56 protein-coding genes (1 of these 56 running past the window's edge) are annotated in these 54476 nt (G+C 68.8%); 21 read left to right on the top strand and 35 right to left on the bottom strand.

The window, feature by feature from the left end; genetic code table 11:
* The 4 genes from VFG40_RS00435 to ttcA all read right to left on the bottom strand — a co-directional run.
* Nucleotides 1-584: the 5' portion of a M48 family metallopeptidase gene (locus tag VFG40_RS00435; RefSeq protein ID WP_324893730.1), read on the bottom strand. The gene continues 187 nt to the left of window position 1, outside the view; only the first 584 of its 771 coding nucleotides appear in the window; it begins with the start codon at nt 582-584; the stop codon falls past the left edge of the window.
* Between the two features lie 218 nt (nt 585-802).
* On the bottom strand, nt 803-1720 hold the full coding sequence (locus VFG40_RS00430) for a recombination-associated protein RdgC (RefSeq protein WP_324893728.1): 918 nt from the start codon (nt 1718-1720) through the stop codon (nt 803-805).
* Nucleotides 1721-1910: 190 nt separating this feature from the next.
* Nucleotides 1911-3113 carry an amino acid aminotransferase gene (locus VFG40_RS00425; protein WP_324893726.1) on the bottom strand — a complete coding sequence of 401 codons (1203 nt, stop codon included), beginning with the start codon at nt 3111-3113 and terminating at the stop codon, nt 1911-1913.
* 39 nt (nt 3114-3152) lie between these two features.
* Nucleotides 3153-4031, bottom strand: coding sequence for a tRNA 2-thiocytidine(32) synthetase TtcA (gene ttcA / locus VFG40_RS00420; protein ID WP_324893724.1), 879 nt, complete (start codon nt 4029-4031; stop codon nt 3153-3155).
* Nucleotides 4032-4127: 96 nt separating this feature from the next.
* On the opposite strand from ttcA, the gene VFG40_RS00415 reads away from it, so the two are divergent.
* The 5 genes from VFG40_RS00415 to VFG40_RS00395 all read left to right on the top strand — a co-directional run bounded on the left by VFG40_RS00415 (nt 4128) and on the right by VFG40_RS00395 (nt 8652).
* Nucleotides 4128-4334 carry a YdcH family protein gene (locus VFG40_RS00415; RefSeq protein WP_324893722.1) on the top strand — a complete coding sequence of 69 codons (207 nt, stop codon included), beginning with the start codon at nt 4128-4130 and terminating at the stop codon, nt 4332-4334.
* Nucleotides 4335-4346: 12 nt separating this feature from the next.
* Nucleotides 4347-4943 carry a GNAT family N-acetyltransferase gene (locus VFG40_RS00410; RefSeq protein ID WP_324893720.1) on the top strand — a complete coding sequence of 199 codons (597 nt, stop codon included), beginning with the start codon at nt 4347-4349 and terminating at the stop codon, nt 4941-4943.
* Between the two features lie 125 nt (nt 4944-5068).
* Entirely contained in the window at nt 5069-5494 is a 426-nt protein-coding gene (locus tag VFG40_RS00405) for a hypothetical protein (protein ID WP_324893718.1), read from the top strand.
* On the top strand, nt 5491-6969 hold the full coding sequence (locus VFG40_RS00400; RefSeq protein ID WP_324893716.1) for an ATPase domain-containing protein: 1479 nt from the start codon (nt 5491-5493) through the stop codon (nt 6967-6969). Before VFG40_RS00405 ends, VFG40_RS00400 begins: the two co-directional genes overlap by 4 nt.
* Before the next feature lie 36 nt (nt 6970-7005).
* Entirely contained in the window at nt 7006-8652 is a 1647-nt protein-coding gene (locus VFG40_RS00395) for a diguanylate cyclase domain-containing protein (RefSeq protein ID WP_324893714.1), read from the top strand.
* On the opposite strand, the gene pssA is transcribed toward VFG40_RS00395, so the two are convergent.
* From pssA to VFG40_RS00365, 6 genes are all read right to left on the bottom strand, one after another.
* Complete coding sequence (gene pssA / locus VFG40_RS00390; RefSeq protein WP_324893712.1) at nt 8649-10049, bottom strand: CDP-diacylglycerol--serine O-phosphatidyltransferase; 1401 nt, start codon at nt 10047-10049, stop codon at nt 8649-8651. The genes VFG40_RS00395 and pssA overlap by 4 nt on opposite strands.
* Before the next feature lie 79 nt (nt 10050-10128).
* Complete coding sequence (locus VFG40_RS00385; RefSeq protein WP_324893710.1) at nt 10129-10716, bottom strand: hypothetical protein; 588 nt, start codon at nt 10714-10716, stop codon at nt 10129-10131.
* Nucleotides 10713-11210, bottom strand: coding sequence for an RNA polymerase sigma factor (locus VFG40_RS00380; RefSeq protein WP_324893708.1), 498 nt, complete (start codon nt 11208-11210; stop codon nt 10713-10715). Before VFG40_RS00380 ends, VFG40_RS00385 begins: the two co-directional genes overlap by 4 nt.
* Nucleotides 11211-11216: 6 nt before the next feature.
* Nucleotides 11217-11957: a hypothetical protein gene (locus tag VFG40_RS00375; protein WP_324893705.1), complete on the bottom strand. Its 741-nt coding sequence runs from the start codon at nt 11955-11957 to the stop codon at nt 11217-11219.
* Nucleotides 11958-12114: 157 nt separating this feature from the next.
* Nucleotides 12115-12531 carry a DUF4156 domain-containing protein gene (locus VFG40_RS00370; protein WP_324893703.1) on the bottom strand — a complete coding sequence of 139 codons (417 nt, stop codon included), beginning with the start codon at nt 12529-12531 and terminating at the stop codon, nt 12115-12117.
* A gap of 102 nt (nt 12532-12633) precedes the next feature.
* Nucleotides 12634-15507: a M16 family metallopeptidase gene (locus VFG40_RS00365; RefSeq protein WP_324893701.1), complete on the bottom strand. Its 2874-nt coding sequence runs from the start codon at nt 15505-15507 to the stop codon at nt 12634-12636.
* Between the two features lie 265 nt (nt 15508-15772).
* Between VFG40_RS00365 and VFG40_RS00360 the strand changes: the two genes are divergently transcribed.
* The 7 genes from VFG40_RS00360 (at nt 15773) to VFG40_RS00330 (ending at nt 20820) form a co-directional block, all read left to right on the top strand.
* Nucleotides 15773-15988: a hypothetical protein gene (locus VFG40_RS00360; protein ID WP_324893699.1), complete on the top strand. Its 216-nt coding sequence runs from the start codon at nt 15773-15775 to the stop codon at nt 15986-15988.
* A gap of 80 nt (nt 15989-16068) precedes the next feature.
* On the top strand, nt 16069-16542 hold the full coding sequence (locus VFG40_RS00355) for a tRNA (cytidine(34)-2'-O)-methyltransferase (protein ID WP_324893697.1): 474 nt from the start codon (nt 16069-16071) through the stop codon (nt 16540-16542).
* A gap of 81 nt (nt 16543-16623) precedes the next feature.
* Nucleotides 16624-17274 (top strand): ubiquinone biosynthesis accessory factor UbiJ, encoded by a 651-nt coding sequence (locus tag VFG40_RS00350; RefSeq protein WP_324893695.1) that lies wholly within the window; start codon nt 16624-16626, stop codon nt 17272-17274.
* A complete protein-coding gene (gene ubiB / locus VFG40_RS00345) occupies nt 17271-18920 on the top strand; it encodes a ubiquinone biosynthesis regulatory protein kinase UbiB (protein ID WP_324893693.1) in 1650 nt (549 codons plus the stop codon). The genes VFG40_RS00350 and ubiB overlap by 4 nt, the downstream gene beginning before the upstream one ends.
* 103 nt (nt 18921-19023) lie before the next feature.
* Entirely contained in the window at nt 19024-19725 is a 702-nt protein-coding gene (locus VFG40_RS00340; protein WP_324893691.1) for a pseudouridine synthase, read from the top strand.
* A gap of 76 nt (nt 19726-19801) precedes the next feature.
* Nucleotides 19802-20224, top strand: a complete 423-nt coding sequence (gene arfB / locus VFG40_RS00335; RefSeq protein ID WP_324893689.1) for an alternative ribosome rescue aminoacyl-tRNA hydrolase ArfB — start codon at nt 19802-19804, stop codon at nt 20222-20224.
* Nucleotides 20225-20232: 8 nt separating this feature from the next.
* Complete coding sequence (locus tag VFG40_RS00330; RefSeq protein ID WP_324893687.1) at nt 20233-20820, top strand: 1-acyl-sn-glycerol-3-phosphate acyltransferase; 588 nt, start codon at nt 20233-20235, stop codon at nt 20818-20820.
* 3 nt (nt 20821-20823) lie between these two features.
* On the opposite strand, the gene VFG40_RS00325 is transcribed toward VFG40_RS00330, so the two are convergent.
* A complete protein-coding gene (locus VFG40_RS00325) occupies nt 20824-21858 on the bottom strand; it encodes a LysR family transcriptional regulator (RefSeq protein ID WP_414649221.1) in 1035 nt (344 codons plus the stop codon).
* Nucleotides 21859-21989: 131 nt separating this feature from the next.
* Between VFG40_RS00325 and aceB the strand changes: the two genes are divergently transcribed.
* Together aceB and aceA are read left to right on the top strand one after the other, a co-directional pair.
* A complete protein-coding gene (gene aceB, locus VFG40_RS00320) occupies nt 21990-23582 on the top strand; it encodes a malate synthase A (RefSeq protein ID WP_324893683.1) in 1593 nt (530 codons plus the stop codon).
* A gap of 44 nt (nt 23583-23626) precedes the next feature.
* Entirely contained in the window at nt 23627-24919 is a 1293-nt protein-coding gene (aceA, locus tag VFG40_RS00315) for an isocitrate lyase (RefSeq protein WP_324893681.1), read from the top strand.
* Nucleotides 24920-24972: 53 nt separating this feature from the next.
* Here aceA and VFG40_RS00310 read toward each other — a convergent pair whose 3' ends face one another.
* From VFG40_RS00310 to VFG40_RS00300, 3 genes are all read right to left on the bottom strand, one after another.
* Complete coding sequence (locus tag VFG40_RS00310) at nt 24973-26763, bottom strand: cation:proton antiporter (protein ID WP_324893679.1); 1791 nt, start codon at nt 26761-26763, stop codon at nt 24973-24975.
* 225 nt (nt 26764-26988) lie between these two features.
* A complete protein-coding gene (locus VFG40_RS00305; RefSeq protein ID WP_324893677.1) occupies nt 26989-28488 on the bottom strand; it encodes a YifB family Mg chelatase-like AAA ATPase in 1500 nt (499 codons plus the stop codon).
* Between the two features lie 155 nt (nt 28489-28643).
* On the bottom strand, nt 28644-28901 hold the full coding sequence (locus tag VFG40_RS00300; protein WP_324893675.1) for an accessory factor UbiK family protein: 258 nt from the start codon (nt 28899-28901) through the stop codon (nt 28644-28646).
* Nucleotides 28902-29090: 189 nt separating this feature from the next.
* Here VFG40_RS00300 and glnK point away from each other — a divergent pair, with 189 nt between their 5' ends.
* Entirely contained in the window at nt 29091-29429 is a 339-nt protein-coding gene (gene glnK, locus VFG40_RS00295) for a P-II family nitrogen regulator (protein WP_324893673.1), read from the top strand.
* Between the two features lie 5 nt (nt 29430-29434).
* On the opposite strand, the gene VFG40_RS00290 is transcribed toward glnK, so the two are convergent.
* Both VFG40_RS00290 and gpmA read right to left on the bottom strand, forming a co-directional pair.
* Entirely contained in the window at nt 29435-29974 is a 540-nt protein-coding gene (locus VFG40_RS00290; protein WP_525931235.1) for a CcdC protein domain-containing protein, read from the bottom strand.
* 102 nt (nt 29975-30076) lie between these two features.
* The gene (gene gpmA, locus VFG40_RS00285; RefSeq protein WP_324893669.1) at nt 30077-30820 is read right to left on the bottom strand and encodes a 2,3-diphosphoglycerate-dependent phosphoglycerate mutase; all 744 of its coding nucleotides are present in this window, start codon (nt 30818-30820) and stop codon (nt 30077-30079) included.
* Between the two features lie 175 nt (nt 30821-30995).
* Here gpmA and VFG40_RS00280 point away from each other — a divergent pair, with 175 nt between their 5' ends.
* Complete coding sequence (locus VFG40_RS00280; protein ID WP_324893667.1) at nt 30996-31646, top strand: DUF4097 family beta strand repeat-containing protein; 651 nt, start codon at nt 30996-30998, stop codon at nt 31644-31646.
* Between the two features lie 106 nt (nt 31647-31752).
* Here VFG40_RS00280 and hemF read toward each other — a convergent pair whose 3' ends face one another.
* Complete coding sequence (gene hemF / locus VFG40_RS00275) at nt 31753-32655, bottom strand: oxygen-dependent coproporphyrinogen oxidase (protein WP_324893665.1); 903 nt, start codon at nt 32653-32655, stop codon at nt 31753-31755.
* Between the two features lie 78 nt (nt 32656-32733).
* Nucleotides 32734-33480, bottom strand: coding sequence for a YdcF family protein (locus VFG40_RS00270; protein WP_324893663.1), 747 nt, complete (start codon nt 33478-33480; stop codon nt 32734-32736).
* 114 nt (nt 33481-33594) lie between these two features.
* Between VFG40_RS00270 and VFG40_RS00265 the strand changes: the two genes are divergently transcribed.
* The 4 genes from VFG40_RS00265 to VFG40_RS00250 all read left to right on the top strand — a co-directional run bounded on the left by VFG40_RS00265 (nt 33595) and on the right by VFG40_RS00250 (nt 37984).
* A complete protein-coding gene (locus VFG40_RS00265) occupies nt 33595-34788 on the top strand; it encodes a beta-ketoacyl-[acyl-carrier-protein] synthase family protein (protein ID WP_324893661.1) in 1194 nt (397 codons plus the stop codon).
* Nucleotides 34785-35579: a beta-ketoacyl synthase chain length factor gene (locus VFG40_RS00260; RefSeq protein WP_324893659.1), complete on the top strand. Its 795-nt coding sequence runs from the start codon at nt 34785-34787 to the stop codon at nt 35577-35579. Before VFG40_RS00265 ends, VFG40_RS00260 begins: the two co-directional genes overlap by 4 nt.
* A complete protein-coding gene (locus VFG40_RS00255) occupies nt 35576-36325 on the top strand; it encodes a glycosyltransferase family 2 protein (RefSeq protein ID WP_324893657.1) in 750 nt (249 codons plus the stop codon). Before VFG40_RS00260 ends, VFG40_RS00255 begins: the two co-directional genes overlap by 4 nt.
* Nucleotides 36326-36388: 63 nt before the next feature.
* Nucleotides 36389-37984, top strand: coding sequence for an NAD(P)/FAD-dependent oxidoreductase (locus VFG40_RS00250; protein ID WP_324893655.1), 1596 nt, complete (start codon nt 36389-36391; stop codon nt 37982-37984).
* Between the two features lie 40 nt (nt 37985-38024).
* On the opposite strand, the gene VFG40_RS00245 is transcribed toward VFG40_RS00250, so the two are convergent.
* From VFG40_RS00245 to apeE, 9 genes are all read right to left on the bottom strand, one after another.
* Nucleotides 38025-38531: a hypothetical protein gene (locus tag VFG40_RS00245; protein ID WP_324893653.1), complete on the bottom strand. Its 507-nt coding sequence runs from the start codon at nt 38529-38531 to the stop codon at nt 38025-38027.
* Nucleotides 38532-38590: 59 nt separating this feature from the next.
* Nucleotides 38591-39328 (bottom strand): 3-oxoacyl-ACP reductase FabG, encoded by a 738-nt coding sequence (fabG, locus tag VFG40_RS00240; protein WP_324893651.1) that lies wholly within the window; start codon nt 39326-39328, stop codon nt 38591-38593.
* Nucleotides 39321-39776, bottom strand: a complete 456-nt coding sequence (locus tag VFG40_RS00235; RefSeq protein WP_324893649.1) for a hotdog family protein — start codon at nt 39774-39776, stop codon at nt 39321-39323. Before VFG40_RS00235 ends, fabG begins: the two co-directional genes overlap by 8 nt.
* Entirely contained in the window at nt 39760-42132 is a 2373-nt protein-coding gene (locus VFG40_RS00230) for an MMPL family transporter (protein ID WP_324893751.1), read from the bottom strand. The genes VFG40_RS00235 and VFG40_RS00230 overlap by 17 nt, the downstream gene beginning before the upstream one ends.
* Before the next feature lie 20 nt (nt 42133-42152).
* The gene (locus tag VFG40_RS00225) at nt 42153-42776 is read right to left on the bottom strand and encodes a LolA-related protein (protein WP_324893647.1); all 624 of its coding nucleotides are present in this window, start codon (nt 42774-42776) and stop codon (nt 42153-42155) included.
* The gene (locus VFG40_RS00220) at nt 42724-43677 is read right to left on the bottom strand and encodes a lysophospholipid acyltransferase family protein (protein WP_324893645.1); all 954 of its coding nucleotides are present in this window, start codon (nt 43675-43677) and stop codon (nt 42724-42726) included. The genes VFG40_RS00225 and VFG40_RS00220 overlap by 53 nt, the downstream gene beginning before the upstream one ends.
* A complete protein-coding gene (locus VFG40_RS00215) occupies nt 43674-43979 on the bottom strand; it encodes an ApeI family dehydratase (RefSeq protein WP_324893643.1) in 306 nt (101 codons plus the stop codon). Before VFG40_RS00215 ends, VFG40_RS00220 begins: the two co-directional genes overlap by 4 nt.
* A complete protein-coding gene (locus VFG40_RS00210) occupies nt 43976-44665 on the bottom strand; it encodes a xanthomonadin biosynthesis protein (protein ID WP_324893641.1) in 690 nt (229 codons plus the stop codon). Before VFG40_RS00210 ends, VFG40_RS00215 begins: the two co-directional genes overlap by 4 nt.
* Before the next feature lie 84 nt (nt 44666-44749).
* Complete coding sequence (apeE, locus tag VFG40_RS00205) at nt 44750-45022, bottom strand: ApeE family acyl carrier protein (protein WP_324893639.1); 273 nt, start codon at nt 45020-45022, stop codon at nt 44750-44752.
* A gap of 91 nt (nt 45023-45113) precedes the next feature.
* Here apeE and VFG40_RS00200 point away from each other — a divergent pair, with 91 nt between their 5' ends.
* Nucleotides 45114-46106, top strand: a complete 993-nt coding sequence (locus VFG40_RS00200; protein ID WP_324893637.1) for a chorismate transformation FkbO/Hyg5 family protein — start codon at nt 45114-45116, stop codon at nt 46104-46106.
* A gap of 43 nt (nt 46107-46149) precedes the next feature.
* On the opposite strand, the gene glmU is transcribed toward VFG40_RS00200, so the two are convergent.
* From glmU to VFG40_RS00160, 8 genes are all read right to left on the bottom strand, one after another.
* The gene (glmU, locus tag VFG40_RS00195) at nt 46150-47520 is read right to left on the bottom strand and encodes a bifunctional UDP-N-acetylglucosamine diphosphorylase/glucosamine-1-phosphate N-acetyltransferase GlmU (RefSeq protein ID WP_324893634.1); all 1371 of its coding nucleotides are present in this window, start codon (nt 47518-47520) and stop codon (nt 46150-46152) included.
* A 72-nt stretch (nt 47521-47592) separates the two neighbouring features.
* Complete coding sequence (locus VFG40_RS00190; protein WP_324893632.1) at nt 47593-48693, bottom strand: DUF748 domain-containing protein; 1101 nt, start codon at nt 48691-48693, stop codon at nt 47593-47595.
* 134 nt (nt 48694-48827) lie between these two features.
* On the bottom strand, nt 48828-49256 hold the full coding sequence (locus VFG40_RS00185) for a F0F1 ATP synthase subunit epsilon (protein WP_324893630.1): 429 nt from the start codon (nt 49254-49256) through the stop codon (nt 48828-48830).
* Between the two features lie 57 nt (nt 49257-49313).
* Nucleotides 49314-50744: a F0F1 ATP synthase subunit beta gene (gene atpD / locus VFG40_RS00180; RefSeq protein ID WP_324893627.1), complete on the bottom strand. Its 1431-nt coding sequence runs from the start codon at nt 50742-50744 to the stop codon at nt 49314-49316.
* A gap of 146 nt (nt 50745-50890) precedes the next feature.
* Nucleotides 50891-51781: a F0F1 ATP synthase subunit gamma gene (atpG, locus tag VFG40_RS00175; protein ID WP_324893625.1), complete on the bottom strand. Its 891-nt coding sequence runs from the start codon at nt 51779-51781 to the stop codon at nt 50891-50893.
* Between the two features lie 14 nt (nt 51782-51795).
* A complete protein-coding gene (gene atpA / locus VFG40_RS00170) occupies nt 51796-53277 on the bottom strand; it encodes a F0F1 ATP synthase subunit alpha (protein ID WP_525931236.1) in 1482 nt (493 codons plus the stop codon).
* Nucleotides 53278-53443: 166 nt separating this feature from the next.
* Nucleotides 53444-53980 (bottom strand): F0F1 ATP synthase subunit delta, encoded by a 537-nt coding sequence (locus tag VFG40_RS00165; protein WP_324893621.1) that lies wholly within the window; start codon nt 53978-53980, stop codon nt 53444-53446.
* Nucleotides 53981-53986: 6 nt separating this feature from the next.
* A complete protein-coding gene (locus VFG40_RS00160) occupies nt 53987-54457 on the bottom strand; it encodes a F0F1 ATP synthase subunit B (RefSeq protein WP_324893619.1) in 471 nt (156 codons plus the stop codon).
* Nucleotides 54458-54476: the final 19 nt, after the last annotated feature.

Raw genomic sequence — 54476 nt, 5'->3', positions numbered from 1 at the left:
GGCGGAGCCAGCGCGAGGGCGAGGTCGAGGTTGATGCGGTCGCGGGTATCCAGGCTGCCCCACAGGCTCTTCAGCGGGCGGATCTTCAGCGCAGTGGGTGCCAGCCCCAGCTGGGGCACGTAGCCGGCCAGCCAGCGCGACACGTCGCGCCGGATCAGCGACTCGAAATGCGAGGCGAGCAGACCACGCGCCACCGGCAAGGCGCGCGTGTGCGGGCGCGGGATCACCAGTGTCAGGGCGCCCTCGCCCGTCTCGATACGGGGATACGGGCCCTCGGCCCAATCCAGCGTTACCGGCTCCCCGCGCAGCGGCATCTCGGTGGCGTGCCCCACCCGCAGCGGAGGCAGCGGCTTGACCAGCAGGTTGAGCTCGTCGAGTTTCTGCTCCAGCCAGTCGGCGTGGCTGCGCAGGAATGCGCTGACCTGCGCCGGATGCGTGCCGTGTGGGTAGGAGACCCGCGCGCCCTTGGGCGTGACGGTGAGACGCAGCCGGCGCGCGCGCGGATGGGCGGCACGCAACACCCGGATGGTGCTGCCGGTTGCCGTGGCCAGTTCCAGCCAATCGCCTTCGAGATGCTGCGCCATGCTGCCGCCTGCCTGTGGACCGGACCCTTGGACACCACACCTGCCGCTTCGTCGTGTCCTCCCGGCAAAAGGCAGGCGGCCGGATGGGCCGCGCCGGGGCGCCGGGGCGGGCTGCCGCGTTGCGGCGACCCGCCTCGATTCTGGCAGGGATTGGCGACGCGGATGTGATGTTTCAAGCAGTCGCGAGCGTTTCCCGAGCTGCCATGCGCCCGCGTATGTCAGGCGTCGGCGGGCCGCGGCAGGCCGAACCACTCTTCCAGCTTGGCCAGCAGGCGCTCCAGCTCCAGCGTGAGCAGGGCGAAGCTGGCGTCGGCCTCGGCAGCGGCGTCGGCGTGGCTGTCGCCCATCTCGTCCAGCACGACGTCGAGGAACTTCAGCTTGCGCACGATCAGGTCCTCGCCGAGCACGAAACTCATGCGGTCGTCGAACACCAGCCCGAGCTGGAACACCTGCTTGCCGTTGCGCAGGTGCTCCTTGATCTCCTCGCTGTCCAGCTCCTGCCGGCGGCACTTGGCGATGGCGCCGGTGTTGCTGGCCGGATCGCGCAGCTCCACCTCGTCGCCCAGCGCCAGGCCCGCCGGCAGGGTGCCGTTGGCGAGCCAGTCGGTCATCAGCACGCGGGGACCCTCTTCCGGCGCCAGCGGCACTGCGGGGAAGCTGCCCAGCGCCTCGCGGATCTGGGTCAACGAGTTTTCGGCCGACTTGCGGCTGGAGGTATCGAGCACCAGCCAGCCGTTTTTGCGGTCGACGTAGCTGGACATGCGCGAGGTGCGCACGAACGCACGCGGCAGCAGTTCGGTGAGCAGGTCTTCCTTGATCCGCTTGCGCTCGCGGCCGCCGACCTTGCGGCCCTCTTCCTCGGCGATCTTCTGCACCTTGCGCTGCAGCTCGTCGTTGATGACGGCCGCGGGCAGCAGCTTGTCCTCGCCGCCGACGGTGACCATGGTGCAGTGCTTGACCACATGGGTAAGCGCGGCCTCCTCGCCGCGGCCCACGGGCGGCACGAAGCCCTTGGTGAACATCTCCAGCGGCCCGCACGGGCGCAGCCGGTGCTCGCCGAGCACCTCATCCAGGCGGGCAAGATCCTCGGCGACGGCGGGGGAAAAGCGGAACAGGGTCAGATTGCGGAAAAACATGCGGTATCCAGTGAGCAAGCGTGGTGCGGAAGCCGGGCCGGCGCGGCGCAATGATCGGCGCCGGCACGAACCGTCCACGAGAGGGTCCGGGCAGGCGGCATCGGCCGGATCAGGAGCCGCCCGTCACCGGCTCGGGCGACGGACGGCAAGCGTGCGGCGGGCCGCGCGCAGGAGTTGAGACGATACCTGCTCAGCCGGCCACTGCGGCGACGGCATCGGCAACGTAGTCGAGATTGCCGCGGTTGAGCGCGGCCACGCAGATGCGCCCCGTGCCCAGCGCGTAGATCGCGTACTCGTCGCGCAGGCGATCGACCTGCGCCTTGCTCAGGCCGGAGTAGGAGAACATGCCGGCCTGGCGCTGGATGAAACCGAAGTGGGTGTGGCCGTGCGCGGCCAGCTTTTCCACCAGGCCGGCGCGCATGGCGTGGATGCGCTCGCGCATCTCGCCCAGTTCGCTCTCCCACAGCGCACGCAGCTCGGCGCTGGCCAGCACACCGGCGACCAGCTGGCCACCATGGGCGGCCGGGCTGGAATAGTTGGCGCGGATGGTCTGCTTGATCTTGGAGCGCAGGCGCGCGGCCTCGCCCCTGTCCGCGCCGACCATCGACAGCACGCCCACGCGCTCGCCGTACAGCGAGAACGATTTGGAGTACGAGCTGGCGACCACGAACGCCTCGATGCCCGAGGCGGCAAACAGGCGCACCGCGGTGGCGTCGGCGTCGATGCCCTGGTCAAAGCCCTGGTAGGCCATGTCGACGAACGGCAGCAGGTTGCGCTCCTTCACCAGCGCCACCACCTGCGCCCACTGCTCGGCGTTCAGATCCACGCCGGTGGGGTTGTGGCAGCACGCGTGCAGCAACACCACGGTGCCCGGCTCGAGCTGGCCGAGGTCGTCCAGCATGCCGGCGAAATCGAGGCCGTGGCTGGTGTCGTCGTAGTAGCGGTACTCCAGCAGCTGGAACCCGGCGGTGCGGAACACCACGTGGTGGTTGCCCCAGCTGGGATTGCTGATGGCGATCTTCGCGTTGGCGCCACCGACCTGCTTGAGCAGGTCCGCCGCCACGCGCAGCGCACCGCTGCCGCCGATGGTCTGTGCGGTGGCGACGCGGCCGGCGGCCAGCAGCGGCGACTCGGCGCCAAACAGCAGCTGCTGGCTGAGCGTGTTGTAGGCAGGCAGGCCGTCGATCGGCAGGTAACCACGCGGCTGCGTGTCGCGCGCCAGCGCCTGCTCCACCTGCTGCACCGCTTTCAGCACCGGCACGCGGCCTTGCTCGTCGGTGTAGATGCCCACGCCGAGGTTCACCTTGTTCGGGCGGGCGTCGGTGACATACGCCTCGGTGAGGCCCAGGATCGGGTCGCCGGGGGCCATTTCAACGGATGCAAAGATCGACATGGGCTGCTCGAGAAGTGGATGGATTGGAAGTATGGACGTCTAAACGCTTTCGTCGCCCGGCTGGCCAGCATAGCCGGCCAGCCAGTCGCGTGCATCGCGCGGCGTGGCGTCGTGGCGTGCGCCGAGCGAGGCGAAGTCGAACAGCGTGCGATCAGCCAGCTGCGAAGGCGACACGCTGCCCAGCGCGCGGAAGATGTTCTCGCTGCGGCCGGGCTGGATCTTCTCCCATTCGGCCAGCATCTGCGTCACCGCCTTGCGCTGCAGGTTCTCCTGCGAGCCGCAGAGGTTGCACGGAATGATCGGGAACGCCCGCTCCGCCGCGTAGGCGGCAATGTCGCTTTCCCTGCAGTACGCCAGCGGCCGGATCACCACGTGGCGGCCGTCGTCCGAGCGCAGCTTGGGCGGCATCGCCTTGAGCTGCGCCTGGTAGAACAGGTTGAGGAAGAACGTGCCCAGGATGTCGTCACGATGGTGACCCAGCGCGATCTTGCTGACGCCGTGGTCCGCCGCCCACTGGTACAGCGCGCCGCGGCGCAGCCGCGAGCACAGGCTGCACATGGTCTTGCCGGCAGGGATCACCCGCGTGACCGTGCTGTAGGTGTCCTGCTCGATCACGTGGAATGGCACGCCGCGCGCGGTGAGGTAGTCCGGCAGCACATGGGCAGGAAAGCCCGGCTGCTTCTGGTCGAGGTTCACCGCCACCAGCGCGAAGGGCACCGGCGCCTTGGCCTGCAGCGCCAGCAGCATGTCCAGCAGCGTGTAGGAGTCCTTGCCGCCGGACAGGCACACCATCACGGTGTCGCCGTCCTCGATCATGTTGAAGTCGGCGATCGCCTGACCCACCTGGTGGCGCAGGCGCTTGGCCAGTTTTCCGGCTTCGTAGTGCTGCTTGCGGGAGCGGTCGGATGAGGCGGACATCGGAGCGGAATCAGGGCGATAGCAGGCCATTGTAGCGGGCTGACCACCGCCGGGCCGGAGGCGTACACTTGGCGCTTCCTTTTTCCAGCGTGCGCCATGACGGCCAAGGATTCGCCCTCGATCCCCCAGCTGCTGGCCGAACTGCGGCTCGAGCATCGCGAGCTCGACACCGTGGTGGCGCAGCTGGTGGCATCGGGCTGTCGCGACGAGTTGCAGATCACCCGGCTGAAAAAGCGCAAGCTGCTGCTGAAGGACGCCATCGCGCGGCTGGAAAGCAAACTGATACCCGACCTCGACGCCTGATCGCCCGCCGCCATGACGCTGCTCGCCGCTGTCCGCCTGGAAGACGACCACGTCGCGCTCGAGCCGCTGCAGCCGGCGCACGCGCCGGCGCTGGAAACGGCCGCCGCCGACGGTGAACTGTGGAAGCTGTGGTTCACCAGTGCGCCGCCGCCGGGCCAAGCCGCGCGTTACATCGAGCAGGCGCTGGCCGGTGTGCAGACCGGCGCCATGGCGGCCTTCGCCGTGCGCGACAAGCGCAGCGGCGAGGTGGTGGGCACCACCCGTTACTACGCGTTCGATGCGGCGCTGCCGCGGGTGGCGATCGGCTACACCTGGTATGCCCGCCGCTACCAGAAAACCCACCTCAACACGGCCTGCAAGCGGCTGCTGCTGCGCCATGCGTTCGAGCAGCTGGGCTGCGTCGCGGTGGAGTTCCACACCGACCACCGCAACCTCGACTCGCAGCGCGCGATCGAGCGGCTCGGCGCACATCGCGACGGCGTGCTGCGCGCCCACATGCGCCGGCCCGACGGCAGCCTGCGCGACACGGTGTGTTATTCGATCCTCGCCGGCGAATGGCCCGACGTGCAGCGCTGGCTCGATCTGCGGCTGCAACGCCTGGCCGGCTGATGCTGTACGAACGCCGCGCCGGGCCTGCACGACTCACGCTTTGTGAACACGTTTCCTCGACAGTGCGCCTATGCTGGGCGCCGCTCGCACCGCTCGCTTGAGCGCCGGGCCTCACGGGATCGCTGATGCACGCTGACGCACACGAGATCCCGGCCTCATGGGGGCGGATGGCCGACAACGGCGCCGACGCCGGGCAGATTGCCGAGCATGTCGTGGCCTTGTGGTGCGGCATCACGCAGGCGCTGTCGCCGATCATCGGCCCTGCCGGTATCGCCGCGCTCTACCAGCGCAGCGTATTCCTGACCCGCCGCGAGCACCCTTCCTTGCAGTCGGCCGCCGCGCTGGCGCCGGCGCCGGATGAATTCGCGCCGCTGCGCATGGCGCTGGCCGCGCTGCCCGCCCACGAGGCGGCCAACACCGCCACCGCCCTGGTGCGCACGTTCCACGACCTTCTGGCCTACCTGATCGGCGACTCGCTCACCGAGCGGCTGCTGCGCTCCGTGTGGACCCCACCTTCAAGCGGCCAAGCCGTACAGGACACCGCGTCATGATCATGGCCAAGGCCACTATTCACCGGCTCTCCACCGGCGTGCCGGGGCTGGACGTCGTGCTCGGCGGTGGGCTGCCGGAGTTCTCCTTCAACGTGCTGGCCGGGCCGCCCGGCTGCGGCAAGACCACGCTGGCGCACCAGATGATGTTCGCCCTGGCCACGCCGGATCGCCCGGCGCTGTACTTCACGGTGCTGGGCGAACCGCCCTTGAAGATGCTGCGCTACCAGCAGCAGTTCGATTTCTTCGACAGCGAGAAGGTCGGCCAGTCGATCCACTTCATCAACCTGGCCGAGGAGGCCGGCAGCGGCGACCTAGGCAAGGTGCTGGCGCGGATCGTGGAGGAAGTGCACCAGCACGGGCCGGGGCTGGTGTTCGTCGACTCGTTCCGCTCGGTGGTGCTGGCCGGGCGCGACGGCGACCGCACCTTCCTCACCCTGCAGCAGTTCATCCAGCAGCTGGGCATGCTGATGACCAGCTGGCAGGCGACCACCTTCCTGCTCGGGGAGTACTTCCACGACAACGATCCCAGCCCGGTCTTCACCGTGGCCGACGGGCTGATCTGGATGCGCCAGAGCGTCCAGGGCAATTCGATGGTGCGCAAGATGGAGGTGATGAAGATGCGCGGGCAGCCGACCCAGCCCGGCCTGCACACCTTCCGCATGAGCCATGCCGGGATCAAGGTATTCGCGCCGCCGCCGCTGCCGCCCACCGCCTCGACCCAGCTGGAGCCGTTCACGCAGCGCCTGGCGATGGGCGTGCCGGAGCTCGACGCCATGCTCGGCGGCGGCCTGCCGGCGGGCTACTCGCTGCTGGTGGCCGGTCCGTCGGGCTCGGGCAAGAGCATCCTGGCCGGCGCGTTCCTCGCAGAGGGTGCCCGCCAGGGCGCAACCGGCGTGATCGCCGCCTTCGAGCAGCGCGCCGACCGGTCGCGCGGGCGCGCCGTGGTGGAGCTGATCCAGAGCGGCCGCATCGGCGTGGTCGACACGCGTGCGCCGGGGCTGTCGGTGGACGAGATGTCGATGCTGCTGCTCACCGAGGTGCGACGCCTCAAGGCAACCCGGCTGGTGATCGACTCGCTGTCCGGTTTCGAGCTGGCGCTGGCGCCGACCTTCCGGGAGGACTTCCGCGAGTCGCTGGCGCGGATGGTGTCGGCGCTGTGCGGCGCCGGCGTCACCGTGCTGATGACCTCGGAGCTGGAAGACCGCTACACCGAGCTGCGCTTCAGCCCCTACGGCACCGCGTTCCTCACCGACGCGATCATCGTGCAGCGCTACATCGAGGTGGACAGCCGCCTGCAGCGGGTGATGGCAGTGGTGAAGGTGCGCGCCAGCGCGCATTCGTCCGAGCTGCGGCAGTTCCGCATCGACGACGGCGGCCTGGCGATCGGTGAGCGGCTCGACGGCTATGAAGGCCTGCTCGACGGCCGGCCCACGCGCAATACGCGGCCCTCCGGGCGTGGCCCCGACGATGGCTGACCGGCGTCGGGCGGGCCGCGCGCCGTGAACCCGCCCATGGACCCGCCCGTGCCCGCCGCGCCGGATGACGGCACGCTGTCCGACGCCGAGCAGGAGTCCCTGCGCGAGGCGCTGGTAAGGCTGCGGGACGAACTGAGCCAGGCGCGTACCGCACTGGCGTCCACGCGGGCGACCGAATTGCAGGAAGCCAATGCTCGGCTGGTGGTGGCCGCGTTGCGCTCGGACGAGATCGCCGAGACCGCGCTGCGGCATCTTTCCGAGCTGGCGCTCAACAGTTATCGCGACGTGCTCACGGGCATCCCCAACCGTGTGCTGATGCGCGACCACCTCGACGCGGCAATCGCCATCGCCCGCCGTGCGGCCTCGCACTTCGCCGTGTTCTTCATCGACTTCGACCATTTTCGCGAGATCAACCGCACGCTGGGACACACCGCCGGCGACGAGGTGCTGCGGCTGGGTGCCCGGCGGCTGGGCTCGGTGATCCGCGAAACCGACACCCTCAGTCGCCACGGCGGCGACGAGTTCCTGGCCCTGATCACCCAGCTCGCGCGCCCGGGCGATGCGGCCCATGCGGCGCGTCAGATGCTCCACGCACTGGCGCAGCCGGCGGAAGTCGCCGGCGCAGCCATGGTGTTGTCGGCCAGCATCGGCATCGCCATCTATCCGCACGACGGCGAAGACGCCGACACCCTGATCAGCCACGCCGACGCGGCCATGTACCGCGCCAAGAGTGCCGAGCCGGGCTCGTTCCGGTTCTTCCGTGCCGACGAAGCGGCCGCCGAGGCGGTGGCACCGGCGCCGGTCGCGGCACGGCGCGTGGCGTCATCGCCAGCGCGTGCCGGCGATGCGTTCGAGAGCACCCTGCGCGAGGCAAACACCCAGCTGTTGCTGACCGCACTGCAGGCGCAGGAGCGCGAGCAGCAGCTGCGCGAAGCGCAGCACCAGCAGATCCAGTTCATGGCGATGGTGGTGCACGAACTGCGCCACCCGCTGACCCCACTGATGCTGGCGGCGGAAATGCTCGGCACACGTGAGATGCACGACAGCGCCACCCTCAAGAGCCTGCAGGGCATCGTCGACCACCAGGTGACCCGGCTGTCGCGACTGATCGGCGATTTGCTCGACGGCGCCCGCATCGGTGTGGGCAAGCTGCGCCTCAAGCGCCAGCCGATGGATCTGCTGCAGGCCCTGCACGATGCCACCGACGCCAGCGGTCCGCTGTTCGCGCTGCGGCACCAGTCATTGCAGGTGCGGCTGCCGCTGGGGCCTGTAGCCATGATGGGCGACACCGTCCGACTGACCCAAGTGTTTTGCAACCTGCTGGACAACGCCTCGAAGTACAGCGCCGAGGGCGCCGAGACCACCCTGACGCTCACAGCCCGGGAGCACGAGTTCGACGTCACCGTGACTGACAGCGGCATCGGCATCGATGCCGATGCGCTGGAGTCGATCTTCGGACTGTTCGTGCAGGACGACCGGGGGCTGGCCTGCTCGCACGGCGGGCTGGGCATTGGCCTGGCGCTGGTCCGCGAGCTGGTGCAGGCACATGGCGGGCAGGTGTCGGTGCACAGCGCCGGCCACGACCTCGGCAGCACCTTCGTGGTGAGCCTGCCCAGGATGGCGTCGGCGGCGGATGCACCATTCCCCGGCCTGCCGCAAGCCCCGGCCCCGGCAGCGCCTTAGAGCAGCCGGTTGGCCAGCCGGTCCAGGCGCACGCCCTTGAGCCGGCGCAGCAGCTTGCGCACCGGCGCCGGGTAGTCACGTGTGGTCTCCAGCGTTCGGTAGTCACGCAGGCGCGTGGCGTGACGCTTCAATGCGATCCACTCGGCAGCGTGCTGCTCCCGCAACAGGCCGTCCGGGTCGCGCAGCAGCAGGGCGTTTTCCAGATCCAGCGACCACGCGCGCGGATTGAGGTTGTTGCCGGTCAGCACCGACACGTCATCGTCGATGAACAGCCCCTTGAGGTGGAAGCTGTTGTTGCCGTGCCGCCACAGGTGCAGGCGCAGCTGGCCGCTGTCGAGCTGGCGCTGGTGGGTGCGCGCGAAGCGGCGCAGGTTGGCCTCGTACAGGTACGGCAGCACGCCGATGGTGCGGAACGGCTCGTCCGGCGGCACGAAAAAGTCGTTGGCGGTCTTGTCGCCCACCATGATCTCCACCGTGCAGCCGCGCCGCAGCAGCAGGCCGAGCACGGCGCGCACCGGGCGCGGCAGGTTGAAGTACGGGGTGAGCAGCACCACCCGCTCGCGCGCATCGCGCAGCAGCGCCAGCAGGGTCTGGTTGAGCGCGTTGTCGCTGCGTCCGAAGCCCGCCATTGGCGTCACCGCCACCTCGCCCGCGGCGAGCGCATCGCGCGGCACCGCGTAATCCGCCTGCGCCAGCCGCTGGCGAAAGGCGCGGATAGCCGGCACCAGCGCCGCCGTGGTCGGCACCGGCTGCTGGTCGAGCCGGCACACCGCCGGCTGCGCCGCGAATTCACGCTGCACGAAACCGGCCATCGCGTCGGCCAGGCCGGCTTGGCACAGCACGTGGTAGCGATCGAGCCGGTAGCGGCCGTGGCGCGCCAGGTAGACGTTGTTGATGCTGGCGCCCGAATACAGCACGGCATCGTCGATCACCATGCCCTTCAGATGCAGTACGCCGAACAACTCGCGGCCCTGCACCGGCACGCCATAGATCTTCACGCCCGGCCCGCGTTCGGCGGCGACGGACCGATACATGCCGGCATTGCCCTCGCTGCGCGCCTTGCCGATCAGGCCGCGCTGCGCGCGATGCCAGTCGACGAACACGCTGATGTCCAGCCCGGGCTGGCGATCGTGCGCGTCATGCAGCGCGGCAAGCAGCTCGCGGCCCGCGTCGTCGTCCTCCAGGTAGAGCGCCACGATCACGATGCGCCGCTGCGCCGTGGCGATTGCCGCCAGCAGGCGTTCGCGAAAGCTGGCCGGATCGGTCAGCGTAACCACGCCTTTCGCCGGCACCGCGAATGCCGCCAGGTCTCCCACCCTGCTGCGCATGCGGTCCGCGCGGCCGAACGGCAGCAGTCGCCGCGCCACACGGCCGGGAAGTCGAGTCAGTCGTTTCATCGCGGACAAGGATGGCGCCCTGGACGTGGTCGCAAAGTGTCCAGCATGCCGGGATCGCCGGTGCGGGGAAAGCCGCTGCTCAGCCGTCATCGGCGAGGAACCGGGCGATCCGGCTCAAGCGTCGGCGCTGGCGGCGGATGTACCAGAGATTGAAAGCGACGGTGGCCAGCACGATCGGTCCATTGAACGCGACCTGCACCAGCAGGATCTGCCGCAGCCGATCATCGTGTTGCCAGCGTGCGGGCTGAAGTTGCGGCCAGGCCAGCACAACGACAACGACCAGCAGCAAGGCGAGACCATACAGACCGGCCTTGGCCAGACGGATACCCGCGTGCGCCCTGTGCTCGGTCAGCTGCATCAGCGCCCTGGCGTTGTCTCCTCGCGCGCGCCAGGTGCCGCGACGTAGCCAAAACGACGCCATCCAAAACACCAGCACCAGCACCATCGCGGCGATGCAGAAGATTTTCCAGCGCAGGCTGAGCGCGGGGTGATGGATCAATCCCGCGGTCTGTACCAGCGCCAGTAGCGAGGTGACCGCCTCGAAAGCCACCATGGCGACCATCCGCCAATGCTTGTTCCTCACCTGGCGCTGTAGCCGTTGCACATCGACCACCGGCTGGTGCTGCCAGCTCTCGCTCCACTGGCGCCACTCGTCCTGCTCGATCATGCGCCACCTCCAAGTCGCTGCTTCAAGGCCGCCCGCGCCCGGTTCAGGCGCACGCCGACGGCATTCACCTGAATGCCCAGTGCGTCGGCGATGTCGGCATGGCTGAAGCCTTCCAGCGCCAGCGTTACCGCCTGTCGCAAGGCCAGCGGCAGTGCGCGCACCGCGGCCTGCAGCCGCATGCCTTCCTGCCAGGTGTGGGCCTGCTGCTCCGGTGCGATGCCGGGATCCGGCAGATCCTCCGGCAGCGCGGTTGAGCGCGGTCGCCGCTGCTCGCCCAGCACGTGGCTGGCACCGCGGTTATGTGCGATCCGCGCCACGAACGTGCGCATGCCGGCTTCTTCCCGCCAGCCTGGCAGCGCACGCCACAGGGCCAGTGCGATCTCCTGCAGCAGGTCGTCGCGTAGGGCCGGATCGGCCTCGTAGCTCGCCGCGATGCGCGACATCAGGCCGGCATGCTCTGCGAGTACCTGGGCGAAGCGATGACCTGCTCCCACGACGCCTCAGCCCGCCTGCGACGGGCCGGCCAGGTCACGCCAGGCGGCATAAGCCAGCAGGGTGCCTAGTGGCATCAGCAAAAGCAGCAGCGGCATCGCCCACGGGGTGGACAACGCCACGGCGAACAGCGCGAGCTGCGGCAGCAGGGCGAGCGCGAAGGCCGCGGCGTGTGCCGCCACCCGCTGCAGGCTTCCCGCCAGCGACGCCAACACACCCTCTCCACGGAACAGGAACAGCGGAGGCGCCAAGGTCAGCAGCGTCGCGGGCACCAGGCCGGGCAGCAGCAGCACGAACTCCAGGCGGCGCGTCTGCAGCGCCGGGTACTGCATGAGGTGACCGAGCACGACGGCATCCCAGACGACTGGCCCGTAGACCAGCATGGCGCTGGCTACCTGCACGGCGAACACGACGAGTCCGATGGCAGCGGCCAACGCCCACAGCGATGGCCAGCGCGGGTGGCGCCAACCCGCAACAAGGCAGCTGAAGCGCAACGCTTCGCCGCGCGCGAGGTGATCCAGTCCAATCCAGACGCCCACCGCCAGCATCGGCACCACCGCCTTGGAGAGCACCGTGCCCACCGCGGGCAGCAGCTGCAGCAGGGCCTCGGCCACCAGGCAGGCGAGGCTCAGGAACACCAGCTTCAACGGGGCACGACGCCAAAGGCGAAGCGCGTCGCGATACCAGCCGCTGGCGCGGGTCAGCGCGGAAGGAGCGGGGAGCATTGCGGGGGGCGCGGCGGTCGACATCGTCATTCCTTGATGAGTGATGGTTTCTCCTTAGTCCATCGCCGCGCCGAAAACCTTACAGGCCAGCCGCGGGTAGCCCGGCTTATCGGATCACGAGCACACGAAAAGGGCGCCCGAGAGCGCCCCTGCATCGTGCACGTTGGACGTAGTTGCCCGCTCAGCCGCCCTTGATCGGGTAGGACTGGAAGCCGGCCGCCGGCACCGTGGCCGGCGCGCTGCTTCCGCTGCTGGCTGGCGCCGTGCCGCTCGCGGGCAGGCGCTGGCTGCCGCAGCGGTAGGCGCCCCACGGCTGCGAGCCGTCGGCCGGCTCGCCGAGCGGCTTGATGGTGTCGGCATGCATCTTGGCCGCCTCATTGCGCGCCATCACCTCGAGCTCGTCGCGCACCTTGATGTCGTTGCGATCCACCGGGCCGACCCGGTCCATCACCGACACGGTGACCTTGCCCAGCTCCTGGCACTGCGAGACATCGCCGTTCCAGGAGGTGCGCACGGCCTTGCCGGCGTCATCGAGCTTGATGCCCCAGGAGCACGCGCTGAGCAGCACGACGGGAACGAGCAGCAGGGTCTTGCGCATGGAAAGCTCCGCGGTGGATGACATGAAAACGGGAAGGCCGAGCCGTTGCCGGCCCGGCCTTCATCGTAACGCGGGAACGCCGTGGCGTTCCCCAACCGGCGCTTACTTGCCGGCGGCGGGGGCGCCGGAGACCGGCTTGCCGTCAGCGTCGAGCACCTTCATCGCGCCCAGGTCGAGCTTCTGCAACGGCTGCTCGATCTTGGACAGGTCGCCCACGATCACCCAGGTGAGCTGGTTGGGATGAATGATCTCCTTGGCCGCGGCGTTGACCTGGGCGTCGGTCTGGGCCTCGGTGCGTGCCTTGAGCGTCTGCACATAGTCGTCGGGGCGGTGGTAGAGCGCGATGCCCTGCAGCGCGCCCATCACCGCATCGGTGGTCTGGTAGCTGCCCGGCAGCGAGCGCACGTCGCCGGACTTGATCTTGTCGATCTCGGCCGACGTCAGCGGCTTGTCGCCCACCACGCCCCTGGCTTCCTTCAGCATTTCCGCCACCGACTCGGCGGTCTTGTCGGTCTGCACCGGCGCGTACAGCAGGAACGGCCGCTGGCCCTGCGCCTGCTGCAGGAAGCTGAAGGCGCCATAGGCCCAGTGCTTGTCTTCGCGCAGGTTCATGTTCAGGCGCGAGGTGAAGGTGCCGCCGAAGGCACTGCTCATGGTCTCGATCGGCAGGTTGTTCGGCGCCTCGGTGGAGGGTGCCAGCACGCCGGCGAGGATCAGCGTCTGCTGCGCCCCCGGCCGGTTGATCAGGTACACGCGCGGGTTGGCCGGCGGCTCGACCTTGGCGAGGTACTTGGCCGGGACCTTGCCGCTGGCCTTCCAGTCTCCGAACTCCGCGTTGAGCTGCGGGATGATCTTGTCCAGCGTGGTGTCGCCGGCGACCAGGATCTTGACGTTGTCCGGACGGATGAAGTCCTTCATGAAGCCGCGCATGTCGGCGGTGGTGAGCGAGGTGATCGACTCCTCGGTGCCCGAGCCGGTGAACGGGATGGCGTAGGCGTGCCCCTCGCCGTAGAGCAGCGGCGGCAGCGTGCGCAGCGCGATGCCCACCGGCTGGCTCTTCTCCTGCGCGATGCCGGCCAGCCACTGGCCGCGCACGCGGGCCACGTCGGCGTCGCGGAAGGCCGGGTTGCGCACGATGTCGGCGAACAGGTCCAGCGACGGCTTGAGCTGGTCATCCAGCGCGTTGAGCGAGGCGGTGCACGAATCCAGCCCGCAGCCGGTGCTGATGATCGCGCCCAGGCGCTGCTTGCGCTTGGCGATCTCCAGCGAATCGAGTGCGGTGGTGCCCTCGTCGAGCATGCCCATGGTGAAGCTGGAGGTGCCTAACTTGCGCCCCTGGTCGGCCGCGTAGCCGGCGTTGAACTGCAGTGCCACCTGCACCGCCGGCACGGCATGCCGCTCGGCCAGGATCACCTCGATACCGTTGGCAAGCTTGCCGTGCTGCAGGGTCGGGAAGGTGAGGTCGGGGAAAGTCTTCACCGCCGGCACGCCCTTGCTGCGGTCGACGCCGCTCTTGACCGCATGGAAATCGCCCTTGGCCGCCATCACCGGCTCCGGCTTGCCCGGCGCGGCGGGGCGACCGCCCACGGTGGCCATGTCCTCGGCTTCGACCTTGCCCGGCGTGACGGTGAGGGTGTAGTCGCCCTTGCCGATCCACTGGTCCGCCGCGGCCTTGACGGTGGCCGGGGTGGCCGCCATCAGCACGTCGAAGTCTTTCTTGTACTGGCCGGGGTTGCCCGAGTACAGCTGGCCCTCGGCCAGGATCGAGGCCTGCGTGTTGACGCGCTCGAGCCCGCGCACGAAGGCGGCGCGGACCTCGGTCTTGACGCGCGCGAGTTCGTCGGCGGTCGGGCCGTTGGCGAGGAACTTCTGCCACTCGTCGGCCACCGCCGCCTCGACCTTGGCCGGGTCGACGCCCTTCTTCACGTCCACCTGCAGCTGGAACAGGCTGGCGAGCGCGTGCTGCTCGATGTCCACCGAGACGCTGTCGGCCAGCTTGTCCTGGTAGACCAGGCGCTGGTAGAGGCGCGAGGTCTTGCTGCCGCCAAGCACGGCGGCGGCCAGCTGCAGCTGGGTGGTGTCGTCGCTGGTGCGCGGCGGCACGTTCCACTCGCGGTAGATGCGCGTCTGCGCCACGTTGTCGGTCATCGTGCCGCGGGTCGCTTCCTTGCGCGGCGCCACCCACGCCTGCGGGCGCGGCACCTGCGGACCGGGGGCGATGTCGCCGAAGTACTTCAGCGCCTTTTCCTTTGCCTGCGCCACGGTGATGTCGCCGGACAGCACCAGCACGGTGTTGGCGGCGCCGTAGTAACCGCGGAACCAGTTCTTGACGTCGTCCAGCGAGGCGGCGTTCAAGTCGCCCATCGAGCCGATGGTGTCGTGGTGATACGGATGGTTGGCCGGGAACGCCTCGGCCTGGATCAACTCGCCGACCCGGCCGTAGGGCTGGTTCTCGCCCTGGCGCTTCTCGTTCTGCACCACGCCGCGCTGCTCGTCGAGCTGCGGTTTGCCGATCGCGCCGAGCAGGTGGCCCATGCGATCCGATTCCATCCACAGCGCCATGTCCAGCGCGGTGGTCGGCACGGTCTCGAAATAGTTGGTGCGGTCCAGCCAGGTGGTGCCGTTCTGGTCGGTGGCGCCAGCGAGCTCGAACGGCTTGAAGAACTCGTCGTTGTGGTTCTCCGAGCCCTGGAACATCAGGTGTTCGAACAGGTGCGCGAAGCCGGTCTTGCCCTTGGGCTCGTACGACGAGCCGACGTGATACCAGATGCTCACGGCGACCACGGGCGCCTTGTGATCCTCGTGCACGACCACGGTCAGGCCGTTGGGCAAGGTGAAGCGCTCGTAGGTGAGGTCGGGGATCGACTGCGCGGCGGACGCAGCGGCGGGCGAGGCATCGGCGGCAGCCAACACGGGCGCACCGGCGCCCAGGGTCAGCAGACCGGCAATCAGCAGGGCAAGCGGTTTCTTCGACACGGTGAAACTCCTTCTCACGGGTTAACTGCCCGACGGTAGTGCCCCCGCCGCATCGGTCGCAAATGACGAATGGCAGGGGTGCGTCCGCGCGTCCGCTGCGTTGTCCGGCAGCGGACGGCCGCTGTCCGCGGACACCTTTGCGGCGCGGGCCAGGCAATGACAAATGTCACTGCATCAACGGGTTATCGGTGACTGACGCGCTGGCACGGCGCTTGCGAGAGTAGCGGCACGGACATCCCGCCCTGGTCACGCAAGGAGACACCCCATGAAATTCGAATCGCTGCTGCTGCGCTGCCTGTTTGTTGCCTGCCTCACCGTCAGCGGGCTGATCGTCGGCGCGATGCTGATCCAGACTCCGCCATCGGTCCGCCTGGCTGCCGCGGGCGTCACGGCGCCGGTGCTCGGTAGCGCATTGGTCGCGCCGGCGGCCGGCTGCGCCCTGCCCCCCGATGGCGTGTTCTGCCCCCGCCAGCAAGGCTGAGTTGAGGGCGGCGGCGTATCGGGCGCCGCAGCGCGCGTTCGCCCAAGCGCATTGGCCTCGATCGCGGCGATAATGCGCCGATGTTCCACGTCATCCTGTTCCGCCCCGAGATTCCACCCAACACCGGCAACGTGATCCGGCTGTGCGCCAACACCGGCGCCACGCTGCACCTGATCCGGCCGCTGGGATTCACGCTGGACGACGCGCGGCTGCGGCGCGCCGGCCTGGACTACCACGAGTACGCCCGCCTGGCGGTGCACGATGATCTCGCCGGCTGCCTGGCGGCGATCGGCCAGCCGCGAGTGTTCGCGTTCTCCACCCGCGGCCGCACTGCGCACGTGGAGGCACGCTTCGCGCCCGGTGACGCGCTGCTGTTCGGCTGCGAGACGGCCGGGCTGCCGGCGGAGGTACTGGAGGCGATTCCGGTGCCGCAGCGCCTGCGCCTGCCGATGCTTGCCGAGAGCCGCAGCCTCAACCTCTCCAATACCGTGGCGATCGCCGTCTACGAGGCGTGGCGGCAGTGCGGGTTCGCCGGGGCGGCAGCGCTGGCGTAGTCGGGCGGCGTCGACGCGCCCCTTCGTCAACGGCAATTGACCGCACCGCCGTGGCCGCGCGGCGACCGCTACAATCGGCCGATGACTGCGACCACTCCCAACGCCTGGCTGCCTCTGCCGCTGCGCCGCCTCGCCGGCCGCGCACTGGAGACGGCGCTCAACCACACGCTGTCGCTCGACCCCGACACCCAGCAGGCGCTGCGCGCACTCGATGGCCGGACGGTGCAGCTGCACCTGCGCGGGCCGGAACTCGCGCTTGCGGTCGCCGTGCAGGGCGGCCGGTTGCAGGTCAGTCCGCCGGCGGATGACAGCCAGCTGCGCGTGGCCGCCACGCCGGGCAGCCTGCTCGGCATGCTGCTGCGGCGTGGCGGCGACGGCGTGGCGCCCGGCAAGGTCGAGATCGCCGGCGACGCCGATCTCGCCCGGCGGCTGGAGAAACTGGCCAGCCGCTTCGCCCCGGATTTCGAGGAGGCGTTCGCGCGCAGCTTCGGCGACGTGCTCGGCGTGCCGCTGGCGCGCGCGATCCGCAGCGGGCTTGGCCATGCCAGGGACACCGCCGCACATCTGGCCGAAGACGGCGCCGACTGGGCGCGTGACGAGGCGCAACTGGTGATGGGCCCGGGCGAGGTGGACGATTTCCTCGACGGCGTGGACGCCCTGCGCGAGCGCAGCGATCGGCTGGAGGCACGCCTGGCGCGACTGCAGCAGCGTCTTCAGGGGCCGGCCGCATGAGGCGGCTGTCGGTGTTCCCGCGGCTGCTGCGGGTAGCTTCGGTACTGCTGGCGTGGCGGCTGGACGAGATCGTCGAGACCGCCCACCTGTTCCGTCCGCTCAAGCTGGTGCGGCCGTTGTTCGGCACGCCGCGACCGGACGTGGCCTCGCTCTCGCGCGGCGCCCGCCTGCGTGGCGCGATGACCGAGCTGGGCCCGATCTTCGTCAAGGCCGGGCAGGTGCTGTCGACCCGCCGCGACCTGATACCCGCGGACATTGCCGACGAACTGGCACTGCTGCAGGACCAGGTGCCGCCGTTCCCCGGCAGCGAAGCGCGTGCGGTCGTCGAGCGCGAACTCAAGCAGTCGGTCACCACGCTGTTCACCCGCTTCGATGAAACCGCGCTGGCCTCCGCCTCGATCGCCCAGGTGCATGCGGCCACCCTGCACGACGGTCGCGAGGTGGTGGTCAAGGTGCTGCGCCCGGGCATCGCCAGGCGCATCGCCAACGACGTGGCGCTGCTGCGCTCGCTGGGCGAACTGGTGAACCGTTGGCATCCGAACGCCGACAAGATCCGCCCGCTGGAAGTGGTGGCCGAGGTCGAGAAGATGCTCGAGAACGAGCTCGACCTGCAGCGCGAAGGCGCCAGCGCAAGCCTGCTCAAGCGCAATTTCGCCAGCGGCGTGGACATGTACGTGCCGGCGGTGGAGTGGGACCTGACCACCGACGGCGTGCTCACGCTCGAGCGCGTGTATGGCGTGAGCTGCGACGACGTGGCGGCGATCGACGCGGCCGGCGTCGACCGCAAGGCGCTCGCCGTAAAGGGCGTGCGGGTGTTCTACGAGCAGGTGTTCCGCGACAACTTTTTCCATGCCGACGCGCATCCCGGCAACGTGTGGGTGGACCTCACGCGCAAGGACGATCCGCGCTTCATCGCGCTCGACTTCGGCATCATGGGTTCGCTGCCGGAGGCCGACCAGTACTGGCTGGCGCAGAACTTCATCGCGCTGTTCGAGCGCGACTACCAGCGCATCGCCCAGCTGCACATCGACGCCGGCTGGATGCCCGCCAGCATGCGCGTGGACGAGCTGGCCGCGGCGGTGCGCACGGTGTGCGAGCCGTACTTCACCCGGCCGCTGTCGCAGATCTCCATCGCCGAGCTGGTGGTCAAGCTGTTCCGCACCGCGCAGAAGTTCGAGCTGACCCTGCAGCCGCAGCTGATCCTGCTGCAGAAGACCCTGCTCAACATCGAAGGCGTCGGGCGCATGCTCGACCCGGATATCGACATCTGGGCGGTGGCGCACCCGGTGCTCGAGCGCATCCTGCGCGAGCGCTACAGCCTGCGCCGCACCCTGAAGGAAGCACGCAAGCGCCTGCCCGAGTGGATCCACGCCGCGCCGCAGTTGCCCGATCTGGTGCGCGATGCGCTGCGCCAGGCCGGGCGCGGCGAGATGCGCAGCGTCAGCGACCCGCTCGCGCTGGTGCTGCAGGCGGATATCGCCCGGCGCCAGCTACGGCTGCTCGGCGGTGCGCTGCTCGGCGGTGCCCTGCTGATCGGCGCCACGCTGCTGTGGACGCTGGCGCCGCAGCAAGGCATCTGGCCGCCGCTGGCCGCCGCCGTGGCGGGACTGCTCGCCTTTGCGGTCACCTGGCCTCGCCGCCGCTGACTTCCGGCCAGAGCCTGCTTGCGGGCGATGCCGGTCGCTCTGAATCGTTATCGAAATCAGGACATCGTCCGCGCGCGGGCGCCTGCCGCATCCCCAGGAATGCATGATCGAGATCCTCTACCAGGACGATGCCCTGATCGCGGTGAACAAGCCCGCGGGCCTGGCCGTGCATCGCTCCAAGATGGTCGGCAACGCGGAGGAATTCCTGATCGACCTGCTGCGCGAGCAGATCGGCGGCAACGTGTACCTGGCGCACCGCCTCGATCGCGCCACCAGCGGCGTGCTGCTGATCGCGCGCTCCAGCGAGGTGGCCAGCGCGCTGGGCGAGCAGTTCATGGGGCGCGACGTGCGCAAGCAATATCTCGCCGTGGTGCGCGGCTGGCCGGAGCCGGTCGAGGCGCTGATCGACTACCCGCTGCCCGGCTCGCGCGAGACCGGCCCGCGACGCGAGGCACGCACGCACTACCGCCGGCTCGCCACGGTGGAGGTGCCGATTGCGCTGGGGCGCTATCCGCAGCAGCGCTATGCACTGGTGGCAGCGGAGCCGGAGACCGGGCGGTTCCGGCAGATCCGCAAGCACATGGCGCACATCCACCACCCGATCATCGGCGACTGCCAGCACGGCCGCGGCGACCACAACCGCCTGTACAAGCAGCACTTCGGCTGCCACCGCATGCTGCTGCACGCGCGGCGCATCACCCTGCGTCACCCGGTGAGCGGCGAGCCGCTTGCGATCGAGGCACCGCTGGACGAGGCGTTCAGTGCGCTGCTCACGCGCTTCGGCTGGCCGGCCAGCCCCCTGTGATGTCGATCCGGTGGCCGGCCCTGCAATGGCGCAGTGCGCCTTCGCCGGTTTGCGCCGGTCGCCTACACTGCGCGCCATGTTGACGATCAGCCGCACTCTCGCCATTCCCGACGCCGAGCTTGTCGAACGCTTCCTGCGTGCGGACGGTCCGGGCGGGCAGCACGTGAACCGCACCGAGAGCGCGGTGGAGCTTCGCTTCGACGTGGTGCGCTCGCCCAGCCTGCCCGACGCCGTGCGCGAGCGGCTGCTGTCGCGGCGGGATCGCCGCCTCACCGACGATGGCGTGCTGGTGATCCAGGGCCGGCGCTTCCGCGACCAGGGCCGCAATCGCGACGATGTGCGCGAGCGCCTGGCGGAGATCATCCGCGGTGTGCTGGTACCACCGAAGAAGCGCGTGCCCACCAAGCCCACCCGCGGCTCCAGGGAACGCCGCCTCGCCGGCAAGCAGCTGCGCAGCCGCATCAAGCAGGGCCGCGGCAAGCCGGGCACGCACGAATGAGGCCGGTGGTGCCGCCGCTGCCGCCGCAGGCGCCGCGTATCCGCAACCGGTTCTGGCCGTGGCTGTGCCGTGGACTGCTGCGACTGGGCGGCTGGCAGCTCCGCGGCGAGCTGCCGAACCTGGCCAAGCTGGTGGTGATCGGGGCACCGCATTCGAGCAACTGGGATGGCGTGTGGGGCCTGCTGATGAAGGTGGGCCTGGGGATCGACATCTCGATCATGATCAAGCGCGAGCTGCTCGACAGCCCGCTGGGGATCATCCTGCGCCCGCTCGGCCTGATCCCGATCGACCGCGGCGCCGCCACCGACATCGTGCAGCAGATGGCGGCGCGGTTCGCCCGGCAGGAGCGGATGTGGCTGGGCATCACGCCGGAGGGCACGCGGCGCAGGGTCACGCAGTGGAAGAGCGGGTTCCTGCGGATAGCGCATGCGGCGAACGTGCCGATCCTGCCGGTGTTCATCGACTACCCGAGCAAGAGCTTCACGCTGGGGCAGCCGGTGATCCTGGGTGAGGACGAGCGCGACGAGGTCGCCATGGCGCGCATCCGCGCCCTGTTCCGCGGCTACCGCGGCAGGCATCACGACGTCGACGATTGAACATCAACGCTCGGAGTGGCCCGGCTGGTCGTAGTCGCGGTGGGTCAGCAGGCCCGGGCGGATCAGGTCGATGAAGGCGCGCGCCTCGGCGCCCAGGAACTTGCCCTTGCGCATCACCACGCCGTAGGCGCGCTGGGGGAAGTACTGCTTCATGTTGCGCACCGCCAGGCGTGCGCGGTCGGCCGCGGTGATGCAGATGCCGGTGACGATCGAGATCCCCAGCCCCATCGCCACGTACTCCTTGATCACGTCCCAGCCGCCGACCTCGATGGCGACCTGGTAGGGCACCTGGCGCTGCTGGAACACCAGGTCCACCAGCCGGTAGGTGGACAACCGCTGTGGCGGCAGGATCAGTCCGTAGGGCGAAAGATCCTCCAGGGTGAGGTCGACCTTGCGCGCCAGCGGATGATCCAGCGGGGTGATCAGCATGGGGTCGTAGTGGTAGATCGGCGCCCAGGCGATGTCGTTGGGCACGTCCAGCATGGAGCCGACCGCAAAGTCGGCCTTGTCCTCGCGCAGCATCGCCATGCCGTCCTTGCCGGTGACGTTGGCCAGCTGCAGTTGCACGGCCGGGTACTGCTCGCGGTAGCGACGCACCAGCTCCGGCAGCAGGTACTGGATGGTCGAGGTGCCGGCGGCGATCACCAGCCGCCCCGCGTGCAGGCCCTTCACCCGGGCCTGGAAATCCCGATCGAGGTTCTCCCACCCTTCGACCAATGGCCGGGCCAGCTCGTACAGCGCTTCGCCGGCGTCGGTCAGGTTGATGCGGCGCCGGTTGCGCTCCATCAGCGCCACGCCCAGATCGCGTTCCAGCGCCTGCAGCTGCAGGCTGATCGACGGCTGGGACAGGTAGAGCGACTCTGCCGCCCGCGTCAGCGTGCCGAGTTTCACCGTCGCCACGAACGCCCGCAGCTGCTTCTGACGACTGCCCTTGTAGTAGAAGCGCGCAGGATCGGCGGCCTCCTTCACGCCCCCTGTACGCTTGCGTACGGCGCCCGAAGACGACTTTCCACTCGATTTTCGGGCCGGGGGCGCCATGCAAAGGTCTTTACATTCAATGTATTGAAAAGGACATTGGTATTATCAATGTCAAAAATTGAAACATTTGCTTTGTCAAAGCATATCAGCCAGTCCTAGTTTGGCGCTCCACCCGAGGCGGAGCGAAAGTCATGGCCGTACCCAAGGAACGCCTGCAGAAGGACCCGGTGCAGATCTACGCCGACAGCACCGGCTACGAGGAGATCCTCACCCCGGCCGCGCTGGCATTTCTGGCCCGGCTGCACCGGTTTGCCGAACCGCGCCGCCAGCAGCTGCTGCAGGCCCGCGCGACACGGCAGGCCCGTTACGATGCCGGCACGCTGCCCGATTTTCGCGCCGACACGGCCTCGATCCGCACCGGCGACTGGCGCGTCGCGCCGATTCCCGAGGCGCTGCGCGACCGCCGCGTGGAGATCACCGGTCCGGTCGAGCGCAAGATGATCATCAATGCGCTGAACTCTGGCGCGAAAGTGTTCATGGCCGACTTCGAGGATTCGTCGGCGCCGAGCTTCCGCAATCAGCTCGACGGGCAGGTCAACCTGCGCGACGCCGCCAACGGATCGATCAGCTACACCTCGCGCGAGGGCAAGCGCTACGAGCTCGCCGGTGAGACCGCGGTGCTGGTGGTGCGTCCGCGCGGCTGGCACCTGCCCGAGCGGCACGTGGTGGTGGACGACCAGGTGATGGCCGGCGCGCTGGTGGATTTCGGCCTGTTTGCGTTCCACAACGCGCACCTGCTGCACGCGCACCAGCGCGGACCGTACTTCTACCTGCCCAAGCTCGAGGCGATGGAAGAGGCCGCGCTGTGGGACGACGTCATGGCGCTGGCCGAAGCCGAGCTCGATCTTCCCGCCGGCTGCATGAAGGCCACGGTGCTGATCGAGACGCTGCCGGCGGTGTTCCAGATGCACGAGATCCTGCATGCGCTGCGTCGGCGCGTGGTGGGACTCAACTGCGGCCGCTGGGACTACATCTTCTCCTACCTCAAGACCCTGCGCGGACATCGCGACCGGCTGCTGCCGGAGCGGAGCCAGGTGGTGATGACGGTGCCGTTCCTGAAGGCGTACTCGGAACTGCTGATCCAGACCTGCCACCGCCGCGGCGCGTTCGCGATGGGCGGCATGGCGGCGCAGATCCCGATCAAGGGCGACGAGGAAGCCAACGCCGCCGCCATGGCCAAGGTGCGCGCGGACAAGCTGCGCGAAGTGCAGGCCGGCCACGACGGCACCTGGGTGGCGCATCCGGCGCTGGTGCCGGTAGCGCAGGCCATCTTCGACGAACACATGCCGGGGCCGAACCAGCTCGGGCGGCTGCGCGAGGACGTCGCGGTCGGCCGATGCCAGCTGCTGGCGCCATGCGCGGGCTCGATCAGCCGCGCCGGCTTCGACAACAACGTCGAAGTGGCGCTGCGCTACACCGCCGCCTGGCTGGACGGGCTGGGCTGTGTGCCGATCCATCACCTGATGGAAGACGCCGCCACCGCAGAAATTGCCCGCGCGCAGCTTTGGCAGTGGCTGCATCACGGCGGCGTGGAGTTCACCGACCACGCGCCGATCGACTTTGCCTTGTTCGATCAGGCGCTGGCGGCGCACACGCACAGGTTGCGCGAAAGCACCCATCCCGGTGCCGCCAAGGCCGATGCGGCCGCAGCGCTGCTCTCGGCGCTGACCCACGACGACCAGCTGGCCGATTTCCTGACCCTGCCCGCCTACGACCAGCTCTGACCGACCCCACCTGCCCCGCGATCCTCATGCTTTGGAGCACGACCATGAAAAATACCCTGCCGACTGCCGAACAGATTTCGCTCGACTGGAGCAACAACACCCGCTGGAGCGGCGTGCAGCGTAATTACACCGCCGACGACGTGGTGCGCCTGCGCGGCACCGTCGGCGTCGAGCACACGCTGGCCCGCCGCGGCGCCGAGCGGCTGTGGAAGTCGCTGCACAAGGAAGACTTCGTCAACGCGCTGGGCGCGCTGACCGGCAACCAGGCGATGCAGCAGGTGAAGGCCGGGCTGCAGGCGATCTACCTCTCGGGCTGGCAGGTGGCTGCGGACGCCAACGTGGCCGGTGAGATGTACCCGGACCAGTCGCTTTATCCGGCCAACTCGGTCCCGCTGGTGGTCAAGCGCATCAACAACACGCTGCTGCGCGCCGACCAGCTGCATCACGCCGAAGGCAACGACAGCACCGATTGGCTGGTACCGATCGTGGCCGACGCCGAGGCCGGCTTCGGCGGCGTGCTCAATGCCTTCGAGCTGATGAAGGCCATGATCGAGGCGGGCGCCGCCGGCGTGCACTTCGAGGACCAGCTGGCCTCGGTGAAGAAGTGCGGCCACATGGGCGGCAAGGTGCTGGTGCCGACCCGCGAGGCGGTGGACAAGCTCAATGCCGCGCGGCTGGCCGCAGACGTCTGCGGCGTGCCGACCCTGCTGGTGGCGCGCACCGATGCGGACGCCGCCGACCTGCTCACCTCGGACATCGATCCGAACGATCGCCCGTTCATCACCGGCGAGCGCACGGTGGAGGGCTTCTTCCGGGTCAAGCCGGGCCTGGACCAGGCGATCAGCCGCGGCTTGGCCTACGCGCCGTACGCCGACCTGATCTGGTGCGAAACCAGCAAGCCGAACCTGGACGACGCCCGCAAATTCGCCGAAGCCATCCATGCGAAATACCCCGGCAAGCTGCTGGCCTACAACTGCTCGCCCAGCTTCAACTGGAAGAAGAACCTGGACGACGCCACCATCGCGAAGTTCCAGAAGGAACTCGGCGCGATGGGTTACAAGTTCCAGTTCATCACGCTTGCCGGCTTCCACAGCCTCAACTACGGCATGTTCGACCTGGCCCACGGCTACGCGCGCCGCCAGATGAGCGCATTCGTGGAGCTGCAGGAGAAGGAGTTTGCCGCTGCCGATCGTGGCTTCACGGCGGTCAAGCACCAGCGCGAGGTCGGCACCGGCTACTTCGACCAGGTGACCCAGGCGATCCAGCAGGGACAGTCCTCGACCACCGCGCTGACCGGCTCCACCGAAGAGGCCCAGTTCAAGCACGCTGCGGCCTGAGCCCGGCAACAGCACCGGGAGCGCTGCGTATGCGCAGCGCTCCCGGTGGCAGCTCACTCGCTGGGCTGCGCCGGAACCAGGGCAATCACCAGCCAGCCCGAGCGCGGCTCCACCTCCCGCTTGGTCGATACCACCCGCAGCGCTCCGCGCTCCTCGATGCCGAAAAGCAGGATCGCGCCCGACCCGTACTGCTCGATGAACTGCGGCCAGTCGAAAGCGGGCGTGAGCCGGGTCGACTTGATTCGCCAGCCGGCGCCGAGCAGCTCCGCAAAGCGGCCATGGGTCATGCCGTCCTCGAACAGCGGTGGCGCCAGCAGGCTTTCCGCCAGCGAAGCGCGGTCGGTGCTGTCCTGCGGTGCCAGGTTGCGCAACCGGTAGACCTTGCCGCGCCCGAATTCCTCGCGATAGTGCAGGCAGGCGAGCGAGTTGCGCTCGCGATGCGTGGACATCGCCAACAGTCGGCCGATGCCGGTGAGGTCCAGGTGCCGCTCGGCGTGAGTGGAGGCCGGGTTGCCGAAGAACGTCGGCAGCCCGTCCATCCGCGCGGTGCGGATGCCCTCCCAGTCGTCGTCCGCCAGCAGCACGCGCACACCCGCCTCGTGCAGCGCCTTGGCCACCGCCCGGGCCACGATGTCGGCACCAAACACCAGCACACCGCGCGGCTCCGGCTCCGCTACCTTCAGCCAGCTCGCCAGGGGCCGCGCCGTGGCGCTCTGCAGCACCACGGTGCCGATGATCAGGATGAACACCAGGGGCACCAGCGCCTCCGCGCCGGGCAACCCGAGCGCGCCGAGGCGCAGCGCGAACAGCGCGGAGACCGCCGCCGCCACAATGCCGCGCGGCGCCACCCAGGCGATCAGTGCCCGCTCACGCCAGGACAAGCTGCTTCCCGCGGTGGCGATCGCCACCGTCAACGGCCGGATCACCAGCTGCGATGCCAGCAGGATGCCAAGCCCCGCCATCAGCATGCCCGGCGGCAGCGGCCACGGCAGGCGAGCGGCGAGCAGGATGAACAGGCTCGACACCAGCAGCGTGGTGAGGTGCTCCTTGAAGTCCAGGATGTCGTCCACGTGCACGCCGCGCATGTTGCCCAGCGCGATGCCCATGATGGTTACCGCCAGCAAGCCCGATTCATGGGCAACCGCATTCGACAGGCTGAAGCTCAGCAGCACGGCCGCGAGAGTGCCGAAGTTCTGCAGGTATTCCGGTATCAGCTGGCGGCGCAGCATTTGCGCCAGCACCGCGGCCGCCACGGCGCCGGCAACCACGCCACAAAAGATGGTGCCCAGAAAGATCGCGATCGTGTGGCCCTGCTGCCGCGAGATGATCGCCTCGTAAATGAGTACGGCGAACAATGCGCCGAGCGGGTCGATCACGATGCCTTCCCAGCGCAGTGCGCTGGCGATACGGGCGTTCGGGCGCAGCGTGCGCAGCATGGGCGCGATCACCGTGGGTCCGGTGACACAGGTCAGCGCGCCGAACAGCAGCGCGATGTCCCAGCTGAGGCCGGCGAGCAGTCGAGCGGCCGCTGCCAGCAGCAACACCGCAACCACCGCTCCGTAGCTGACCAGGCCGCGCACCGCACGGCCGATGCCGCGCAATTCGGCAAAGCGCAGGCTCAGGCTGCCTTCGAACAGGATCAGCGCCACGGCCAGCGACACCATCGGAAACAGCAGCGGCCCCAGCAGTCGGTCCGGCGCGACGATGCCGGCCACCGGTCCCAGCACGATGCCGGCGAGCAGCAGAAACAGGATCGCCGGCAACTTTACCCGCCATGCCAGCCACTGCGCGAGGAACCCCGTTCCCAGAAGGCCGGTGAGCAACAGGCCGAGTTCCATATTCATGCGACTCCCAGATCGTGCAGCGCTCCATCGGAGCACGCGCATCGGCCGGCGTCCACCCGGGCGGCAGGCAAGTCGAAGGAAAGGAAGGGAGAAAAGATCGCCCCGGTATCGGCGGGAGGGGGAGACCGATACCGGGGCGCGGGGTCGGCGCTTTAGCGAACCGACGGGTTCAAATATAGCAGGGGCGACAGCCCAGTCAATACCGGCCGGTACAGAAATGGCTCCTCAGAAGCGCCGGTACTGCAGCGCCTCGGCCAGATGCGAGCGATCGAGCAGCGCGGCGCCGCCATCGAGGTCCGCAATCGTGCGGGCCACCCGCAAAACCCGGTGATATGCCCGCGCCGACATGGCAAGGCGTTCCAGCGCGGCCTCGAACCACCGCCGTTCCGCTGCGCCGAGCGCGCAGTCGCGTTCCAGCTCACGCGTGTTGATCTCGGCATTGGCGCGTCCGGCGCGCTGCAATGCGTAGTCACGGGCCCGGATCACGCGGGCGCGCACCGTGGCGGAATCCTCGTCACGCTCGGTGCGCGGCGCACCCAGTTCCGCCAGCGGCACGCGTGGTACCTCCACACTCAGATCGATCCGGTCCAGCAGCGGCCCGGAGATCCGGCCACGGTAACGCTGGATCTGGTCCGGCGTGCACTGGCAGCGCTGTCGCGGGTCCCCCGCATAGCCGCAGGGACAAGGATTCATGGCGCCGATCAGCTGGAACTGCGCCGGGAAGCTCGACTGCCGCGCGGCCCGCGAAATCATGATCTGCCCCGACTCCAGCGGCTCGCGCAGCACTTCGAGCACGTGGCGGCTGAACTCGGGCAGCTCGTCGAGGAACAGCACGCCGTTGTGGGCCAGCGAGATCTCGCCCGGGCGCGGGTACGACCCACCGCCGACCAGAGCCACCGCGGACGCGATGTGGTGAGGCGCCCGAAACGGGCGCTGTCGCCACTGCGTCAGGTCGACCGGTTGCCCCGTCACCGACAGGATCGCGCAGGTCTCCAGCGCCTCGGACTCGCTCAGTGGCGGCATGATGCCGGGCAGGCGTTCAGCCAGCATGGTCTTGCCGGTGCCCGGCGGACCGATCAACAGCAGGTGGTGCCCGCCGACTGCCGCGATCTCCAGCGCACGGCGGGCCTGGAGCTGACCCCGCACATCGCTCATGTCGGGGCCGCCGCTTGCACGATCGACCGCGTCGCAATGCGCCGGCGCGCTCAGGCTGGACGCGTTGTGCAACCAGCCGCAGACCTCGGCCAGCGAGTCGGCCACCATCACGTCGACATCGGGCACCAGCGCGGCCTCGGCCGCGTTGGCCAGCGGCACCACCACGCGGCGACCGCGGGCGCGTGCACGCAGCAGCGCCGGCAGTACGCCGGATACACCCCGGATGGCGCCGGACAGGGCAAGCTCGCCGAGGAACTCGCAATCGTCGAGTTTTTCGCGCGGCACCTGTCCGCCGGCAGCGAGAATCCCGAGGGCGATGGCGAGATCGAAGCGCCCGCCATCCTTGGGCAATTCCGCCGGAGCGAGATTCACCGTGACCTTGCGGTCGGGATAGTTGAAGGCGGTGTTCTGGATGGCTACCCGCACGCGGTCGCGCGCCTCGCGTACGGCCGCTTCAGGCAGGCCCACGATGTTGGTGCCCGGCAGACCCCCGGAGAGATGCACTTCCACCATTACCTGCGGTGCGGTCACACCTTCCTGTGCGCGACTCAATGTAACGGCCAGGCTCATGCGGGCGACCGGGCAGCCAGAGTGGCAAGGAGAGGACGGAGGCTGGATGACGAGCGCATGCAGCAGCTCCGATCAAAGACGCATAAATAACCGCCCCCGACCGTTCTCGGGGTGAGGGTGACAGGTCGGGGGCGGCTCCCGGGAGACGTCGGTGCCTAAGATCCGCGAACAGCGGCCATCGTCTCCAACTCGGCGATGCGCTTTTCCAGTGCCTCGACCTTTGCGCGGGTGCGCGCCAAAAGCTGGGTCTGGACGTCGAACTCTTCGCGGGTGACCAGATCAAGGTGGCGCAATCCCTGCGCCAGGACGTCGTGAAAGTTGGTTCGCAAATCCTGATGCGCTTGAGCCAATCCTGGCGGCACCAACGAAACAAGTCGCAGGGCAATTTGATCGATATCCTGCCTATCCATCATGGATAGCACCTCGAACTCGTCGACATGAAGTCTAGGTAAACGCGTTGTGCAGACGCCATCGGTGGGCTCCCTCAGAGTTTGTAGGCATTTTCCTACACGGGCGGTTGCAGGGCGACAGCTGCTTGTATTCCGGCGCAAAATGGCGCGCCGCGCTGGCCATTTTGCCAGCGTGCGTCAACAGGAGCGTCCATGAAGCTGGTATCGGCGGTGATCAAGCCTTTCAAACTCGACGACGTGCGCGAGGCGCTTGCCGAAGCCGGAGTGCAGGGCATCACGGTCAGCGAGGTCAAGGGCTTCGGCCGCCAGAAGGGCCACACCGAACTCTACCGCGGTGCAGAGTACGTGGTCGACTTCCTGCCCAAGATCAAGCTGGAGGTGGCCGTGGCCGACGAGCAGCTCGAGCGCGTGATCGATGCGATCCAGCAGGCCGCGCGGACGGGCAAGATCGGCGACGGCAAGATCTTCGTCAGCCCGCTCGAGCAGGTGATCCGGATCCGCACCGGCGAGATCGACAACGACGCGCTGTGAGCCTCTCAGTTGCTCGCCTGCACCGCCGCCTGCGCCCGCTCGAAGCGCCGGTGGTGAACCAGCAGGCCACTGAAGTAGGCCACGTAATAGCCCACCAGCAGTCCGAACAGGGCCAGCGTAAGCGGGCTGTTGCCGAACGCGGGCACCGCGTGTGCACCGGCTTCGGCCTGCTGCATCTGCGGCATGATCACCAGCAGGCGCCAGGCTAGCCGTCCGATCAGCAGCACGGTAAGCAGTGCGCCGATCCACGGATTGGGAATGTAGCCGTCGCTGCCGTCCTCGCGCCGCTCGAAGCGGGTCAGGCGCAGCCCGGCGAGCCCGAGCAGCGCGCCCCCCAGCACGCCGCCGGCCAGTCCCTCCAGCAAAAGCGGGTTGTGCAGCCCGCCCAGGCCCATCAGCACGCCGATGGCGGCGAAGATCGCGATGCGCGCGGTCATGCGCCCGCGCTGGATCGGCTGCCGACCGAACTGGGTGCGGATGCGCCGCCAGATCACGAAAGCGATCAGCGGAACCATGATCATGAGCGGCGTAACGTGTGGCGTCATCGCGCAGTGTCCCGACGGAAGGTCGATCCAGAGTAATCCGGCGCCCCATGTGGCACGAGGGCCGGAAGGCACGCGTCGCGAGTGACGGCTGTCATCCGCCGGCTACTTCGCCTTGCCCTGATTGGCCACCGCGGCCATTTTCGCGGCAATCGCCTCGGCGTCGCCGAGGTACTGATGTCCGAGCGGACGCAGGTTCTCGTCGAACTCGTAGACCAGCGGGATGCCGTTGGGGATGTTCACGCCGACGATCTCCTCGTCGGAGATCTGGTCCAGGTATTTCACCAGCGCCCGCATCGAGTTGCCGTGCGCCACCACCAGTACCCGTTGGCCGCTGCGGATTGCCGGCGCCAGTACCTCGTGCCAGTAGGGCAACACGCGCGCCACGGTGTCCTTGAGGCATTCGGTATCCGGGATCTGGGCCGGATCGAGCGCAGCGTAGCGGGGGTCGTGCAGGGCCTCGTTCGCCGCACGCTCCAGCGCCGGCGGCGGGGTGTCGTAACTGCGCCGCCAGATCTTCACCTGCTCCTCGCCGAACCTGGCGGCCGTTTCAGCCTTGTTGAGCCCGGTGAGTGCGCCGTAGTGGCGCTCGTTGAGACGCCAGTCGGTCAACACCGGGATCCACATCTGGTCGAGCGACTCCTGCACGCCCCAGAGGGTGCGCACGCAGCGCTTGAGCACCGACGTGTGCGCCACATCGAACTGGTAACCGGCCGACTTCAGCAGCGCACCGGCTTCCCTGGCCTCGGCAATGCCCTGCTCGGTGAGGTCGACGTCGGCCCAGCCGCTGAATCGGTTTTCGAGGTTCCACTGAGACTGGCCGTGGCGGATCAGGACGACTTTGTGCATGGCAGGGGCATCGCAGTGGAAAAGGAAAATGGTGCAGGGCGCCGCCGCGACCGTCAAATGCGGCCCTGCCAGAGGTCACGCTAAACCCCGGCGGCGGCGGCGGCATCCGAGCTGATGTTGTCTTCCACGGATTGGCGCGCCGGTCGCCATTCCCATCCATGCCAAGGAGTCCACCATGCGCCGTCATCTGCTCGCTTTCGCCCTCATCCTCGCCCTGCCACTGGCTGCCTCTGCGCAGGACAGCATCGACAAGGTCAACGGCAGCGTCACCGTGGAAACCGGCCAGAGCGCCGGCGACGTGAGCACGGTCAACGGCGCGGTGCGGGTGCAGGACGGCGCCACCGTGCGCGAGGCAAGCACGGTCAACGGCGCCGTGGAGTTGGGCGAGAAAGCGCATGCGCGCGAGATCGGCACCGTCAACGGCGCCATCACCCTGGGCGCCGGCAGCCAGGTCTCGGGCAAGGTGGAGGCCGTCAACGGCAGCATCCGGCTCGATCGCGGTGCGGAGGTCGGCGGGCACGCGTCCAACGTCAACGGCTCGATCAGCCTCGATGCCGCCCACGTCGCCGGCGGCCTGGGCACGGTGGCCGGCGACATCACGGTGGGCGCCGACTCGCGCGTGGAGGGCGGGATCGTGGTGGACAAGCCCGGCGGCTGGTTCCACCTCGGCCACCAGCGCACGCCGCACGTGGTGATCGGCCCGCACGCGGTGGTGCAGGGCACGCTGGATTTCCGCCGCGAGGTGGTGCTGCAGGTCAGCGACACCGCGCAGATCGGGCCGGTGAAGGGCGCCACGCCGGTGAAGTTCAGCGGCGCGACGCCCTGATCAGATCACGACAGCGCGGACGCCGACCGGCCGGATGGCGATGTCTCGCCGGCCGGGCCGGCGCCGCTCTGGCGGTGCCCGCCGGCAGACCCCTGAGCAGCCACGGTCACGCCCAGTCGCGCGGCACCAGGTAGTCCGCCAGGCGCGCTTCTTCACTGCCCGGCGCGGGACGATAGTCGTACTCGAACCGCACCTGCGGCGGCAGGCTCATCAGGATCGACTCGGTGCGCCCGCCCGACTGCAGGCCGAACAGCGTGCCCCGGTCGTAGACCAGGTTGAACTCCACGTAACGTCCCCGCCGGTACAGCTGGAAGGCCCGCTCGCGTTCGCCGTAGGCCGTGTGCTTGCGGCGCTCGACGATCGGGATGTACGCGTCGATGAAGCCCTGGCCCACCGCCTGCGTGAACGCAAAGCACTGCTCGAATCCGCCCTCGGTGAGGTCGTCGTAGAACAGTCCACCGACGCCACGCGTCTCGCCGCGATGCTTGAGATAGAAATACTCGTCGCATGCGCGCTTGAAGCGGCCATAGACCTCGGGCCCGAACGGCACGCACAGGTCGCGCGCCACGCCGTGCCAGTGCTTTACATCCTCGTCGAACGGGTAGAACGGAGTCAGATCGAACCCGCCGCCGAACCACCACACCACCTCGCCGTCAGGTCGGGTGGCCTCGAAGTAGCGCACGTTGGCGTGGCTGGTCGGCACGTACGGATTGCGCGGATGCAACACCAGCGACACGCTCGCCGCCATGTAGGGGCTGCCGGCCAGCTCGGGCTTGCGCGCGGTGGCAGCCGGCGGCAACGTCTTGCCCAGCGTGTGCGAGAAGTTCACGCCGGCCTGCTCGAACACCGCGCCCTCGCGGAGCACGCGGGTGCGGCCACCGCCGCCGCCCTCGCGGGTCCAGGCGTCCTCGGCAAAGCGCGCGGAGCCGTCCGCCGCCTCGACCGCCGCGCAGATGCGGTCCTGAAGACCGCGCAGGAAGGATTCGGCGCGATCGGCCTGCTCGCTCATGATTCGACCACTCGTGTGCATGAAGGCCGGAAGCTTAACAAGAGGCCGGCGGATCCGGCGCGGCGCCACTGCCGCGGATCAGCGTATACGTCCGGCCATGCGGTGGTGGCCGATCAACTGCGCCCAGCGCACGCCCAGGTCGATCCACATCACGTACGCCGACTCCAGCAACAACAAGCGCACCTGCCGCGGACTCCAGCTCAGACTCGGCTCCGCCGCCACCGGCACGCCGTGGAAACCCAGTCGGCGGGCCAGCAACTGGCAGCGGGCAAGGTGGTAGCGGCTGGTCACCAGGGCGACCGGCGGGAAGCGCGCGGCGCCGACGCCGGGCTGCAGCAACGCCCGCGCCTGACGCAGGTTTTCCAGCGAATCGGTGGACTCGTGTTCCAGCTGCACCGGAACCTGCGCAGGCAACGCCTGCTGCTGCAGCCAGCGATGGCCCGCCGCGGCCTCGCTGATGCTGCTGGTACCACTGCGCCCTCCCAGCAGCAACAGCCGCTCGGCCAGCTGCGCGCGGGCAAGGGTCAGCGCCCGGCTGAGGCGGTGGCGGTAGTCCGGGCCGGGCTCGTCGCGCTCCAGCCGGCGCCCGAAAACCAGCACGATCATGCGCTCCGGCGGCTGCAACGGGCTGTGCCGGGCGATGCGCAGCACGTGCAGCAGGTAACCCACCCAGATCAGGCCACCGCTGGCGAGCAGGGCGGCGACGCTCACGGCCGCCGCGTGCCACACGTCGCGGTCGGCGAGGTAACGTCGCAGGCGGGTGGGAGAAGCAGCGGCGGCCAAGGCGATCGTCCCGCGGATGAGTTCGCCAGTGTGCGCAGTCACGGCGGAGCCGGCAACGCACAAGGTGTCGCGGGTGGCTGCACGGCTTCACCTGCCCGCGCCGCGGCGCTAGGCAAGCTTCGGGGGGCCGGCTAGGCTTTCCGGATGCCTGATCCCATGACTCCCCTCGCCGTCTCCGCCTATACCGCAACGTCCGCTCTCGGCCACGGCTTGGAGGCACACGCGCAGGCCCTGGCCGAGGAACGCAGCGGCCTTCGTCCCAATGCCTTCTCCAGCGCACCGTTGCCGTGCTGGATCGGCCAGGTGGAAGGGGTCGATGACAGCCCGCTCCCGCCCGCGCTGGCCGACTGGGAGTGCCGCAACAACCGGCTCGCCTGGCTGGGCCTCAACCAGGACGATTTCCTCGCCCGTGTGACTGCGGCGAAAGCGCGCTACGGCGCCCACCGCATCGCGCTGATGCTGGGCACGTCCACCGCCAGCATCGGCGCCACGGAAGAAGGCTACCGTCGCCTCGATGCGGACGGCGGCCTGCCGGACGACCTGCTCCGCCCGGCCATCCATGCACCGCATTCGCTGTGCGCCTTCGTGGCCGAGGCGCTGGCGATCGAGGGACCCTGCCTGACCGTCTCGACGGCCTGCTCGTCCAGCGCCAAGGTGTTCGCCAACGCCGAGCGGCTGATCCGGCTTGGGCTGGTCGACGCTGCCGTGGTCGGTGGTGTCGACACGCTGTGCGACAGCGTGCTGTTCGGCTTCAACGCGCTGCAGCTGGTGTCGCCGGAACCGTGCAAGCCGTTCGACGCCGGCCGCTGCGGCATCTCGATCGGCGAGGCCGCCGGCTTTGCGCTGCTCGAGCGCGTCGAAGCCGCACCCGAAGCGCCGCGCCTGCTCGGCTACGGCGAGGCGACCGACGCCCATCACATGTCCACGCCGCACCCGGAGGGGCTCGGCGCCGAGCTGGCGCTGCGCGATGCGCTGGCGCGGGCGAGCCTGGACGCCAGCCGGGTCGATTACATCAACCTGCACGGCACTGCGAGCCAGAAGAACGACGAAGTGGAGGCGGCGCTGGTCAGCCGTGCATTCGGCGCCCACACGCGCGCCAGCTCGACCAAGGGTTTTACCGGCCACACGCTCGGCGCGGCCGGCATCGTCGAGGCGGCAATCACGCTGCTCGCGCTGCGCGACGGCGTGGTGCCGGGCAACCTCGGCGCCAGCGAGCCGGATCCCGGCTGCGGGCCGCAGTTCGCTTGGCGCACCGAGCGGCGTGCGCTGCAGGTGGCGCTCAGCAATTCGTTCGGTTTCGGCGGCAACAACGCTTGCCTGGCGTTCGCCCGCGCGGAGCACGCGGCATGAGCGCACTGCAGGTCACCATCGAAGGCGTGGGCGTGTGGAACCCGCAGCTGGGCAGCTTCGCTGCGCTGCAGGACTGGCTGGCCGGACGCGAGGTAGCGCCGCCGTCGCGGCCGGCGGCCGCCACCTTGCCGGCGAACGAGCGGCGCCGCGCGCCGGAAAGCGTGTTGCTGGCCAGCGAGGTGGCCGGCCAGGCGGTGGCGATGAGCGGTCGCGCGCCGGGCGAGCTCGCCTGCGTCTTCACCTCCAGCCACGGCGACCAGGCCATCACCGATTACATGTGCGCCACGCTGGCGAGTGCGCCGGCCGAGCTGTCGCCGACCAAGTTCCACAACTCGGTGCACAACGCGCCCGTCGGCTACTGGACCATCGCCACCGAGTGCCACGCCGCGTCCACGGCGGTCTGTGCGCACCGGTTGAGCTTCGGCGCGGGCCTGCTCGAGGCGGCTGCGCTGGCGCTCGCCGATGCGCGGCCGGTGCTGCTGGTATGCAGTGACGTCGCCGGCAGCGGACCGCTGCGCGAGGTCACCTACTGCGAGCAGTCTTTCGGCTGCGCGATGGTGCTCGCTCCGGCCGCGGCTGGCGACCGGCACGGCATCGCCACGCTGCGCCTGACGCTGGGCCGCCGCGCCGAGCCGGCCGCGCCGCGGCCTGCGCTGGCGTCGTGGCTGGCGGGCAATCCCGCCGCCGGAGCGCTGGATCTGCTGGCCCCGCTGGCGCTGCGTGAAGCCGGCGCGTCGGTGCCGGTTTCGGCGCAGATGGCGCTGCACGTGACGATGGAGTACGCCGGTTGAACCCGCTGCCACGCTGGTGCGTGCTGATCCCGTGCCTCAACGAGGAGGCGGCGATCCGCGACGTGGTGTCGTCGGTGCTGGCGCTGGAGGTGCCGGTAATCGTGGTCGACGACGGTTCCGACGACCGCACGCCGGAGATCGTCCGGGCGCTGCCGGTCACGCTGATCCGCCATCCACACCGCGCCGGCAAGGGCGAGGCGTTGCGCAGCGGCTTTCGCGAAGCGCTGCGGCAAGGCTATGAGGCGGTGCTCACGATGGATGGCGATGGCCAGCACCTGGCGTCGGACATCCCGCGCATGCTGGCAGCGGCGCAGCGCCACCCGGACCACATCGTGATCGGCGCGCGCCTGCTTGACCGCGAGCAGCAGCCGCGCGGGCGTCGCCGCGCCAACGGCGTGGCCGACTGGGGCATCTCGTGGGCCTGTGCGCAGCCGGTGGCCGACACGCAGAGCGGCCAGCGCTGGTATCCCCGTGAGGCGCTTACGCTGGTGGACCTGCCGGCGGAGCATTTCGTGTTCGAGGCCGCCATCCTCATCGCCGCCTGCCGCGAGAAACATCTCGGCGTGGTCTCGGTGCCGATCGCCTCGCGCTATCACGGCAGCTTCCGGCTCAGTCACTTCAAGCCGGTGCGCGACGTCACCCGCATCACCACCTACACCATCGGCCGGGTGGTCCACTACGGCGACATCGTGGCCAGCTACCGCCGCTCGCACGGACGCCCGCCGCCGGTGGAAGCCGATCTCTAGCGCGTCGCCTGCACCCGGCGACGCGAGCGTGCACAATCAGGGTCTGGAGAGGGCCGGAGCAAGATGACCGATACCACGCACGACGCGGTGATCCTCGGTGGCGGGCTGGCCGGGCTGTGCCTGGCGCTGCAGTTGCGCGGCGAGTTTCCCGGGATGGATATCGTGGTGCTCGAGCGCCGCGCCCATCCGCTGCCGGAGGCGGCACACAAGGTGGGCGAGTCCACCGTAGAAATCGGTGCGCACTACCTCGCCGACACGCTCGGCCTGCACGAGCATCTGGAAAGCACGCACATCCGCAAGTTCGGCTTCCGCTTCTTCTTCAGCGAGGGCCGCAGCGACCTGGAGGAAGTCACCGAGCTGGGCGTGCGCGAGGTGCTGCCCACGCCGAGCTACCAGATCGACCGCGGCATCTTCGAGAATTTCCTGGGCGAAGAAGCTCGGCGGCGCGGCATCGATTTCCGCGACGAGGTGCGGGTGACCGGATTCACCCTCGGCACCCACGGTGCCATGCACCAGGTGCGCTGCACCGACACCACCGGCACCGCCCACACGCTGCAGGCGCGCTGGCTGCTCGATGCCTCCGGCCGCGCCGGCATGATCCGGCGCAAGCTCGAACTCACCCGCGACAACGGCCATCACGCCAACGCGGTGTGGTTCCGGCTGAACGACCGCCTCGCCATCGATGGCTGGAGCGACGACGCCGAATGGCGCGGCCGCTGCACGCCGGCCGAGCGCTGGCGCTCGACCAATCATCTGTGCGGACCCGGTTACTGGACGTGGCTGATTCCGCTGGCGTCGGGTGCACACTCGGTCGGTATCGTGGCGGATGCGGCGATGCACCCGATCGAATCGATGAACACCTTCGAGCGGGCGCTGGCTTGGCTGGACACGCACCAGCCCGCGCTGGCTCGCGAGGTCGCCGGACGCCAGGACAAGCTGCTCGACTTCGCGTTCTTCCGCGACTACTCCTACGGCTGCGCACGCATGTTCAGCGCCGACCGCTGGGCGCTTACGGGCGAGGCCGGCGCGTTTCTCGATCCGTTCTATTCGCCCGGCACCGATTTCATCGCCATCACCAACACCTACATCACCGAGCTGATCCGCCACGACCGCGCCGGCAAGCCGGTGGCGCCGTACGCACGACTGTATGAGCGGCTGTTCGGTTCGTTCTACGAGAGCACGCTGGCGCTCTACCGCCACCAGTACCCGCTGCTGGGCAACGCGCAGGTGATGCCGATCAAGGTGATCTGGGACTACGCCTACTACTGGGGCGTGCTGTGCCAGCTGGTGTTCCAGCAACGCCTGACCGACGCCACGCTGTTTGCCGAACTGGCGCCGGAACTCGACCGCGCCCGCGCGCTCAACGAGCGCATGCAGGCGTTCTTCATCCGCTGGCATGCGGCGTCGCAACGGCGCAATCCGCGAGTCATGCTCGATCAGGGCGAATTGCCCTGGTTTGCGGCCATGAACGCCACGCTGCATGACGCGCTCGACGATGCCGGCGTGCGTGCGCGGCTGCGCGCAAACGTGGCCCTGCTGGAGGGACTGGCCGCGACCATCGTGGAGCGTGCCAGCGCCGACGGCGGCGAGGCGATGCGCGAGACGATGGACGATCTCGCCGGCGCGCCATCGGCACCGGCACTGTTCCGCGCCGCCTGAGCGCGGGCCGGCACAGGGCCGGCCGCGCGCCGGACCGCTGCTACTGGAGATCACCCAGCTGGCTGCCCTTGGCCGGCTGTGCCAGCCACTGGGCGATGTCCTTGCCCAGCGCCTTGACGGTGCGCCCGAGCACCGAGCACGAGCCCTTGAACCCGCCGAACGCGCCGCCCATCGAGTTGCGCCGTCCGGTGAAGTCAGCGACCTCCTTGCCGTCCTGGTAGAGCTTGCCGCGCACGGTGGTGGACTTGTGGTGGCCGATGAAGGCGTTACCGTCGGACGAGGCGTCCACGATCTCCATCACCAGCACCCGCCCCGGCGTCGTCGCATCGACCTGCGGCGCAAACGACACCTCGGTGTGATTCTCGCGCGCGTACTCGCGCACGAAATCCGGCAGCTGCTCGGTCAGCTTGCACTCGCGCTTGACGGCCCCGGCTACCAGCGCATCGTCGGCGTACGGCACCGGACGCTGCACCGTGACCGTGTCGGCCGCCTGGGCGACCGACACCGCGCCGCACAGCAAGGCGGCGGAAAACATGAGGTAACGCATGATCACTCCCTGTACAGGACCCTCTTGGTCCCGCCGGCGAGTATGCCGCAGCGGACGGCTCAGCCCATGCCGCCGTTGACGCCGATCACCTGACCGTTGATGTAGCCGGCGGCGTCCGAGCACAGGAAGGCAACCAGCGCGGCGACTTCCTCCGGCGTGCCCGCGCGCTGCGCGGGGACCATCTCGCGGATGCGCTCGGGCGGGAAGTCCTCGCCGATCATCTTGCCCGCGATGATGCCCGGAGCCACCACGTTCACGGTGATGCCGCGCGAGGCCATCTCGCGCGCCAGCGACTTGCTGGCGCCGTGCAGCGCAGCCTTGGCGGCGGCATAGTTGGTCTGGCCGCGGTTACCGACCACCGCCGCCACCGAACTGATCGACACCACGCGGCCGAAGCGCGTGCGTGCCATCGGCAACAGCAGCGGCTGCGTGACGTGGAAGAACCCGTGCAGCGACACGTCGATCACGCGGTGCCAGGCCTCGTCGGTCATGCCGGCCATCGGCATGTCTTGGTGCACGCCGGCGTTGTTGACCACCGCATGGATCGCCCCGTCGGCGAGCAGCGCCTCCAGTGCTGCGCGGGTGGCCGCGGCGTCGGCGACGTCGAAGGCGACTGCCTGCGCGCGGCCGCCCGCATCACGCACCGACGCCGCCACCGCCTCGGCGCGATCGAGTCCGCGGTTGGCGTGCACGATCAGCTCGTAGCCGGCCGCGGCAAGCGCACGGCAGATGGCGCCGCCAAGGTCACCGCTGCCTCCCGTGACCAGGGCGCGGCGCGGGGATGTGGATTCAGTCATGGGGTGCCTCGTCGCGTTCGCTCGGATGGATGACCGCCGCGCGGCCGCTGGCCAGCAGTTGCCCCTGCTGCTCGACGCGAAACGCGTATTGCGCACCGGCATCGTCGGCGTAGAGGCACTCGGCGTGGACGTCCAGACGGCCGCCAAGTGGATCGACATGTTCCACCTGTAACTGCACGTCGCGCAGGCTGACCAGGCGGCCGGGCTTCACCGTGGTGGCGCCTTGCGCGCGGTCGCGCAGCGCGCCGTGCACGGCCATCGCCTGCGCGCCGTACTCGGCCAGGTGCACCGCATGCAGGCCGTGGTCGCCGCACAGCGGGTTGTCGCCGCGGGCATGGCCTTCGCTCATGGCGTGGATGCTGGTGGCGTCCCACGCCAGCACGCCGTCGAGCAGGCACATGCTGCCGGCATGGGGAATCAGCGGCGCGAACTCAGTCTTGTCGAGCATGCGGTGCCATCAGGATCGAAAGGCAGAAATGGAAGGCCACGCCCAGGCTCACGGTCAACCCGATCGCCCGCAACACCGGGATGCTCGCCCAGCCGAGCATGCCGAACACCAGCAGCGCCGACAGCACGCACACGATGGTCGCGTGCAGCGTGCGCCGCTGCTCGGCGGGGTCGCCGGTATCGCGCTCGAAGAACAGCGCATAGTGCAATCCCAGCCCACCGGCGAGAATCAACGCGATCAGGTGGAACAGCGAGATCTCGATGCCGGCCACGCGCTCGACCGCGAGCACCAGGAACGTGGCCAGCGTCATCGGTGCCAGCACGTGCCACGCCCGCCGCACGCTGCGCAGGGCGAGGGTGATGGTGAGCACCAGCAGCACCGTGGCGACCGCGAGCGCCTTGAGGATGCGAACCCGGTACGCCGCCACTAAAGATTCGGCGGCGCCCTTCATGTCCAGCAACCGCACGTTGGCGCCGCTGGCCGCAGCCATCGCCTCGATCGCCGCCACGTCATGCACGCCGCTGACCGTGCCCAGCCCCAGCCAGTGGTCGCCCCGCTGCATCAGCATCGCGGCGAGGCGCTGGCCGAGCGGGCTGCGCGCATAGCGCGACGGGGTCAGCGGCGGCGCTGCGCGGGCCGTGGCCACATCGTCGACGAACGGCGCGAACAGATCCTTGCGGAACGGCAGGCCGTCGACCGCACCGGCCAGCGCGGCCTCCAGTGTGGCGCGGTCCGGCAGTCGGGCCTGCCGTGCACGCTGGGTCGCCACGCTGGGCAGGTACTTCGACGGCAATTCGATCGCATCCACCGCCTTGCGCGCGACCAGTGCGTCGACCTTGGGCGCCAGCACTTCCGAGGTCGCCAGCACGCCTTGTTCGGTCGGAACCTGGATCAGCAGCAGGTAACGGACATCCGGCGCACCCAGCGCGTCGCGCAGGCGCGCATCGCGCAGCAGCATGTCCTGCGGCAGCGGCGTCAGCGCGGCCAGGTTGTTCTGCCAGAACGGTCCCGGCGCGAACACGAGCATGAGCACGGTGACCGCCGCCACCAGCCAGGGCAGCCAGCGCGGCCGCGGCAGGTGATCGACGAGGTGACGCGCATGGATCAGCCACGGCATGCCGGCCACGTCACGCACATGCTGCGGCAGCAGGTGCGGGAGCAGGTAGCGCGTGCTGAAGCCCGCCACCAGCAGCCCGGTGATGGTGAACACCGCCAGCTGCTTCAGACCATTCACGCCGGAGGCGTAGAACGCGAGGTACGCGATGCAGGCCGAGGCGATCGCGGTCAGCAGCAGCGGCCACAGCTGGCGCACGCTCGCCACGGCGTCCTCGCCCGCGCGCCGATGGCTGAGCACGCGGATCGGGTACTCCTGCGCCACGCCGAGCAGGGTGAAGCCGAAAGCCAGCGTGATCCCGTGCACCTGCGGGTAGATGAGCACCAGCGTCGCGATGCCCGCGAGCGCGGCACTGGCGACCGGCAATGCGCCGAGCAGGAGTGAACGGAAGCTGCGGTAGGCCAGCAGCAGCAGCGCGATGAAGCCCACGGTGGAGATGCGTCCGATCCAGTCGGCCTGGGCCCGCGTCTGCGCGTTCACCACCACGCTGAAATAGCCGGGGCCACTCAGCGTGAGGGTGGCATCGGCGTGCCCGGGCAACGCCGCGAAGGCGGCACGCAGGCCGTCCACCGCGCGCTGCTGCGCGTCGGGGTCGAAGCCGGCGTCACGCGTCTGCACCAGCAGCAGGGCCTCGTCGCGGGGCGAGAACCACACCCCCTGGCGCACCTCGGGTGACTTCGGCGGCGACCACAACTGCGCCAGCTTCAGTACTTCCAGCGTGGGATCGCGCGGCAGCAGGTCCTTCAGCAACACCGCGGCGGGCGACGACAGGTCATCCAGCCGCTGCTCGAGCTGGTCGGAAAGATAGCTTTCGTCCATGGGCTGGGTGTCCAGCGTCGGCGAGAGCAGATAGCGGTACGGCAGCAGGGCGGTGTCGAGAGCGCCGAGGTCGAAGCTGCCGTTGATCACCTGGGTGTAGCGCGGGTCGTGCTTGAGCGCCGCGGCCAGCCCCTGGCTGAGCGCGGCCAGCCGGGTGTCTCGCGCAGGGGCCGCCGCGCTCCCGCAGATCCCCTGGCCGGTCGGCGTACCGGAACAACGTGCTTCGATCGCCACCAGCAGCAGCCGCGAGCCCGGCCCGTCGCCGACCTGCTCCATCAGCAGGCGCTGGTCGGGCGTGGTCGGGGCGGGCATGAAGGAGCGCAGGTCGGTGCTGACCACGAGCCGCTGCATGACCAGCAGGCCCAATCCGGCCAGCGCGACGATCCACACTGCCAGCAGCACCAACCGTCCGCGCAGCGACATGCCGCCGCCGGCCGCGCGCGTCAAGGAGCCGCCTGGCACAGGGCGATCAGCGCGTCGCGGGTGGGTGTCGCCGGCATGGCAGCGGCGAGCGGGCCGAGCAGATCGATCGCCGCATCGCCGTCGGCCTCCTGCATGACCATGCAGCGCGGCTCGTCGCCGCGACCCTCGATGCGTATCGAAGACACGGTGCGCGCGACCCGCTCGTCGCGCGGGGTAAGTGTGAGCGTCCAGGCCGCCGGTGCATCACCGCTGCGTTCGATCAGGAAAGCTTCGGCCAGCCGCGACGCGTCGCCGCTGAGCAGTGCGACGAAGCTGTCCAGCAACCCCTGCAGCTGCGGCGCATGCCGGAGCGAGAAACTGCGGGGGCGCTTGCCCTCGCGCTGCTGGGTGACCGTGCCTCCGGCAATGGTGAAGCTCTCGGCGCGTGGTGCATCGACGCGGCGCTGCAGTCGATCGCCCCCCAGCCAGGCCAGCTCGCCCGATACCATCAGCGGCTTGTCCAGGAGCTTCATGAAGCGCGCCTCGGCAAAGGCGGTGCGGGCCGGTGCGGGCCGGCCGAGCGAGGCGATCAGCGCCGCGGAGGGATCGCCTTCAGGCGCTGACGCGCTCGCCACCAGCGGCAGGCTCAGGCACAGCATGAGCATGCAGATCTTGCTGCCAGAAATCATAGAAATTGAACCAGTTGTAGGGAGCCAGGTGCACGTAATGTTCGAGTCGGGCGGCGTAATGGGTGATGAGCGCGTCGAGCGCGGGCCCTCGCTGGCCGCGCGGAATGTTCACCTGATCGGCCACTGGCTCGAATACCAGGCGGTAGCGGTTGCCACCCAGGTACAGGCCGAAGCAAAGCATCACCGGGACCTGCAGCGTGTGGGCCAGCAACCAGGGGCCGACCGGGAACGGCGCAGGGCTGCCGAGGAACGGCGCATGGCGAAGCGTCTCGTGATCGCGTCCGCGATCGGCCAGCAGCGCCACCACGGCGCCCGCCTGGCAGGCTTCGGACAGCGCCAGCGCGATGCTGGTGCCGCCCTGCGACGCGTCGATCACGCTGGCGCCCACTTCCGGCGCCAGCGCCTCGAGCATCTCGGTCATCGCGGGGGTTTTCTGCTTGTCCAGCACCACCCGCAGCGAGGTGTCGGGCCGGCGTGCGCCCACTGCCCGCAGCGCCTCGAAGCTGCCGTGATGCGAGCCCAGCAGCATCACGCCGCGCCCCAGCGCGATCTTCTCGTCCAGCAGGTCGAGCCCGATCGACTCGATCTCGAACGCGCTTTCGCCACGCGCCAGCAGGTAGACACGGTCCATGGTGATCGCGGCGAAACGGTGCAGGTGGCAGAACACCTCGCGCCAGCTCACCGGGCGGCCGAGCACGCGCTGAAGGTACTGGCGCGAGGCCTCGCGCTCGGGCGCGCGGCGCAGGTAGAAATAGGCCGTGATCGGGTACAGGAACAGCCGCGCGAAGCGACGCCCGCACAGCAGCGCGATGCTGCGGATCAGCCACAGCGCGAAGCGGCCGCCACCCTCGGGCCGGCTCTGCCAGTGTCCACTCATGCCGTCGCTCCTTCGACCACGCCACGCGCCAGCAGCACACCCGCCGGACCATGAATATGGAAACGCACGCGCCCACCCGTCTCACTCAGCTGCAGTGCGGCCGGCTGCTGCGGCAGCAGCGGCGCCATGAACTTGACCTCGATCACGCGCGCCAGCCGCTGGCCGCGCCACGCCCGCAGCGCCAGCGCCACCTGCTCGAGCATGACCACTCCGGGCACCAGCGGACGGCCTGGAAAGTGCCCCGGCAACGACGGGTGCGAGGCCGGCACCTGGAACGGGTGATCGAAGCAGTCGGCGGTCATCGGGGGGCGTCCTGTCCGTGCAGCAACTGCGGCCAGCATTGCATCAACTGCATCGCCTGGGCCTGCAGGGTGGGGTGTTGAAGATGGCGAAGATGCCAGCGGCGCCAGCCATACTCTGCGCCGAATGCCGCGGCGATCAGCACGTAGCCGCCCACGTGCTGGTACACCAACGCCCAGCCCGGCAGCGCCACGCCGACGAGGCCGAGCAGCAACAGGACCAGCAGGGCCAGCGCCTGCACGCACAGCAATGAGGCCCAGAAAATCGTCACGCGGCGCCCGTAGGCCGCCACGCCAGGCAGCGCCAGGCGGTCGGCGCCTTCAAGCACGCGGATGAACCGCACCACCCGCGGCTCCCGCCCCGCGCGCAGACTGCTGCCGAACCACCAGGCCAGACCGGCAATGATCGCCAGCGGGACCGCCTCCAGCAGGGCGCCAGCCAGTCCCAGCCACCCCATCACGACCACCAACAGCACCGCCGCCAGCCAGCCGCCCCATGCCCGCGGCGAGCCGCCAACCAGACGCGGCAGCAGCCACAGGGTGAGCAGCAGGATCAGCGCTGCCAGCGAAAAGACCCGTCGGTGGGAGATCGCCCCGGCAATCGCCAGCAGCGGATAAACCGCCAGCAGCGGCAGCGTGAAACGACGCAGCGCCGTCGCGTCCACAGCAGAGGCAGACGACTGGGTCATCGATGGATTCTGCACGCGCGAGGAAGGCCAGCCATGCTCATGTCGCCGATGCGCCCCCGCGCAAGCGCCCGTGGAGGCTGAAGCTCAGCCTGCGGCGCGATGCTGCTCGATATGCTCGGAAAGCGCGCGCAAGCTCGAGAAGATCTGCCGGTTGTCCGGATTGTCCGAGCGCAGCTGGAAGCCGTAGCGCTTGGACACGGCCAGGGAAATCTCCAGCGCGTCGATCGAGTCGAGGCCGAGGTCGCCGCCGAACAGCGGTGCATCGGGGTCGATCTGCTCGGGGGTCACCGACTCCAGGTTGAGGCTTTCGACGACCAGGGTGGCCAGTTCGTGTTGTGCGGCGGTCTGCTCGGCCATGCTCGTTTCCATACCCCAAAATCAGTGCCTCCCCCCGGTGGCAGCGGGCGTGGAGTGTAACATGGGGCCCTTGTCGTTCTCGGTAGATTGCATGATCCAGGGATCCGAAAAGCGGGCGGCGGACGTTGTCGCATGTCGCGCGCCGCAGGTGTCTTATCGCAACGTGGAAGTGGCCCGGGCGCTTGCCGAGCCGGGCATGCTGGCGGTGCTGGGATTTGGTGCCGGCACTGCTCCGGCCGACGACCCCCGCTGGCTCGCGCTGGACCTCGAGCCCTTCGACGCGCCCGCGCCGCTGGAGTGCTGGCAGGTCGAGGGCGCCGTGCTGGCCGGTACCGACGGCGCGGTGCAGTGGTCGCGCGGCGGCGGCTGGCTGTACGCGGCGGTGAACCTGGACGAGCGTGAGCACGGGGGGCCGGAGGAAACGGCAGCGCTTGCCTATGCCCAGCTGGGCCGCTTCGTCGCCGGCCAGCCGGAGCGTCACATCGTGCGGGTGTGGAATTACCTGTCCGCGATCAACCAGGGCGACGGTGACCAGGAGCGCTACAAGCAGTTCTGCAGCGGCCGCGCGCGTGGCATGGGCGATGCGTTCGGCAGCGGGTTCCCGGCCGCCACGGCGATCGGCCATCACGGCGCCGTAGCGCGCCTGCAGGTCTACCTGCTGGCAGCCGAACAGCCCGGCACGCGGGTGGAAAACCCGCGCCAGGTCAGCGCCTGGCGCTACCCGCGCCAGTACGGTCCCACGCCTCCGAGCTTCGCCCGCGCGATGCGACTGCCCGCCGACGACGCGCTGGCCATTTCCGGCACCGCCGCGGTGATCGGGCACGCCTCGGCGCACCATGACGACCTGCAGGCCCAGCTGGACGAGACCCTGGCCAACCTCGAGGCACTGCTGACGAGTGCGGACATGGCTGCCGGCTTCGACACCCACTCGCCGCTGAAGGCGTACGTACGCCACCCCGCCGATGCGCGCCAAGTGCGGGATTTCTTCCGCCAGCGGCTGCCCGGTGTCCCCGCGCTGCTGCTGCACGGGGACATCTGCCGCCGCGAATTGCTGGTGGAGATCGACGGCTGGCGTTACGCCTGATCCGCCCGGGTCGGCGCGGCCGGCCCAGCGGCGATACTCGGGGTCAGGGCTTCTTCAACGGACGCTGCCAGCCGGGCAGCGTCTGCTGGCGCCCGCGCGCCACCGTCAACTGTTCGGCCGGGGCATCGCGGGTGATCACCGAGCCGGCACCGATGGTGGCCTGCGCACCGATGCTGACCGGCGCAACCAGCGCGCTGTTGGAACCGATGAACGCGCCGTCGCCGATGCGGGTCAGATGCTTGTTCACGCCGTCGTAGTTGCAGGTGATGGTGCCGGCACCGATGTTGACTCCGGCGCCGATCTCGGCGTCGCCGATGTAGCTCAGATGGTTGGCCTTGCTGCCCTGGCCGATGCGTGCCTTCTTGATCTCCACGAAGTTGCCCACGTGTGCTCCGGCAGCGAGCTCCGCGCCCGGGCGCAGCCGTGCAAACGGGCCGATCGTGCACGGCCCGTGCGTCACCACGCCGTCCAGGTCGCAATGGGCGAGCACCACCGTGCCGGCGGCGAGGCGAACGTTGTGCAGGCGGGTGAACGGTCCGATGCGGACGTCGTCGCCCAGCACCACCTCGCCCTCCATGATCACGTCGATGTCGATTTCCACATCGCTGCCGGCCTGCACCGAACCGCGAGCGTCGAGCCGCAGCGGGTCGGCCAGCCGGACCCCGGCAAGCATCAGCTCGCTCGCCGCGCGCTGGCGATACTGCGCCTCCAGCTCGCTCAGCTGAAGCGGGTTGTTGGCGCCGGCCGCCTCGACCGGATCGGCGCAGGGCACGGCCACCGCCGCACACTGCTCGGCCGCGGCCATGGCGAAGATATCGGTGAGGTAATACTCACCTTGGGCGTTGTTGCGGTCCAGTCGGCCGATCCACCCGCGCAGGCGGCCACTGTCGGCGGCGAGGATGCCGGTGTTGATGCGGTGCACCCGACGCTGCTCGGCCGTCGCGTCCTTTTCCTCGACCACGGCCTGCACGCGATCGGCGGCGTCGCACAGCACTCGTCCGTAGCCGTGCGGATCGGTCAGCTCGGTGGTCAGCAGGGACAACGGACCGGCGGTGTCCACCAGGGTGCGCAACGTACCGGCGCGAGTCAGCGGCACATCACCGTAAAGCACCAGCACGCGCGTGCCGTCGGGTACCTGCTCCAATGCGTGGCCGACCGCGTGGCCGGTGCCGAGGCGCTCGGTCTGCAGCACCCACTGCAAGTCGGGCTGGTCGGCAAACGCCGCCTGCACCTGCTCACCGCAGTGGCCATAGACCACGTGGATGGCCGCCGGCTGCAGCTGCCGAGCCGCGTCCAGCACGTGGCCCAGCAAGGGGCGCCCCGCCAACGGCATCAGCACCTTGGCCCGTCGTGACTTCATCCGCTTGCCCTCGCCGGCGGCGAGGACGATCACGTGCAGGGCTTGCGCTTGCATGGGGCACCATCACTTTGCGAAGAGGGCGGCAAGGATATCAGCCGAGATCGTATGCGCCGTGTTGGCGCGACCTCAGCCGCCGGTCCCGGCATCGGAGGCGGCATCGCCCGGCGCAGGCGTGAGATGTTCGAGCTTGGGCGTATACGCCTGCACGAACGCATTGCGAAGTACGCCGAGGATGGCCTGCACGGCGCCCAACTCCCGATCGTCGATGCGGCCGCGGATGGGCACGCGCGTCGCGAACTGGTCCTTCGCGTGATTCTTGAACAACGAGGTGACCCCCTGCGCCAGCGCTTCCCACGCCAGCTTGATCGGGTTCTTGTGCTGCTGCTGGACGTCCTGCTGCCAGCTGAAAATCTGCAGATCCTTGAACAGCGGCTTGGCGTAGCCCTCCAGCGCACCGTCGCGCGCCTGCAGCTCCATCGTGAAATCGCCATGGCCGCCCGCAAAATCCAGGCCTGCGTAGGCACGCGCGAGATCGTTGGCGCGGGTGAGGTCGACCCCTGTCACCTGCAGCTGGTAAGCGAAGTCGCCGAAATGGGATAGCGGATCGAAGCTCGCCTGCGTCTGCAGGCGGGCATCCCCGAGCAACCGCGCACTGGCGCGCAACCGGGCCACGCGCGAGCCGCCGCGGCGGTCGATGTTGGTCAGGTTGCTTGCCGTCGCCTCGACCTCGGTCATCTTCAGGTCCACCCGCGGCGTGGCGACGAAGCTGCGGAATGTCACAGTGCCGCCGTGCACGGTCAGCTCGTCGAGCCGGATCGGCGTCAGCAGGCGCAGTTTCGCGCGCCAGTCCACGCCCTTGCCGCTCTGGCTGTCGCCCTCGCCGCGGCCGTCGACGAAATTGACCACCGGCTGGCGAAAATCGATCTTGCCGCGCAGCACCCCGTGACTCAGGGCGCGCCAGCTCAGGGCGATTTCGGTGTGCGGGGCCTGCAACAGAGGGACGGGGAGCTTGCCGCTCACCTTGGCAATGCGCAGGTCGTCGATGCTGTACGCACCGCGCCAGAGGTGGATATCGATGTCGTCGATATGCCCGTGGTAGTCGCCCATGCGATCCATCCGGGCATTGAGGTAATGCCTGACCGCGTAAGGCAGCAGTGCGCGGATCACCAGCAGCGCGGCCAGCACCGCCAACGCGACGAACAGGGGACGGCGGAAGCGCGCGGCCATGGGGGATGCCCGGAATCAGGGGAGGCCGAGCGTAATCCCCGTCGCGTTTGGCCGGCGTGGACAGACCAAAGCAAAACGCCGGCACGGGGCCGGCGTCTTGCGGGGCTGCCGCCGCATGGCGGCGGTGGCCGGGCTCAGTGCTTCAGCGATCGACGCAGCCGTTCAAGCGCCTGCAGCTGGGTGATGGCTGCTGCCAGCTTGGCCTGCGCCTCAGCCACTTCGATGGCGTCGGTGCGGTTGGCCAGCGCGTCCTCGGCCTGCCGCTTGGCTTCGATGGCGGCGGCCTCGTCGATGTCCGCCGAGCGGATCGCCGTATCGGCCAGCACGGTGACGACCTGCGGCTGCACCTCGAGGATGCCGCCGCCGGTGATCGAGATGTCGACTTTCTCGCCGTTGGGCTGGGTGACGATGACTTTGCCCGGCTTGAGCCGGGTGATCAGCGGCGCGTGGCGGGGCGTGATGCCCAGCTCGCCCAACTCACCGGTGGCAACGACCATCGTCGCCTCGCCCGAATAGATCTCGGCCTCGGCACTGACGACTTCTACGCGGATGGTGTGGCTCATGGATCGGATTCCGAAAACGAAAGGCAGAAGGGCGGGCCGTCAGCCCGCCCCGGAGGATCAGGCGGCCTTCTTGGCGCCCATCTCCTCGGCCTTCTTAATCGCCTCGTCGATGCCGCCGACCATGTAGAACGCCTGCTCCGGCAGGTGGTCCACGTCGCCGTCGACGATCATCTTGAAGCCGCGGATGGTCTCCTTCAGCGACACGTACTTGCCCGGCGTTCCCGTGAACACTTCCGCGACCGTGAACGGTTGCGACAGAAAGCGCTGGATCTTGCGCGCACGCGCCACGGCAAGCTTGTCTTCCGGCGACAGCTCGTCCATGCCGAGGATGGCGATGATGTCGCGGAGCTCCTTGTAACGCTGCAGCACCGATTGCACGGCGCGCGTCGTTCCGTAGTGCTCCTCGCCGATGACGTTCGGGTCCACCTGCCGCGACGTCGAGTCGAGCGGATCGACCGACGGGTAGATGCCGAGTGCCGCGATGTCGCGCGACAGGACGACGGTGGCGTCGAGGTGCCCGAACGTGGTCGCGGGCGACGGGTCGGTCAGGTCGTCGGCCGGGACGTACACGGCCTGGATCGACGTGATCGAGCCGGTCTTCGTCGACGTGATGCGCTCCTGCAATCGGCCCATTTCCTCGGCGAGCGTCGGCTGGTAGCCCACCGCGGAAGGCATGCGGCCGAGCAGCGCGGACACTTCCGTGCCGGCGAGCGTGAAGCGGTAGATGTTGTCGATGAAGAGCAGCACGTCGCGACCCTCGTCGCGGAAATTCTCGGCGATCGTGAGGCCGGTCAGCGCGACGCGCAACCGGTTGCCCGGCGGCTCGTTCATCTGCCCGTACACCATCGCGACCTTCGACTTGCCGAGGTCTTCCTTGTTGACGACGCCGGACTCGATCATCTCGTGATAGAAGTCGTTGCCTTCGCGCGTGCGCTCGCCGACGCCGGCAAATACCGACAGGCCGGAGTGAGCGGTGGCGATGTTGTTGATGAGCTCCATCATCGTGACCGTCTTGCCGACGCCGGCGCCGCCGAACAGGCCGATCTTGCCGCCCTTCGCGAACGGACAGATGAGGTCGATCACCTTGATGCCGGTTTCCAGCAGTTCCGTCGACGGCGACAGTTCCTCGAACGTCGGCGCCGTGCGATGGATGGTCATCGACTTCTCGGCGCCCACGGGGCCGCGCTCGTCGATCGGCCGGCCGAGCACGTCCATGATGCGGCCGAGCGTTTCCGGGCCCACGGGCACCGTGATCGGCGCGCCGGTGTTCACCACCTGCATGCCGCGGCGCAGGCCGTCTGACGAACCGAGCGCGATCGTGCGCACGACGCCGTCGCCGAGCTGCTGCTGCACCTCGAGCGTGAGGCCGATCTCGTCCATCTTGAGCGCGTCGTAGATCTTCGGCATCTGGTCGCGCGGGAACTCGACGTCGACGACCGCGCCGATGCATTGAACGATCGTGCCCTGGTTCTTCACTGGTTGATCCATGTCCGTTCCCTGATTTTCCTGATCGGTGTCGGAGGTGTAACCCCCAGTGTCGGAGGTGTAACTCCCATCATTGGAGTTACACCTCCGACACCATGGAGTTGCACCTCCGACACCATGGAGTTGCACCTCCGACACCGAACTTGTCCTTACACGGCGGCGGCGCCGCCGACGATTTCCGAAAGCTCCTTGGTGATGCCCGCCTGCCGCGTCTTGTTGTAGATGAGCTGCAGCTCGCCGATGATCTTCGCCGCGTTGTCCGACGCCGCCTTCATCGCGACCATCCGCGCGGACTGTTCGGAGGCCATGTTTTCGTTCACCATCTGGAAGATGACCGCTTCCATGTAGCGGCGCATCATGCCGTCGAGCAGGTCGCGCGCATCGGGCTCGTAGATGTAGTCCCACGAGCCTTCCGCCGTGTGCACGGTGCGCAGCTCGCCCGCGGCCGATCGGTATTCCTCGGGGATCGGCACGATGCGAATCTGCCGCGGCTCCTGCTTCATCGTGTTGACGAAGTTCGTCGAGAAGATGTGGATCTCGTCGATGCCGCCTTCGAGGTACTTGTCGATCAGCACCTTGACCGGGCCTACGAGCCGATCGAGCCGCGGCCGGTCGCCGAGCTGCACGACGCTCGACGCGATGTTCGCGCCCATCCGGTTCAAAAAGCCGAGGCCCTTGTTCCCGATGGCGACGAAATCGACCTCGATGCCGGCGGCGCGCCACTCCTTGAACCGCGCCATCATCAGCCGCAGCAGGTTCGTGTTCAGACCACCGCACAAGCCCTTGTCCGTGGTGATGAGGATCGCGCCGACGCGCTTCACCTGCCCGCGCTTGACGAGGAACGGATGCTTGTACTCGGTGTTCGCCCTCGAGATGTGCATCGCGATGTCGAAGACGCGATCGACGTACGGACGCGACGCGCGCATCCGGTCCTGCGCCTTCTTCATCTTCGACGCCGCGACCATCTCCATCGCCTTGGTGATCTTGCGCGTGCTCTGCACGCTCTTGATCTTGTTGCGGATTTCTTTCGAGCCGGCCATGGTGAATCAGCGTCTCAGTAAGTACCGGTCTTCTTGAAGTCCTCGATCGCCGCCGCCAGCGCCTTCTCGTCGTCGGCCGACATTTCCTTCGTCTTCTCGATCTTGTCGAAGATCGCCGCGTACTTGCTCTTCACGAACTGGCGCAGCGCCGCCTCGAACGCAAGTGCCTTGTCGACCGGCACGTCGTCGTAATAGCCGCGGTTGACGGCGAACAGCGTCAGCGCCTGCTCGGCGACCGACAGCGGCGAGTATTGCGGCTGCTTCATGAGCTCGGTCACGACGCGGCCGCGATCGAGCTGCTTGCGCGTCGCGTCGTCGAGATCGGACGCGAATTGCGCGAACGCCGCAAGCTCGCGGTATTGCGCGAGCGACAGCCGCACGCCGCCGCCCAGCTTCTTGATCACCTTCGTCTGCGCATCGCCGCCCACTCGCGACACCGAGATGCCGGCGTTGATCGCGGGCCGGATTCCGGCGTTGAACAGGTCCGTCTCGAGGAAGATCTGGCCGTCAGTGATGGAGATCACGTTCGTCGGCACGAACGCCGTCACGTCGCCGGCCTGCGTCTCGATGATCGGCAGCGCGGTGAGCGACCCGGTCTTGCCCTTGACGGCGCCCTTCGTGAACTTTTCGACGTACTCCTCGTTGACGCGCGCGGCGCGCTCGAGCAGCCGCGAGTGCAGGTAGAACACGTCGCCCGGATACGCCTCGCGACCCGGGGGACGGCGCAGCAGCAGCGACACCTGCCGGTACGCCCACGCCTGCTTCGTCAGGTCGTCGTAGATGATGAGCGCGTCCTGGCCGCGGTCGCGGAAGTATTCGCCCATCGTGCAGCCGGAGTACGGCGCGATGTACTGCATCGCCGCCGAGTCCGACGCCATCGCGGCGACAACGATCGTGTACGCCATCGCGCCGTATTCCTCGAGCTTGCGCACGACGTTCTTGACGGTCGAGGCCTTCTGCCCGATCGCGACGTACACGCAGATCAGGTCCTTGCCCTTCTGGTTGATGATCGTGTCGACGGCGACGGCGGTCTTGCCCGTCTGCCGGTCGCCGATGATGAGCTCGCGCTGGCCGCGGCCGATCGGCACCATCGCGTCGATCGACTTCAAGCCGGTCTGCACGGGCTGCGCCACCTTCTTGCGCCAGATCACGCCCGGCGCGACCTTCTCGATGACGTCCGTCTCCTTCGCGTTCAGCGGGCCCTTGCCGTCGATCGGACGGCCGAGCGAGTCGACGACGCGGCCGATCAGCTCGGGTCCGACCGGCACTTCGAGGATGCGACCCGTGCACTTGACGGTGTCGCCTTCGGTGATGTGCTCGTACTCGCCGAGAATCACCGAGCCGACCGAGTCGCGCTCGAGGTTCAGCGCCAGTCCGAAGGTGTTGTCGGGGAACTCGAGCATCTCGCCCTGCATCGCGTTCGACAGGCCGTGGACGCGGCAGATGCCGTCGGTGACCGACACGACGGTGCCCTGCGTGCGCACCTCGGCGCCCATGTCTAGGTTCTGGATCCGCGACCGGATCAGTTCGCTGATTTCCGATGGATTCAATTGCATAGTGCCTCCTCGCCCGAAAGTAGACCCCTACTTTCGGGCGGTTGTTAGTCCCTGAAATCGCGGGCGGAGCCCGACGATTGCAGGCAGCAAATTCTGACAAAACCCATCAGGCGCGAAGCTGCGTGTGCATCGCCGCGAGCTTCGCCTGCACCGAGCCGTCCAGCACGGCGTCGCCGACCGTCACGCGGGCGCCGCCAATCAGGTCCGGATTCACGGTGACCGTCGTTTCGATTTTGCGTCCGAAGCGCTTTTCGAGCGCCGCCTTGAGCTCGGCGACCTGCGCCTCGGTCAGTTCCATCGCGCTTTCGATCGTCGCCGTCGCCGTCGCTTCCGCGTCGTTCTTCAGCGTCTCGAACATTTCGGCAATCTGCGGCAGCAGGCTCACGCGCTCGCCTTCGACGAGCACGTGGATGAAATTGCGTGCCTGCGCGCCGAAGCGGTCGCCGCCGATCGACAGCAGCAGCGATTCCTTGGCGGCATTGTCGAGCCGAGGATTGTCGAGCGCCTTGGTCACGCGCGGATCGGTGACGATCGTCGACGCAAAGCGGAGCATTTCCGACCACGCGGGCAGCGCCTGATCGTCGCGCGCGAGCCCGAACGCCGCTTCCGCGTAGGGACGCGCGATCGTCGCGAGTTCAGCCATCGCCGACTACAGCTCCTGGCGGATCGACGCCAGCAGCTCGGCGTGGTCGGCCGGGCGGATCTCGCGCTTCAGGATTCGCGCGGCACCCGCCACGGCAAGGTCGGCGACCTGGTTGCGCAACTGCTCGCGCGCCGCCTGGTATTCCTGCTCCGCCTCCGCCTTCGCGGCCGCGATGATGCGGTCGCGTTCGGCGGCGGCTTCGATCTTCGCCTGATCCATCGTCTCGGCGCGAAACTTCTCGCCGGTCGCGACGATTTCGCCCGCCTTCGCCTTCGCTTCGGCCATCATGTCGGCGATTCGCTTTTCGGCCGACACGAGGCTTTGCCGGCCCTGCTCCCCGGCAGCCAGCCCCTCCGCGATCTGCTTCTGCCGCGTCTCGACGGCGCGCATCAGCGGTGGCCAGATGAACTTCGCCGTGAACCAGATGAAGAGGCCGAAGCCAATGGCCTGCATCAACAGCGTGAGATTGATGTCCATCGTGCTCTCCGGAGCTCCG

The sequence above is a fragment of the Dyella sp. genome (assembly GCF_035685805.1).
Classification (GTDB): Bacteria; Pseudomonadota; Gammaproteobacteria; order Xanthomonadales; family Rhodanobacteraceae; genus Dyella_A.
This window is presented reverse-complemented; position numbering and strand designations above follow the sequence as displayed.

Coding starts and splice junctions, on each gene's coding strand:
- VFG40_RS00430 (WP_324893728.1), bottom strand. CDS start 1,720: ATGTTTTTCCGCAATCTGACCCTGTTCCGCTTTTCCCCCGCCGTCGCC.
- VFG40_RS00425 (WP_324893726.1), bottom strand. CDS start 3,113: ATGTCGATCTTTGCATCCGTTGAAATGGCCCCCGGCGACCCGATCCTG.
- ttcA (WP_324893724.1), bottom strand. CDS start 4,031: ATGTCCGCCTCATCCGACCGCTCCCGCAAGCAGCACTACGAAGCCGGA.
- VFG40_RS00415 (WP_324893722.1), top strand. CDS start 4,128: ATGACGGCCAAGGATTCGCCCTCGATCCCCCAGCTGCTGGCCGAACTG.
- VFG40_RS00410 (WP_324893720.1), top strand. CDS start 4,347: ATGACGCTGCTCGCCGCTGTCCGCCTGGAAGACGACCACGTCGCGCTC.
- VFG40_RS00405 (WP_324893718.1), top strand. CDS start 5,069: ATGCACGCTGACGCACACGAGATCCCGGCCTCATGGGGGCGGATGGCC.
- VFG40_RS00400 (WP_324893716.1), top strand. CDS start 5,491: ATGATCATGGCCAAGGCCACTATTCACCGGCTCTCCACCGGCGTGCCG.
- VFG40_RS00395 (WP_324893714.1), top strand. CDS start 7,006: ATGGACCCGCCCGTGCCCGCCGCGCCGGATGACGGCACGCTGTCCGAC.
- pssA (WP_324893712.1), bottom strand. CDS start 10,049: ATGAAACGACTGACTCGACTTCCCGGCCGTGTGGCGCGGCGACTGCTG.
- VFG40_RS00385 (WP_324893710.1), bottom strand. CDS start 10,716: ATGATCGAGCAGGACGAGTGGCGCCAGTGGAGCGAGAGCTGGCAGCAC.
- VFG40_RS00375 (WP_324893705.1), bottom strand. CDS start 11,957: ATGTCGACCGCCGCGCCCCCCGCAATGCTCCCCGCTCCTTCCGCGCTG.
- VFG40_RS00370 (WP_324893703.1), bottom strand. CDS start 12,531: ATGCGCAAGACCCTGCTGCTCGTTCCCGTCGTGCTGCTCAGCGCGTGC.
- VFG40_RS00360 (WP_324893699.1), top strand. CDS start 15,773: ATGAAATTCGAATCGCTGCTGCTGCGCTGCCTGTTTGTTGCCTGCCTC.
- VFG40_RS00355 (WP_324893697.1), top strand. CDS start 16,069: ATGTTCCACGTCATCCTGTTCCGCCCCGAGATTCCACCCAACACCGGC.
- VFG40_RS00350 (WP_324893695.1), top strand. CDS start 16,624: ATGACTGCGACCACTCCCAACGCCTGGCTGCCTCTGCCGCTGCGCCGC.
- ubiB (WP_324893693.1), top strand. CDS start 17,271: ATGAGGCGGCTGTCGGTGTTCCCGCGGCTGCTGCGGGTAGCTTCGGTA.
- VFG40_RS00340 (WP_324893691.1), top strand. CDS start 19,024: ATGATCGAGATCCTCTACCAGGACGATGCCCTGATCGCGGTGAACAAG.
- arfB (WP_324893689.1), top strand. CDS start 19,802: ATGTTGACGATCAGCCGCACTCTCGCCATTCCCGACGCCGAGCTTGTC.
- VFG40_RS00325 (WP_414649221.1), bottom strand. CDS start 21,858: ATGGCGCCCCCGGCCCGAAAATCGAGTGGAAAGTCGTCTTCGGGCGCC.
- aceB (WP_324893683.1), top strand. CDS start 21,990: ATGGCCGTACCCAAGGAACGCCTGCAGAAGGACCCGGTGCAGATCTAC.
- aceA (WP_324893681.1), top strand. CDS start 23,627: ATGAAAAATACCCTGCCGACTGCCGAACAGATTTCGCTCGACTGGAGC.
- VFG40_RS00310 (WP_324893679.1), bottom strand. CDS start 26,763: ATGAATATGGAACTCGGCCTGTTGCTCACCGGCCTTCTGGGAACGGGG.
- VFG40_RS00305 (WP_324893677.1), bottom strand. CDS start 28,488: ATGAGCCTGGCCGTTACATTGAGTCGCGCACAGGAAGGTGTGACCGCA.
- VFG40_RS00300 (WP_324893675.1), bottom strand. CDS start 28,901: ATGATGGATAGGCAGGATATCGATCAAATTGCCCTGCGACTTGTTTCG.
- glnK (WP_324893673.1), top strand. CDS start 29,091: ATGAAGCTGGTATCGGCGGTGATCAAGCCTTTCAAACTCGACGACGTG.
- VFG40_RS00290 (WP_525931235.1), bottom strand. CDS start 29,974: ATGACGCCACACGTTACGCCGCTCATGATCATGGTTCCGCTGATCGCT.
- gpmA (WP_324893669.1), bottom strand. CDS start 30,820: ATGCACAAAGTCGTCCTGATCCGCCACGGCCAGTCTCAGTGGAACCTC.
- VFG40_RS00280 (WP_324893667.1), top strand. CDS start 30,996: ATGCGCCGTCATCTGCTCGCTTTCGCCCTCATCCTCGCCCTGCCACTG.
- hemF (WP_324893665.1), bottom strand. CDS start 32,655: ATGAGCGAGCAGGCCGATCGCGCCGAATCCTTCCTGCGCGGTCTTCAG.
- VFG40_RS00265 (WP_324893661.1), top strand. CDS start 33,595: ATGACTCCCCTCGCCGTCTCCGCCTATACCGCAACGTCCGCTCTCGGC.
- VFG40_RS00260 (WP_324893659.1), top strand. CDS start 34,785: ATGAGCGCACTGCAGGTCACCATCGAAGGCGTGGGCGTGTGGAACCCG.
- VFG40_RS00250 (WP_324893655.1), top strand. CDS start 36,389: ATGACCGATACCACGCACGACGCGGTGATCCTCGGTGGCGGGCTGGCC.
- VFG40_RS00245 (WP_324893653.1), bottom strand. CDS start 38,531: ATGCGTTACCTCATGTTTTCCGCCGCCTTGCTGTGCGGCGCGGTGTCG.
- fabG (WP_324893651.1), bottom strand. CDS start 39,328: ATGACTGAATCCACATCCCCGCGCCGCGCCCTGGTCACGGGAGGCAGC.
- VFG40_RS00235 (WP_324893649.1), bottom strand. CDS start 39,776: ATGCTCGACAAGACTGAGTTCGCGCCGCTGATTCCCCATGCCGGCAGC.
- VFG40_RS00230 (WP_324893751.1), bottom strand. CDS start 42,132: ATGTCGCTGCGCGGACGGTTGGTGCTGCTGGCAGTGTGGATCGTCGCG.
- VFG40_RS00225 (WP_324893647.1), bottom strand. CDS start 42,776: ATGCTCATGCTGTGCCTGAGCCTGCCGCTGGTGGCGAGCGCGTCAGCG.
- VFG40_RS00220 (WP_324893645.1), bottom strand. CDS start 43,677: ATGAGTGGACACTGGCAGAGCCGGCCCGAGGGTGGCGGCCGCTTCGCG.
- VFG40_RS00215 (WP_324893643.1), bottom strand. CDS start 43,979: ATGACCGCCGACTGCTTCGATCACCCGTTCCAGGTGCCGGCCTCGCAC.
- VFG40_RS00210 (WP_324893641.1), bottom strand. CDS start 44,665: ATGACCCAGTCGTCTGCCTCTGCTGTGGACGCGACGGCGCTGCGTCGT.
- apeE (WP_324893639.1), bottom strand. CDS start 45,022: ATGGCCGAGCAGACCGCCGCACAACACGAACTGGCCACCCTGGTCGTC.
- VFG40_RS00200 (WP_324893637.1), top strand. CDS start 45,114: ATGATCCAGGGATCCGAAAAGCGGGCGGCGGACGTTGTCGCATGTCGC.
- glmU (WP_324893634.1), bottom strand. CDS start 47,520: ATGCAAGCGCAAGCCCTGCACGTGATCGTCCTCGCCGCCGGCGAGGGC.
- VFG40_RS00190 (WP_324893632.1), bottom strand. CDS start 48,693: ATGGCCGCGCGCTTCCGCCGTCCCCTGTTCGTCGCGTTGGCGGTGCTG.
- VFG40_RS00185 (WP_324893630.1), bottom strand. CDS start 49,256: ATGAGCCACACCATCCGCGTAGAAGTCGTCAGTGCCGAGGCCGAGATC.
- atpD (WP_324893627.1), bottom strand. CDS start 50,744: ATGGATCAACCAGTGAAGAACCAGGGCACGATCGTTCAATGCATCGGC.
- atpG (WP_324893625.1), bottom strand. CDS start 51,781: ATGGCCGGCTCGAAAGAAATCCGCAACAAGATCAAGAGCGTGCAGAGC.
- atpA (WP_525931236.1), bottom strand. CDS start 53,277: ATGGGCGCCGAGGTGCGCACGCAGGGCACCGTCGTGTCGGTCACCGAC.
- VFG40_RS00165 (WP_324893621.1), bottom strand. CDS start 53,980: ATGGCTGAACTCGCGACGATCGCGCGTCCCTACGCGGAAGCGGCGTTC.
- VFG40_RS00160 (WP_324893619.1), bottom strand. CDS start 54,457: ATGGACATCAATCTCACGCTGTTGATGCAGGCCATTGGCTTCGGCCTC.